This is a genomic window from Klebsiella sp. M041 (genome assembly GCF_059759695.1).
In genome coordinates this window covers 401,826-448,880 of sequence record NZ_JCAXWU010000001.1, presented here as the reverse complement: position 1 = coordinate 448,880, position 47,055 = coordinate 401,826, and the positions used below count along the sequence as shown (strand labels likewise).

At 55.7% G+C, this 47,055-nt stretch carries 36 protein-coding genes and 2 pseudogenes (1 of these 38 cut by a window edge); 15 read left to right on the top strand and 23 right to left on the bottom strand.

Going from position 1 to position 47,055, the window contains the following annotated elements; genetic code table 11:
- Positions 1-489: pseudogene (locus AC6CWS_RS02055) on the top strand (IS5-like element IS903B family transposase); the annotation flags it as partial.
- Between the two features lie 311 nt (positions 490-800).
- Here the strand turns inward: AC6CWS_RS02055 and AC6CWS_RS02050 are convergent.
- From AC6CWS_RS02050 to galF, 11 genes and pseudogenes are all read right to left on the bottom strand, one after another.
- Complete coding sequence (locus AC6CWS_RS02050) at positions 801-911, bottom strand: sugar nucleotide-binding protein (RefSeq protein WP_074423215.1); 111 nt, start codon at positions 909-911, stop codon at positions 801-803.
- Between the two features lie 74 nt (positions 912-985).
- Positions 986-1,099 carry a sugar nucleotide-binding protein gene (locus AC6CWS_RS02045; RefSeq protein WP_074423214.1) on the bottom strand — a complete coding sequence of 38 codons (114 nt, stop codon included), beginning with the start codon at positions 1,097-1,099 and terminating at the stop codon, positions 986-988.
- Between the two features lie 228 nt (positions 1,100-1,327).
- Positions 1,328-1,432, bottom strand: a pseudogene (locus AC6CWS_RS02040) (hypothetical protein); the annotation flags it as partial.
- A gap of 50 nt (positions 1,433-1,482) precedes the next feature.
- Entirely contained in the window at positions 1,483-2,880 is a 1,398-nt protein-coding gene (gene wcaJ, locus AC6CWS_RS02035; RefSeq protein WP_136070918.1) for an undecaprenyl-phosphate glucose phosphotransferase, read from the bottom strand.
- Positions 2,881-2,936: 56 nt separating this feature from the next.
- Positions 2,937-3,845 carry a glycosyltransferase gene (locus AC6CWS_RS02030; RefSeq protein WP_065806030.1) on the bottom strand — a complete coding sequence of 303 codons (909 nt, stop codon included), beginning with the start codon at positions 3,843-3,845 and terminating at the stop codon, positions 2,937-2,939.
- Positions 3,846-3,893: 48 nt separating this feature from the next.
- Entirely contained in the window at positions 3,894-6,053 is a 2,160-nt protein-coding gene (locus AC6CWS_RS02025) for a polysaccharide biosynthesis tyrosine autokinase (protein WP_136070917.1), read from the bottom strand.
- A gap of 17 nt (positions 6,054-6,070) precedes the next feature.
- Positions 6,071-6,505 (bottom strand): arsenate reductase/protein-tyrosine-phosphatase family protein, encoded by a 435-nt coding sequence (locus tag AC6CWS_RS02020; RefSeq protein ID WP_065806025.1) that lies wholly within the window; start codon positions 6,503-6,505, stop codon positions 6,071-6,073.
- Positions 6,506-6,507: 2 nt separating this feature from the next.
- On the bottom strand, positions 6,508-7,644 hold the full coding sequence (locus tag AC6CWS_RS02015; protein ID WP_065806024.1) for a polysaccharide export protein: 1,137 nt from the start codon (positions 7,642-7,644) through the stop codon (positions 6,508-6,510).
- 145 nt (positions 7,645-7,789) lie between these two features.
- On the bottom strand, positions 7,790-9,223 hold the full coding sequence (locus tag AC6CWS_RS02010) for a capsule assembly Wzi family protein (protein ID WP_065806023.1): 1,434 nt from the start codon (positions 9,221-9,223) through the stop codon (positions 7,790-7,792).
- Positions 9,224-10,182: 959 nt separating this feature from the next.
- The gene (locus tag AC6CWS_RS02005) at positions 10,183-10,812 is read right to left on the bottom strand and encodes a phosphatase PAP2 family protein (protein WP_065806022.1); all 630 of its coding nucleotides are present in this window, start codon (positions 10,810-10,812) and stop codon (positions 10,183-10,185) included.
- 393 nt (positions 10,813-11,205) lie between these two features.
- Entirely contained in the window at positions 11,206-12,096 is an 891-nt protein-coding gene (gene galF / locus AC6CWS_RS02000) for a GalU regulator GalF (protein ID WP_136070916.1), read from the bottom strand.
- 764 nt (positions 12,097-12,860) lie between these two features.
- On the opposite strand from galF, the gene AC6CWS_RS01995 reads away from it, so the two are divergent.
- Entirely contained in the window at positions 12,861-14,444 is a 1,584-nt protein-coding gene (locus tag AC6CWS_RS01995; protein ID WP_065806020.1) for a TerC family protein, read from the top strand.
- Between the two features lie 579 nt (positions 14,445-15,023).
- On the opposite strand, the gene asmA is transcribed toward AC6CWS_RS01995, so the two are convergent.
- The 4 genes from asmA to alkA all read right to left on the bottom strand — a co-directional run bounded on the left by asmA (position 15,024) and on the right by alkA (position 19,178).
- Positions 15,024-16,871, bottom strand: coding sequence for an outer membrane assembly protein AsmA (gene asmA / locus AC6CWS_RS01990; protein WP_065806019.1), 1,848 nt, complete (start codon positions 16,869-16,871; stop codon positions 15,024-15,026).
- Between the two features lie 30 nt (positions 16,872-16,901).
- On the bottom strand, positions 16,902-17,483 hold the full coding sequence (gene dcd / locus AC6CWS_RS01985; protein WP_004151145.1) for a dCTP deaminase: 582 nt from the start codon (positions 17,481-17,483) through the stop codon (positions 16,902-16,904).
- 90 nt (positions 17,484-17,573) lie between these two features.
- Positions 17,574-18,215, bottom strand: a complete 642-nt coding sequence (gene udk, locus AC6CWS_RS01980) for a uridine kinase (RefSeq protein ID WP_002912442.1) — start codon at positions 18,213-18,215, stop codon at positions 17,574-17,576.
- A gap of 114 nt (positions 18,216-18,329) precedes the next feature.
- Complete coding sequence (alkA, locus tag AC6CWS_RS01975; protein WP_136070915.1) at positions 18,330-19,178, bottom strand: DNA-3-methyladenine glycosylase 2; 849 nt, start codon at positions 19,176-19,178, stop codon at positions 18,330-18,332.
- 137 nt (positions 19,179-19,315) lie between these two features.
- On the opposite strand from alkA, the gene yegD reads away from it, so the two are divergent.
- The 5 genes from yegD (at position 19,316) to AC6CWS_RS01950 (ending at position 24,639) form a co-directional block, all read left to right on the top strand.
- Entirely contained in the window at positions 19,316-20,668 is a 1,353-nt protein-coding gene (yegD, locus tag AC6CWS_RS01970) for a molecular chaperone (protein ID WP_065806029.1), read from the top strand.
- 289 nt (positions 20,669-20,957) lie between these two features.
- Positions 20,958-22,814, top strand: a complete 1,857-nt coding sequence (locus AC6CWS_RS01965) for a sensor histidine kinase (protein ID WP_065806028.1) — start codon at positions 20,958-20,960, stop codon at positions 22,812-22,814.
- Between the two features lie 14 nt (positions 22,815-22,828).
- Positions 22,829-23,533, top strand: a complete 705-nt coding sequence (locus AC6CWS_RS01960) for a response regulator transcription factor (RefSeq protein WP_065806018.1) — start codon at positions 22,829-22,831, stop codon at positions 23,531-23,533.
- A 237-nt stretch (positions 23,534-23,770) separates the two neighbouring features.
- Positions 23,771-23,911 carry a small membrane protein gene (locus AC6CWS_RS01955; protein ID WP_032453469.1) on the top strand — a complete coding sequence of 47 codons (141 nt, stop codon included), beginning with the start codon at positions 23,771-23,773 and terminating at the stop codon, positions 23,909-23,911.
- A gap of 116 nt (positions 23,912-24,027) precedes the next feature.
- Positions 24,028-24,639, top strand: coding sequence for a helix-turn-helix transcriptional regulator (locus tag AC6CWS_RS01950; RefSeq protein WP_140599642.1), 612 nt, complete (start codon positions 24,028-24,030; stop codon positions 24,637-24,639).
- A 274-nt stretch (positions 24,640-24,913) separates the two neighbouring features.
- Here the strand turns inward: AC6CWS_RS01950 and AC6CWS_RS01945 are convergent, their stop codons facing one another.
- Positions 24,914-26,188 (bottom strand): dicarboxylate/amino acid:cation symporter, encoded by a 1,275-nt coding sequence (locus AC6CWS_RS01945; RefSeq protein ID WP_060589974.1) that lies wholly within the window; start codon positions 26,186-26,188, stop codon positions 24,914-24,916.
- A 300-nt stretch (positions 26,189-26,488) separates the two neighbouring features.
- Between AC6CWS_RS01945 and AC6CWS_RS01940 the strand changes: the two genes are divergently transcribed.
- From AC6CWS_RS01940 to yegS, 8 genes are all read left to right on the top strand, one after another.
- On the top strand, positions 26,489-27,727 hold the full coding sequence (locus tag AC6CWS_RS01940; RefSeq protein WP_101995165.1) for an MdtA/MuxA family multidrug efflux RND transporter periplasmic adaptor subunit: 1,239 nt from the start codon (positions 26,489-26,491) through the stop codon (positions 27,725-27,727).
- Positions 27,727-30,849, top strand: a complete 3,123-nt coding sequence (locus tag AC6CWS_RS01935) for an MdtB/MuxB family multidrug efflux RND transporter permease subunit (protein WP_140599643.1) — start codon at positions 27,727-27,729, stop codon at positions 30,847-30,849. Before AC6CWS_RS01940 ends, AC6CWS_RS01935 begins: the two co-directional genes overlap by 1 nt.
- Positions 30,850-33,927, top strand: coding sequence for a multidrug efflux RND transporter permease subunit MdtC (gene mdtC, locus AC6CWS_RS01930; protein ID WP_032453476.1), 3,078 nt, complete (start codon positions 30,850-30,852; stop codon positions 33,925-33,927).
- A 1-nt stretch (position 33,928) separates the two neighbouring features.
- Positions 33,929-35,344, top strand: a complete 1,416-nt coding sequence (locus tag AC6CWS_RS01925) for an MFS transporter (RefSeq protein ID WP_087849487.1) — start codon at positions 33,929-33,931, stop codon at positions 35,342-35,344.
- Positions 35,341-36,837, top strand: a complete 1,497-nt coding sequence (gene baeS / locus AC6CWS_RS01920; RefSeq protein WP_017899359.1) for an envelope stress sensor histidine kinase BaeS — start codon at positions 35,341-35,343, stop codon at positions 36,835-36,837. The genes AC6CWS_RS01925 and baeS overlap by 4 nt, the downstream gene beginning before the upstream one ends.
- Entirely contained in the window at positions 36,834-37,556 is a 723-nt protein-coding gene (gene baeR / locus AC6CWS_RS01915) for an envelope stress response regulator BaeR (RefSeq protein ID WP_023290397.1), read from the top strand. Before baeS ends, baeR begins: the two co-directional genes overlap by 4 nt.
- Positions 37,557-37,876: 320 nt before the next feature.
- Positions 37,877-39,238 (top strand): prephenate-dependent tRNA uridine(34) hydroxylase TrhP, encoded by a 1,362-nt coding sequence (gene trhP, locus AC6CWS_RS01910; RefSeq protein WP_004201559.1) that lies wholly within the window; start codon positions 37,877-37,879, stop codon positions 39,236-39,238.
- Positions 39,239-39,480: 242 nt separating this feature from the next.
- Entirely contained in the window at positions 39,481-40,377 is an 897-nt protein-coding gene (gene yegS, locus AC6CWS_RS01905) for a lipid kinase YegS (RefSeq protein ID WP_075202482.1), read from the top strand.
- Here the strand turns inward: yegS and AC6CWS_RS01900 are convergent, their stop codons facing one another.
- The 7 genes from AC6CWS_RS01900 to AC6CWS_RS01870 form a co-directional block, all read right to left on the bottom strand.
- On the bottom strand, positions 40,378-40,848 hold the full coding sequence (locus AC6CWS_RS01900) for a YqeJ family protein (protein ID WP_080901730.1): 471 nt from the start codon (positions 40,846-40,848) through the stop codon (positions 40,378-40,380). It abuts the gene before it with no gap.
- Positions 40,835-41,644, bottom strand: coding sequence for a winged helix-turn-helix domain-containing protein (locus AC6CWS_RS01895; protein WP_080901729.1), 810 nt, complete (start codon positions 41,642-41,644; stop codon positions 40,835-40,837). Before AC6CWS_RS01895 ends, AC6CWS_RS01900 begins: the two co-directional genes overlap by 14 nt.
- A gap of 418 nt (positions 41,645-42,062) precedes the next feature.
- Positions 42,063-42,836 carry an ABC transporter ATP-binding protein gene (locus AC6CWS_RS01890; RefSeq protein ID WP_080901728.1) on the bottom strand — a complete coding sequence of 258 codons (774 nt, stop codon included), beginning with the start codon at positions 42,834-42,836 and terminating at the stop codon, positions 42,063-42,065.
- 10 nt (positions 42,837-42,846) lie between these two features.
- Positions 42,847-43,710, bottom strand: coding sequence for an ABC transporter ATP-binding protein (locus tag AC6CWS_RS01885; protein WP_004103764.1), 864 nt, complete (start codon positions 43,708-43,710; stop codon positions 42,847-42,849).
- Positions 43,682-44,587 carry an ABC transporter permease gene (locus tag AC6CWS_RS01880; protein WP_004103766.1) on the bottom strand — a complete coding sequence of 302 codons (906 nt, stop codon included), beginning with the start codon at positions 44,585-44,587 and terminating at the stop codon, positions 43,682-43,684. Before AC6CWS_RS01880 ends, AC6CWS_RS01885 begins: the two co-directional genes overlap by 29 nt.
- Positions 44,584-45,621, bottom strand: coding sequence for an ABC transporter permease (locus AC6CWS_RS01875; protein ID WP_049592941.1), 1,038 nt, complete (start codon positions 45,619-45,621; stop codon positions 44,584-44,586). The genes AC6CWS_RS01880 and AC6CWS_RS01875 overlap by 4 nt, the downstream gene beginning before the upstream one ends.
- On the bottom strand, positions 45,618-47,055 hold the 3' portion of the coding sequence (locus tag AC6CWS_RS01870; protein ID WP_080901727.1) for an ABC transporter substrate-binding protein. The gene runs 185 nt beyond the window's last position; 1,438 of the gene's 1,623 nt are visible here — the last part of the coding sequence; the start codon falls outside the window, past its right edge; its stop codon occupies positions 45,618-45,620. Before AC6CWS_RS01870 ends, AC6CWS_RS01875 begins: the two co-directional genes overlap by 4 nt.

Here is a 47,055-nt window from a genome sequence, read left to right as displayed (position 1 = left end):
TGGCGAAAGTTGCATCTGGCAGTTGACAGCAACACACATGAAATCATCTGTGCAGACCTGTCGCTGAACAATGTGACGGACTCAGAAGCCTTCCCGGGTCTTATCCGGCAGGCTCACAGAAAAATCAGGGCAGCATCGGCAGACGGCGCTTACGACACCCGGCTCTGTCACGATGAACTGCGGCGTAAGAAAATCAGCGCCCTTATCCCGCCCCGAAAAGGTGCGGGTTACTGGCCCGGTGAATATGCAGACCGTAACCGTGCAGTGGCTAATCAGCGAATGACCGGGAGTAATGCGCGGTGGAAATGGACAACAGATTACAACCGTCGCTCGATAGCGGAAACGGCGATGTACCGGGTAAAACAGCTGTTCGGGGGTTCACTGACGCTGCGTGACTACGATGGTCAGGTTGCGGAGGCTATGGCCCTGGTACGAGCGCTGAACAAAATGACGAAAGCAGGTATGCCTGAAAGCGTGCGTATTGCCTGAAAACACAACCCGCTACGGGGGAGACTTACCCGAAATCTGATTTATTCAACAAAGCCCCAAGAAACCTCTTGATGACCGCAGTAGTGATAAATACGCATTCACCATTAACAATTTAATTATCACCTAAGTAATATCGCCTACGTAAGCCGGACAATCTTAAGAGCATCACTATCATTCGTTAGTTTTAATATTATTAAAACAATTTAATATTATTAAAACAAAATTATTCCCATATTTTCCAAATATCCATGCGGTTCTTATTATAAGTTAATCTGCTGAAGCCCCAAGAACTGCCAGTTCATCATCTAATTTTATTTACCATTTACGCCAAGTGGTTCAGTTTGCTCCAATTCAGAATATGGCCTAGGCAATATCCCATTGAATACATAGTCTGTTGAGACATTGACTAATCTCGCATTCATTTTTTTGCAGCTAAAACAAAATTCTTAGGTCCCTCACAATTAACAAAGTGCGCTATCTTAGATTTATTTTCTGCCTAATCTACTGCTGTATAAGCAGCCTCATTTATGACAGCCTCAGGTCTATATTTTTCTACTGCTTCACAAACAGCATCATAATCAATAATATTTAATTCTTTTACATCCGTCACCCAAGTTCCCTATCATTCTAGAAAGCTATCTTTGGATAGCAACGCCCAATCGGATGGTCTGTCAATTCAACGAACAAAATGACTTTCAACAGCTAAATGCATTACTAAGATTGATTTATTTTCTCTAAAAATACGTTCAATTTCCTTTCGGTTACATATATTCATTTCTTCAACTTTTAGACGTGAATTTCTATAAACTGACGCTAACGAATCTAAGTTCCCAGTCTATCTTAAGCAATCTACAACGCTCACATTATCATTGATATTATTTATAATGTGAAATAAAACTGCTGAACCAATAAAGCCAGCACCACCAGCCACGATCGTTTTCATTTTATCTCTTAATCAAGTCAATACGCTTCTTAATTTGCAATTAAGTATTTTCAATATGCAGATTTATTTACAAAACCTTTAAATACAGTCAAGAATATTATTTTAAGATCGAACCATATACTCCACTCTCTAATATATTCTAAATCATACTCAACTCTCTTTTGCATTTTTTCAATTGTATCAGTTTCTCCCCTCCATCCATTTATTTGAGCCCATCCCGTAATACCAGGTTTGACTTTATGCCTTAGCATGTAACCTTCAATTATGCTTCTATACTGTTCATTATGTGCAACTGCATGTGGCCTGGGGCCTACAATAGACATCCCCCCCCAAAGTACATTGAAAAATTGAGGTAGCTCATCTAACGATGTTCGCCTTAAAAATCGACCAGTCTTTGTAACACGAATATCATTTTTAGTTGCTTGCTTTATTGCTGAATCATTTTCCATTACTGTCATAGAACGGAATTTCCAAACCTTAATTGGTTTTCCATCCATGCCGTAGCGTGTTTGTCTAAAAATAATTGGCCCAGGAGAAGATACTTTTACTGCCAGTGAAATCGCGATTAAAACCGGTGAAATTAGCACTATTATGCATAAAGAAATAATTATATCTTCAAGCCTCTTAAATACCATATTGATACCATTTATTGGAGTATCGAATAAAGGAACAACTGGTACACCATTTACCTCTTCAGTTCTTGATTGCAAAATATTGAAAGTAAATATATCAGGAATCAATATTACAGAACATGTTGTATCCGTTAGTGACTTTATAAGCTCTTTCATTTTAAGCTCATCACTCATACTCATAGCTATATAAATCCGATCGATTACCCCTGCTTTAGCATCGCATATGAGTTTATTAAAATCTCCTTTATACTCTATTTCATCACTAGTATAAATTTTATCTCTATCATATATACCAACGACAATAAAACCTAACCATGGCGCGTCAATAAAACTTCTGGCCAAATTAATCCCGACGGGCATAGATCCTGCTATAGCTATTCTCCGCGTATTATATCCCAAATTACGTACAACTCTTGCACTTGCTCTAATAGACATCCTGCATATAATTACACCAATACATACAATAAAATACCATTCTACAAATATTTTAAATGGCATTCCTAAGACCAATGAAGAGGATAGCAATCCCATAACAAATAATAGACTTAGTGTCCAATTTTTTAAAACTAAGTTAAGTTCTGCCGATAATTTCACACCTCGCCATGAACGGTAAAAATCTGAAATCCCACCAATCATCTGAAAGGCTGCAAGTACTATTAAGCAGACCAAAACTTGATTATAGCCAAAGTGTTTCCCATTTAAGAAACAAGATGCATAGAGTCCAACAAATATAATCAGGATATCCGCGAAGCGTTGAACTATAGATATCAATGATGCATTTGGTTTGGAGCGTATGCGATGATGAAATTTAGTCATAGCCTATTTCCGCTCATTAATTGAAATTATATATTGGGCACAATCAATGTAATATTTTATTTCCAATATCTTTTATGCATACTGAATTTTTTTACAAGAATTTTAGGCAAATATTTATAACTTTGACCGAGTTTGTAACCTATAATTTTAACAAAATTATGCATCATAGATAATGGGATAGATAAAACATCGTTTTTTAAAAGAAATGAAAATTCTGAAAAAATAAATTTTTTCCCTTCCCCCCCCGCTCCCCCAAATTTTTTTCTAATCCAATCCTCATCCGCATGAAATACACCAATATCAAAATATCGATTGAACTCCTCGACTACACTATAATTATGTGAATGCCTTACCATTGCATCTGCAAGATAGGCTGTTTTATAGCCAGCCATAACGCTTTTTGCTGCATAATACATATCCTCACTTAAAATAGTGTTTTTTGGAAAACCACCTAGTTCAATGAATGTCGATATCCTATAGGCAGAAAATGAATTCGATAAAAATACAGTTTTCAAGCCCATGGATGCAATATCATTTAATGATGCGACATAGCTTTCTTTTGGATAATTAAAATATCTAGCATGTTTTGAAATAGTATTTGCGTCAATATGTGGTAGTTGCCTTCCGTAAACACAAGAAACTTTCTCTTCATTAAACGCACTAATAACTATTTCAAAAAAATATGGTTCAGGTATTGCATCTTGAGTCAAAAATATGACGATATCAAAATCATCCTTATGCAACTCGACAGCAAGATTCCTTGTCCCACCGTGATTGAATTTTTCCGTGTCAATTTTATATACATCAAAACCATTTTCCAATGCTGTTTCAATAGTGTTATCTTTGCTACCTGAGTCAATTACTTGGACATAAGTTCCAACTGGAATATATTCTCGTATTTTTTGTGCAGCTTGCTGCCATATGGTACCACCATTATATGTTGGTATCGCAATGTATGCTTTCATATTATCTACCATGAACAAATAAAATATGCCGAAAATCTGGCATATTCATTATTTTTTATCAGTATAGGAATAACCATAATGGTTATAGCCATAGCTATAATAACTGCTGGCTTTTTTTACAATACCATTTAGAATACAGCCTTTGACAATTACACCGCTTTGTTCAAATCGTTTTATACTAACCTCTATTTCTTTTGAAGTATTTAATTCAAAGCGTGCTACTAATAAGGTGGTACCTGCGTAGTGGCCTATTATGGCTGCATCAGTAACTGCTAATATAGGTGGAGTATCCAGAATGACAATATCGTAATTGCTATTTGCCCATGTAATTAACTCATCGAACCTTCGATGCATTAACAACTCAGCGGGATTTGGCGGAACCATTCCTCTTGTTATAAAATCAAATTTGGCTGTTGGTATAGACTTTACAGCTTTGTCAATGCCTATTTTCCCTGACAAGAAATCAGAAAGGCCACTATCATTACTTACATTAAACAATTTGTGTGTATAGCCCTTTCTCATATCTGTATCAATGAAAAGAACTCTCTTCCCTGTTTGGGCAATCACTGCTGCTAAGTTTGAACTAATAAAGGTTTTACCCGCATTAGGACTTGCCCCTGAAATCATTAGCACACTATTCCTAGCTTCTAGCATTGCAAAATGCAAACTAGTTCTTAGTCCTCGAATCGCTTCAATTGCTAAATCTGCTGGATTATCAACAGCAAGAAATCCTTGAACTTCGTCCTGTTCTCGTTTTCGCCAACTTTGTACATGAGATGTATTTTTTACAAATGACTCAGATATAGGAATACTGGCGTATACATTGATATTTAATGCTTCGAGTTGTTCTGGTGATTCGATACCACGACGTAAAAAAACTCTGATTAGAACAAGCGAAATAGATGATAACATACCTAGCAAAATACCCATTAACACAATAACTAGTTTATTAGGTTTAATCGGTCTTGGTTGTGTTACCGCATTATCAATTATTCTTACATTACCAACAGCGCTAGACTTGGCAATATTCAACTCCTGTTGGCGATTCAGAAGTTGCATATAAACCGCCCTACCAGAGTCAACATCCCGGCTAAATCTCAATACTTCTTGCTGCGTTTCAGGCATTGCCGATACACGCTTATTTAACTTCCCTTTTTCTTCTACTAAGGTTTGACGTTTCTCAATCAATGCCTTATAAATTGGATGTTCTTTAGTGTACCGTTGTGAAATTTCCGATTCTCGGAAAGTTAGCTCATTCAACTGATTATCTACATTTACTATCTGATCCAGCACCGATTTGGCTTCAAGAGATAAGTCTACTGAATCTTTTTGCTGCCTATATTTATTTAACTTATCTTCCGCAGTATTTAATTCACTTCGCACTTCAGGTAGTTGCTGATTTAAAAAGTCCAAACTCTTGGCATCTTGTGCCGCCTCACGTGCAACATTTTGTTCTAAGTAATTAGAAGCAACACTATCAATTATCTTTTTTATCAAATCAGGTTCTTCCCCTGTCAAGGACAGGGTTAGCATGCCTATATCTTTTCCTTGGTCAGTTACAGAAAGCGTTTTCCTTAATTCATTAATTGCTTTTAACCTTGATATATATGTTATTGTAAAAGCGCTTCCTTTTTGTGCATTGATAGCATCTATCCTAAGAGAAAACCCTTTGTCCTCCAACAGCTGTCCAACTTTACCTTTTAACCTAAAACCATCTCCTTCTACAATATAATTTTCATCATCTAGCACTGTTAATTTAATACTTGCAGCATCATCTTCTTTTATTGCTAAATAAAACCTTGAAACAGATAACTCACCTTTTTCGTCTCCACTAATTCTAGCCCAACCATTTCCAAAAACAGGAAAATGATTTTGCTTAACTTCAGCCTGCAGATTTAAGTCATCTACAGTTTTCCCTAAGATCATTCTCGACTGAATTAATGCTATTTCTGGGGCAGATTGAGGTTGGCTATCCGGCAACATTTGACTCAAACTGCTTAAGATAGTATTACCTTGCTTCTGCTCGATTTGGATCAATGCATCAGCTTGGTAAACCGGTGTCGAAAATATAGCATAGACTAACGCAATTAGCGTACAAAGAGCTGTGACTGAAACAATCAGTTTCCTATGGTCTATAAGCTCACCAATAAGACGACCTAAATCAATCTCATCAGACTCTTTTACAGATTTACTAGTTTCTAATGACATGCAATCGTTCCTGCCTTTTACGCGCGTAATTTTTCAGCCCAACATTGACTGGACTCAGCTATAAGTTGAAAAACAGAGGCAAAAGCCTCGTCACTTTTTTTATAAGGATCAGGTATTTCACGGTGATTTATCCAATGGCCGAATAACATTGTTTTACCGCGTATTTCGGGTGCAATACGGCCAATTTGTTCTATATGATATTTCTCCATTACGAGGATTAAATCATATTGTCGTGCCATAGAAGATGTAAATTGCTTTCCTTTGTGACCATCAAGTGAAAGTCCATTCATTTCTGCAATCTTAATTGCGCTCGGATCCGCATCGTAACCAATCATAGCTCCCGTTCCTGCCGAATCAATTTTTTTTTCTGTTAATAATCTCTGCAAATAACGCTCACCAATAGGCGAACGGCATATGTTTCCGGTACAAACAACAAGTATGGAATCAAACATAATTATGGCCAAGATTTAATGAAACGTGCGGTTTCTGTCATGTCATGAACACCAGTAATTGTCGGTACCAACTGCGATACTACACGGTTCCACCGTACCAACGGAGCTGCTGTAACATAAACAATATCATAAGGTTGTAATTGAAACTCGGTACCCAATACCATCGCTGAAGCATCTTGTGCATTCAGTTGGTAGATATTGGCAATTTTCCCTTGTTTATCCCCCTTCAACTGACGAACAACAAATACACCCGTCGCATCGCTCATTGACTGGGATATACCTTCAGCATTACCCAATGCCTCAGCAAGTGTCATACCACTACGATCCATCTTCATAGTGCTCTGTTTGCCAACTTCTCCCATCACAAAGACTTTAAGGTCATCATTACGTGGGACAAATAAAATATCACCAGGGTATAGGAGATGGTTCTGAGTTAAATCACCTTTCTGCATTAACGCGTATAAAGAAACCTTTGTATCTTTACCATTATGCGTTAGAACAACATTACGCCAATCAGCATCAGTTGCTAATCCGCCAGCAGCATTTACCGCATCCATCACAGTAAGGGGGATATTAGTAATGGGTTGTTGACCAGATTTCGCCACCTCCCCTGTCACATACACTTTTTGAGATCGAAATGCAGCGATACTCACATCAACTTGGGGACTTTCAATATAGGTAGTCAATCGACTCGCAATTTCCTGACGTACCTGACTCAGCGTTTTGCCAGCAACTTGGACTTTACCAATATAAGGATAGAAAATAGTGCCATCTGAGTTCACCCAGTTACCGGTATCACTTGCACTACGGTACTGACCCGCAGGTGTCGTCAGTTCCGGGTGGTCCCAGACAGTTACCATTAATACATCACCCACCCCAATTCGATATTCGTAGTTTTTAAGAAGATCATCCAGTTGCGGATTAGGGCGAGCCATCAAAATTTCCGGGCGTAATTGATCTATCAGTCCAGGAGTCATCGGATAGACATTGACTAGTTTATCCAGATCGTAATCACTGTCCGGTAGCTCAACCACATTCTTGCGCAGACTATTTAATCCCTGGCCTGGAATAATGGTACAACCCGATAAAAACCCAATCGCCAATGCTAATGCCGAAAATCTAACAATTTTTTTCTTCATAATGTCACATCATCAGTAAATCAAAATTTGCCAATTCCTGAGCAGCTGTCATGGCCGTTGCTTCCTTACCAGCCTGCGGAGAGAGAAAAGCTGACTGCATCCTGCAGCGCTACCACCGCTCTCCCCTTATTTTCAGCATTCAGCCTTATAAACTAAACGGTATTTCTATCCCTGCGCTGGCCCCAACGTCATCGCTGTCGCTGTTGTTAGCGTTGGTGTACCACAAAGAGGTATTCAGACGAACAGACTGATAAACATCCCCGCTCCAGCCTAGCTGTACACCTTTCAAGGTATCGGCATGTGGGAATGCTTTTTTGATCGACTGGTTCTCCGGGTTAACCTTGGCGTAAACGATGCGCGTACTCCAGCGCTGGTTATCTTCAGTAATCAGCTCAACCTTCCCGGCAATGAGTTGACCATCCCCACCCATCGCATCCCCCAGTGGATACCCTTGTTGGTAATAACCATCTTTATAGATGTGGTGGGTATAGCTGTAATTCGTCCGGCTCATATTGGTACGAGTATCATGCGCTTCCACGTACCAGTTTACCGCATCTTTACCCCAACCGTGGTGCCCTTCCACTCCACCAAGGAACATATTTGCCGAAGGCAGATAACCTGACTCATCTTCGCCAATCATCTGTCCGTAGAAACTGACCGGCCAGCCGAGAGTTGGCTCGAGTTTAAACTTAAAGTCAAAACCAGCTAGCTGGTTACCCGGTTCGTTATCCGTCCCGGTATTATCATGGCCAGTGAAGCCATCCCAGAAGCTGCTAAATGACTCAGGACGCCCTTCCCCGCCCCACTGCATAATGCGCGAAGCACCTAATTCCAGTGACTGGAAAGGTGAGAAAGTAAAACGACCGCCGATAATTTTTGTATGTGGCACAGCGGTATATTGATTCATCTGGCTGGCGGAGATCTGGTACTGCCATGGCCCCACCCAGCGCAACCACCAGGTCTCTGGCGCTGCCTGCTCTGCGCGCTGCATCAGGAAACCGGTCATCGGCCGCATGGCATCCCCGCGGATCAGGCTCCCTTCATAGCCCGGTCCCCACCACTGTGGTACCTGACCAAAGGAGAGCCACTGGTTCCAGAACTTCACCGCGCCGTAGGCGCCGTTGGCGTTGAAGCGCGATCCGTTGCTGATCCGCTCTCCCCCTTCAATGTTGCCCTGCAGGTGAACATCCCACCACTCGCCGCTGTTGTTGAACGCCAGGCCTAACGAGTTATCCGCCGGCTGCGTCTGGCCAAACCCCTGCGGAGTGCCCGGCTGATCGGTTGAAGTGTAGCCGGTGACCCGGAAATCCGCTTTTAAGGCAGACAGTCGCTGGTTAATACGCGCCAGCACCACTTGTTCAGAAGAATAGGACGGTTTAGCCTTTTTCAGTGCCCGGGCGATCTCTTCCTGGCTCAGCGGCCAGGTCGACAGGCTCAGATGGATGACCCCGCGATCGGAAAGCCAGGCCAGGTCGTTACGCAAGTCGTTGTCATTTACCACTAACCCGGCCGCGTAAGCCTGGGCTCCCAGGGAGGAAAGCAAACCCAACGTCGCGGCAATGCGCGCAATTTTTATCATTGTACAAGATCCATTTTCAGCCCCGCTGTCGTATCTCAATGAGAATGAGGGGAATACCAAGATAGAAAGCGCTCGCGGCACCAGCTGACTTCGCTGTGCAACACAGGCGAGGCAAGTACATTTACCCTAAGCTTCTTGTTAGCCTTATAACATCCACTCAGCTCACAATGTAGGCGAATTTTACCCTACAGGCTATCGATGAGACAGGAAAGTTAATGTCCAGGCGATATCAGCAGCCGCTCCTGGCCAACTTCTGAGGATATCCGTAGAAAATTGATAGATATCTATTGAGGGCGATCATCCTGACCGGGACGATTTTACAGCCGTTGAAGAGAACCTCTGTGCAGCAGCAAGCGGCTTCAGCGACGCTACCGCCCCTGGCTTAACAGCTACCAGCGCACTGACTACCTGAACGACTTAATTTTTTATCGACCTGTGGATGAATAATTGGTCAGGCCATTATTTTTGGCGGCGTTAAGTTTACGGGATTTCGGTCACAATTGGGAGTGTTGTTACCGAATATCTGCCAATTAATGCCGCCTGTCGTTCTACTGACAAAAAATAAGCGGGTCACCAATTAAGATTATTCACTGACTTCCAGGGTTAGAAATCCTCCCGGTACTGCTACAACATCACACATGCAGCTAATTGACTGTAAAAAAACGTCTTTTTACATAGCTCATCATCATGCAAAAATCAGATGATGGCGTTATAGTCAACTACAATTTCTAATAGTTTCCTGTGTCTGGATATTCATTGAATGTGCATCAGGTAACGTCTCAGCGCATTCAAGAAACGTCTGATCAAAGCTATATCCAGACAAATATGCAATAACAATGTAGTAGCACTTCATTATTTCATAAATATGAATTATCAATTACCGGATATATAGTAGATTATTTTCTTATTTGTCTAATTAACCGGCCAAAACTTAATTTCCCCTGTAAAACAAATGGCGATTACCAGGCCTGCTTGTGCAGATCGGTACGCGTAAAGGGTTTATCCAGCGGCCCAATTGCGGTGGCGATTTGCCCCAGCAGGGTCTGTGTCGGCGCTTTACTGCCGCTATGCAACAGTATCAGTGGGACCATTACCAAGCATGCAATTCCACCCCAGGTTACTGTCTTATAATCGCAGTCAGAAGTACGTTTTTGCAGCAGCAGGAACAAAGCGCTGCCAGCAGCGCCCAGCAGCAGGCCGGCAATCACTTCCGAGACGGAATGCGCATGGATGACCAGCCGCGAATAGCCCACCACGGCGGCCAGAATATAGCCGGTGGCGACGGCTGCTTTTTGCAAACCCGCGGAAAAACGAGCGCTGAGCAGCCACAGAAAGATAGGCCAGAAGGCCGCGGAGAGCGCGGAGTGGCCGCTAAAGCCGGTGTAATCCAGCTCGCGAATACCCATACCCCAGCCCATAAAGGCCAGTTTGGAGGCGCAGACGATAGCGCCGGTGATGCCGAACAGCAAACTCCACTGCCACGCCAGTAACCGCGACGTTTTACGCAGCATCAGGACAATAAACAGCGCCGCTGCGCTGGGCAGCAAAACGGTGCTATCGCCAAAAAATGAGATGAGTTGCCAGTTCATATACCTGTGATCCTTCGATGATGTCCACTGCCGTGCTCAGGGATTATCCGTAATGTCTATACCAGCTCGCATGCCAATTCATTTCACATTTTTATGCATGCAAGTGAGATGTTTAAAGCGGAAACATGATCGCAGTCAAGTTTTATTTTTGGCTGTCGTTGACCGCTTTCCCTTCGCTTTAGGAATTGTCGCACTAAGTGACTATTCATAAAGCATTATTGCCGCTACTCCGACCATTGCACCACAGAGGCCAGAAACAAACTACCAGAAGTCTCCGAAGCCATACGTTTCTTTACAATCGTTATAACATTCGCGTTATGAATAATTTCTGCATAACGTTATGAGCGACAGGACGAATGTTCACGCCCTGCCCCCCCCGTACTACGCTAGCAATCAGGCCAGCATTTTTTTAATACTTTCGCGGAATTTGGCGCCTTCTTTCAGGTTACGCATGCCGTAGGTGACGAAGGCCTGCATGTAGCCCATTTTCTTCCCGCAGTCGTAGCTTTCGCCGGTCATCAGCATCGCGTCGACGGACTGCTTCTTCGCCAGTTCGGCAATGGCGTCGGTCAGTTGGATACGGCCCCAGGCGCCTGGCTCGGTGCGCTCCAGTTCGGCCCAGATATCTGCCGACAGCACGTAGCGGCCCACCGCCATCAGGTCGGAGTCCAGAGTCTGCGGTTCGTCCGGTTTTTCAATAAACTCGACGATACGTGCTACCTGCCCTTCCGCCACCATCGGCTCCTTGGTCTGGATCACGGAGTATTCGGAGAGATCCCCCGGCATGCGTTTCGCCAGCACCTGGCTGCGGCCGGTCTCGTTAAAGCGGGCGACCATGGCGGCGAGGTTATAGCGCAGCGGGTCAGCGGTGCCGCCGTCGAGGATGATATCCGGCAGCACCACCACAAACGGGTTGTCCCCGACGACCGGGCGGGCGCAGAGAATGGAGTGCCCCAGACCCAGCGGCTGCGCCTGGCGCACGTTCATGATGGTTACGCCCGGCGGGCAAATGGCCTGGACTTCCGCCAACAGCTGGCGCTTCACGCGCTGCTCAAGCAGGGCTTCCAGCTCGTAGGAGGTATCAAAGTGGTTTTCCACCGCGTTCTTCGAGGAGTGCGTCACCAGAACAATCTCTTTGATCCCGGCGGCGACGATTTCGTCAACAATGTACTGAATCATTGGCTTATCAACGATCGGCAGCATCTCCTTTGGAATTGCCTTTGTGGCCGGCAGCATATGCATGCCTAGTCCTGCGACCGGAATAACCGCTTTCAAATTCGCCATATTCATCTTCACCTGTTTGGTTGCAAAACACGCGGTTTTGCAAAATTGTACATGTCACAAATCCATTGAAACTGATAATACACGGATACTGCCCGGGCATCTGCCCGCCAAATTCTTAAATTCACTGTCACGTAAAAGAATACACATAACTCCCTTTTACCAACAGTTAGAAGTGAGAATAATCTTATTCTCGATCAGGTTATTCAGCGGCGCGTTTCTCTGCGCCGTGCAAAGTGGCCGAGATCCCCGTCCACAGGGCGCGCCAGCACGCCAGGGCTGCCGTGCCGCACCTATGCCCGCAAAGAATAGGTATAGATAATAAATTTATCCATGCAATATATTTCAGCATTTACCGCTGGACAGGTCGCTATACAAGCCATAATCGGTGGAATAAAACCAGGAGCCGCCCTATTCTGCGCCCCCTTTATGAGCTGAATTATGCCGATTTTGCGAGGGATTACGCTCTTCCCCCATAGCGTGGGCATCACCTCTCGCTGCGACGAGCGGTGGCACAGCGCCGCTTTTGCGCCCTGGCGGAAGCGCAGCGGCAGACGTTCTGATATTGGCCCGCTTATTCCAGGGCAACCGCCATGGTGTTATTTTTTCACTGTTCTTTACCGGAACATAATTCTTATCGGTTCGCTTAATCTGCTGGAAATATATCCACCCATGGCAGGGCGTTATCCGCGTCGTTATTGCATTTTATACCCATCTTATCCATGATCGGGGTAACACATACCGCAGTCGTACAGGTTTTAATACATATGGAATGGATTGCCGATCCGTCAATCTGGGCAGGTCTCGTCACGCTGGTCGTTATCGAACTGGTGTTAGGTATCGATAACCTGGTCTTTATCGCTATCCTCGCTGAGAAGCTCCCGCCCGCCCAGCGCGACCGCGCACGGATCACTGGCCTGATGCTGGCGATGGTGATGCGTCTCCTGCTGCTGGCCTGTATCTCCTGGCTCGTCACCCTGACCAAACCGCTGATTGTTTTTCACGACTTCAGCTTCAGCGCCCGCGATTTAATTATGCTGTTCGGCGGCTTGTTCCTGCTGTTTAAAGCAACCGTTGAGCTTAATGAGCGGCTGGAGGGAAAAGACAGCGATAATCCCACCCAGCGCAGAGGGGCCAAATTCTGGGCCGTGGTGGCGCAGATCGTGGTGCTCGACGCCATCTTCTCGCTCGACTCGGTGATCACTGCGGTCGGCATGGTCGACCACCTGGCGGTGATGATGGCCGCCGTGATCATCGCTATCAGCCTGATGCTGATGGCCAGCAAGGCGCTGACGCGCTTCGTTAACAGCCACCCGACCATCGTGATCCTCTGTCTGAGCTTCCTGCTGATGATCGGCTTCAGCCTGATTGCTGAAGGCTTCAGCTTTATTATTCCGAAAGGCTATTTATATGCGGCAATTGGCTTCTCGGTGATGATTGAAGCCCTTAACCAGCTGGCGCTGTTTAACCGCCGTCGCTTTCTCTCCGCCAATATGACGCTGCGTCAGCGCACTACCGAGGCGGTAATGAATCTTTTGAGCGGGCAGAAAGAAAAAGCTGAACTGGATGCTGACACGGCGTCGCTGGTCGCCGATCAGGACCATCATCCGTTGTTTAATCCGCAGGAACGGCTGATGATTGAGCGGGTGCTGAACCTGAATCAGCGCAGCGTCAGCAGTATTATGACCTCCCGCCATGATATCGAGCGCATCGACCTCAGCGCGCCGGAGGAAGAGATCCGCAGCCTGGTGGAAAAAAATCAGCACACCCGCCTGGTGGTCACCGGCGGAAAGGATAATGAAGACCTGCTGGGGGTGGTGCATGTTATCGACCTGCTCCAGCAGTCCCTGCGCCAGGAGCCGCTGGATCTGCAGGCGCTGGTGCGCCAGCCGCTGGTCTTTCCGGAGGGGTTACCGCTCCTCTCCGCCCTTGAGCAGTTTCGTCAGGCCCGCACCCATTTTGCCTTTGTGGTGGATGAGTTTGGCTCCGTCGAGGGGATTGTGACCCTGAGCGACGTGATGGAGACCATTGCCGGTAATCTGCCCAACGAGGTGGAGGAGATCGACGCCCGGCACGATATTCAGCACCATCCGGACGGTTCGTGGACGGTCAACGGCCATATGCCGCTGGAGGACCTGGTGCAATATGTTCCGCTGCCGCTGGATGATAAACGTGAGTACCACACTGTTGCCGGTCTGCTGATGGAGTATCTGCAGCATGTGCCGCAGGTGGGAGAAACCCTTGAGATTGACGGTTATACCCTGCGTACGCTGCAGGTCGACAGCCATCGGGTGCAGAAGGTGCAGATCGTTCCGCCGGCAAAGCAGGATGAGCTGGATTATGAGGTGTAATCGTCAGGCATAAAACGGCCCGGGGTATCCCGGGCGGTGGGACGGCTAATCAAACCCATGCCTGATGGCGCTTCGCTTATCAGGCCTACGGGATAGCGACGCAAACCGGGAGATTACCCCCGCCGCACAACCCAGGCCGGGTCAGGCGTAGCCGCCGCCCGGCACCCACGTGACATCACACCTGGACGACATGCTCACATCACAGGGAATTGATGCTCTACCGCCGCCACACTGCCTGATGGCGCTTCGCTTATCAGGCCTACGGGATGGCGACGCAAACCGGGGGATTACCCCTGCCGCACAACCCAGGCGGGGTCAGGCGTAGCCGCGACCCGGCATCAACGTGACATCACACCTGGACGACACGCTCACGTCACAGGGAATTGATGCTATACAGCCGCCATACTGCCTGATGGCGCTTCGCTTATCAGGCCTACGGGATGGCGACACAAACCGGGGGATAACCCCCGCCGCACAACCCAAGGGGGGTCAGGCGTAGCCGCCACCCGGCATCCACGTGACATCATACTTTGACGACATGCTCACAGCCCGGTAGTCCCGGGCTGCTGGTCTGGACGATTACAGCTTATCGAGCAGCTTTTTGGCGTCTTTGCTCTCTTTGCTGCCTTTATTACGTTCGACCCAGTCGTTGAGGCGCTGCTTCGCTTCATCCTGCAGCTGTTTACGCAGGATCTGGTCCACCTGCAGGCTGTAGCTCAGCGACTGCCAGTCGCCGTAGATGCGCAGCGGGATGGCGGTCTGCTTCAGGCGGTCGATAAGCTTGCCCTCACCTTTCCAGCCGCCGAGCACGCGCACGTTAAAGCGCATATCGCAGTTCTCTTTCTGCAGATCGAGCTGTCCTTCGCCGGTCATTGCCATCACGTCGGACTGCCCCTGCACGCGGTTCAGCGTCACCAGCCCGTTATCCAGCGTCAGCTGGCTGCTCAAGGCATCCAGCCGGGTGGCGTTGTCATAGTTTTCCTGCGCCCGCACGTTGGTGCTGCGCTCCACGGCCTGCTGCACCAGCTGCTGGAAGTTAAGCCCTTCGGTACGGGTATCCGTCATCTGGATCTGCGCCTGGCCCTGCCAGCGACGGCGGAAATCATTCGCGTCAATGCGCGCTCCGGAAAACTCGCCGGTCAGCGACAGCTTGCCGGTCAGGCTTAAGGAATAGTTGAAGGCTTTGATCAGCGAACCGATCTCCACGTTCTGCAGCGCCGGCTGGAACGTCGCCTGCGGCGTGTCGCCGCGGGCATCAAGGGTGCCGGGGAGGGAAAGCTGGCCGCCGTCGAGGTTGCCCTGCATTTTGCTGACCGTCAACAGCCCCTGCTGATTGCTGATCTCGCTCTGCACCTGGGTGAAGTTCAGGCCGCGCCACTGCAGCTGGTCGGCGCTCAGGGCCATCCGGCCGGTAAAGCCGCGCAGGCTCTGGTAATCTTCGCGCTCATCGCTGTCGGCGATCACCGGACGCAGCGGGCGCGTCTGGCTCTGGCCCTGCTGGCTGGCGCTGCTGTCGGTCGCCGGCGAAGAGGACGCCAGCAGACTGTCGAGATTCAGGGTGGTGGCGTGCAGATCCAATGACCAGTCCGGGCGCTCTCCCAGCACCACGCTGCCGTTGCCGGTGAGGGTGCTGCCGCTGGCCATCAGGTTCAAATTATCAAAGCGCAGAGTCTTGCTATCTTCCTGCCAGCTGGCCTGCAGGCTCCCCTGACCATTGATGCCGTCGGGGGGCAGCTCGGCGCCGCGCAGCTGCCAGCTGAGCTGGCTAAAGTCGGCTTTTAACGAATGCGGATAGTCGCCGCCCTGCACGGTGGCGGAGAAGTTCAGCGCCAGGTCGCGCTGGTCGCGGTTGACGCGGCCGGAGAAATCGACGGTGGCCCGGTGGTTCTCATCCTGCTCCATCTGCAGGCGGATATCGCGCACCGTCACCTGCTCGCCGTTTTCATGCTGGAAGAAGAGCACGCTGTCGGCCACCTGCAGCTGGCGCACGTCGTAGGACCATCCGCGGTCCTCCGGGGCCAGCGGCAGGGTGTTGTCATGCGGCACCACCGGCGCCGCGCTGTCGCGAACCGCCTCGGTTTTCGGGGTCAGCTGGATCACCGCCCCCTTGAGCATCACCTGCTTCACCTGCAGCTGGTGCGAAAGCAGCGGCAGCAGCGCCACGTCGAGGCGCATGTTGTCGGCGCGGATCACCGGCTCTTCAGCGCCTCTGGCGGTCAGCGTCATGCGCCCGCTGAGAATGCTGAGCTGCGGCCAGACGTGCCAGCGCAGCGGGCCATCGAGTTCAAGCTGATAACCGCTGCGCTCTGCCACCTCATGCACCATATAGGCGCGAAAATCGTTGGGATTGACCAGCAATACCAACGAGGTAAGCCCGGCGACAATGACCGCCAGCAGGATCATCAGCGTTGTCAGTATTCGTCTCATGGCACCCTCAGCAACACCCCGTTGACGTTATCAATCCTTGTCGATTCGGCTCGCCACCGCGCCCTGCTGGTCGCGATATTTGGCGTCTTCACGGCGGTTATATGGCCGGGCCGCCGGGCCCGATAATGGTTCAAAGCTCAGCGCACCGATGGGCATTCCCGGGCGCAGCGCCAGCGGCAGCTTGCCGGAGTTGTAGAATTCCAGCACGATGCAGCCGGACCAGCCCGGGTCGATGCGGTGCGCGGTCACGTGCACCATCAGCCCCAGGCGCGCCAGCGAGGAGCGCCCGTCAAGCCAGCCCACCAGGTCGGCAGGCAGGGTGACCGACTCATAGGTCACCGCCAGCGCCAGTTCGCCCGGATGCAGGAAAAAGGCCTCCCCTTCCGGCAGAACGATCTCTTCGCTCATCACGCGGTCCAGCGCGGCGCTCACCTCCGCCTTCGGGCCGCTTAAATCGATAAACGGCGCGGTGTGGCCGCGGAAGGTGCGGAATTTATTACCCAGCCGTACATCAACCGTAGCGCCATTAATACGCTCAACGGGCGGGCGCGGATTGATGGCCAGTCGCCCTTCATCCAACCAGGCTTCAATATCTCGGTCACACAGACGCATGGGCTTTCTCCTTATAAGGCTGCTTCCCGCACGCTTCGCGGCGGAGAGGGCAACAGGGCTACTCTTTGCACGTTACACAATTCGGCCAGGTTATTCAAAGAACTGACTGATTTTGGCCTTCAGAATATCAATCGCGATGCGGTTTTTGCCGCCGCGCGGCACGATGATGTCGGCATACTGCTTCGACGGCTCAATAAACTGCAGGAACATCGGGCGCACGGTCTTCTGATACTGGGCCATCACCGAGTCCATGGAGCGGCCGCGCTCGTTAACGTCGCGCTTAATGCGGCGCATCAGGCAAATATCGAGCGGGGTGTCGACGAAAATAGAGAAGTTGAGCTCGTTACGCAGGCGCGCATCGGTCAGCAGCAGGATCCCTTCAAGAATAATCACCTTCTTCGGCTCGACGTGAATGGTGTTCGGCGTGCGGGTATGCTCGACGTAGCTGTAGACCGGCAGCTCAATCGGCTGGCCGCTTTTCAGCATCTGCAGGTGCTGGAACAACAGACTGTGGTCCATTGAGCTCGGGTGGTCATAGTTAGTTTTGACGCGCTCTTCCATCGACAGATGACTTTGATCTTTGTAATAGCTGTCTTCCGGAATGACGCCAATATGTTCGTCGCCAACTTGTTCACGCAATTCGCGATAGAGAGTACTGGCAATAAGACTTTTGCCAGAAGCCGATGCGCCGGCGATGCCTACAATGACGCACTGATGGGACATATCAGTCATAAATTTTTGCGACCTGATTAACCTGGATAGAGATGGAGGGTGGCGGCGGACCGCCAAACGCGGCAATTATAGGGATTTCAGCGTCCCGATACCAGTGGTATGCGCCCCGGACGGCTATTCCGCCGCCGGCGCCCAGTCATCGGTATACCAGATATGCAACAGCGCATAAGATCGCATCGGCTGCCAGCGGCGAGCATAGCGGGCGATGGCGGCCGGGGTCATTCCCGGAAAGCGCTGTTTAATCAGGTAGTCGTCCGGCAAAAAGATATCTTTCGCCTGCCAGCCGCGCAGGGCAAAATAACTGGCCGTCCAGCGGCCAATCCCGGGCAAAGTCTGCAATTGACGCAGCCCGGCGTCGATATCCGCCGGCGCGGTCAGGGGCAGCTCGCCGCTGAGCGCCGCCCGGGCGAGGCGGATCAGCGCCTCCGCGCGGCGAAGCGGCATCCCCAGCGCCTTCAGCGCCTGCGGATCGGCCCGGGAAAGCGCCTCCGGGGTTGGGAATAGAACATAGCCGGGGGCGTCCGCCAGCGGTTCGCCCCAGCCGGCCGCCACTTTGGCGGTGAGCCGGGCGGCCATCGCCACGCTCACCAGCTGGCCGAGCACCGCGCGCACCGCCTGTTCGAAAGCGTCCAGCGCCCCGGGCAGGCGCAACCCCGGCCGCGCCTGCGCCAGGTCGCCCAGCGTGCGAGCGACCTGCTGCGGGTCGCAGGTCAGATCAAACAGCTGGCCAATTCGCGCATAGCAGATCTCCGCCACCGGCTGCAGCCCCGGGGAGAGCGTCACCCGCAGGCCCTGCGCCTCCTCGTCCGGCGCCAGATGAATCAGCCCGCCGTGGCCTGCTACGCGAAAGCTGCGGCTGTAGCCTCCGTCATGAAAACGCTCGACGCCGGCGACCGCGCGCGCCTGCAGAAAACCAACCATCCACCCCCAGTCGTAGGGCGGGGTCCAGGGTAACAGCACCATAAGCTCTCCTTTATATAGCGTTTCAATGATAGTCGCCCTTCACCGTCAGCGCCTTGCTTTTAAATTCCGGTTGTCGGCATGACGGCGATCCGCTAAAGTCGCCCCCCTTCTTCACCGGCATGGGGATTTTGCAGACGATGTTTATTGGTTTTGACTACGGCACCGCCAACTGTTCGGTGGCCGTGATGCGGGAAAACAAGCCTCAGCTGTTGACGCTGGAAAACGGCAGCGCGCTGCTGCCCTCCATGCTCTGCGCGCCGACGCGCGAAGCGGTCAGCGAGTGGCTCTATCGCCATCACGAGGTGCCGACCCACAGCGACGAAAACCAGGCGCTGCTACGCCGGGCCATCGCCGCCAACCGCGACGAAGACATCGAGGTGCTGCGCAACAGCGTGCAGTTCGGCCTCGCCTCCCTGCATCAGTATGTTGAAGATCCGGAAGAGGTCTACTTCGTCAAATCGCCAAAGTCCTTCCTCGGCGCCAGCGGCCTCAAGCCGCAGCAGGTGGCCCTGTTTGAAGACCTGGTCTGCGCCATGATGTTGCACATCAAGCTGCAGGCGGAAAGCCAGACGCCCGAGCAGATCGACCAGGCGGTGATAGGCCGGCCGATCAACTTCCAGGGCCTCGGCGGTGACGAGGCCAACGCCCAGGCGCAGGGGATCCTTGAGCGGGCCGCCCTTCGCGCCGGTTTCCGCGATGTGGTCTTCCAGTTTGAACCGGTGGCCGCCGGGCTGGATTTCGAAGCCACCCTCAGTGAAGAGAAGCGGGTGCTGGTCGTCGATATCGGCGGCGGGACCACCGACTGCTCCCTGCTGCTGATGGGCCCGCAGTGGCGGGAGCGCGCCGACCGCCAGCAGAGCCTGCTCGGCCACAGCGGCTGCCGCATCGGCGGTAACGACCTCGATATTGCCCTGGCCTTCAAATGCCTGATGCCCCTGCTCGGCATGGGCGGCGAAACGGAGAAAGGCACCGCGCTGCCGATCCTTCCGTGGTGGAACGCGGTGGCGATCAACGACGTCCCGGCGCAGAGCGACTTCTACAGCACCGCCAACGGCCGTCTGCTTAACGACCTGCTGCGCAGCGCCCGGGATGCCGATAAAGTGGCCCTGCTGCTGAAGGTCTGGCGTCAGCGCCTGAGCTATCGTCTGGTGCGCAGCGCCGAAGAGAGCAAAATCGCCCTCTCCAGCGCGGACAGCGTCGAGACCGCGCTGCCGTTTATTCAGGACGAGCTGGCCACCGCCATCGCCCGGCAGGGGCTGGAAGCGGCGCTGGATCAGCCGCTGAGCCGCATTATGGAACAGGTGCAGCTTGCCCTCGACAGCAGCCAGACCACCCCGGACGTGATCTATCTGACCGGCGGTAGCGCCCGCTCACCGCTGATCAAAAAGGCGCTGGCGGCCAAGCTCCCGGGTATTCCGCTGGCCGGTGGCGATGATTTTGGCTCAGTAACCGCCGGGCTGGCCCGCTGGGCGCAGGTGGTTTTTCGCTAGCCCTTGCCCGGCGCTGCCGCGCAGCAGGTCTGTCCTGATCGCGGCGTTGCAGATTACGCTGGAATATTCCTGGTCTCCCACGCAAAATGGCCTGTTCGTCCGGACAGGCCTGTCCACTTTCCTCCGCTTCCGGGGGCGTATTATCCATACCGTAGCCAGTCGTCTGCGGTCAGTAATCTTTGCATGCCGCAAGGGGGCGTGATTGAAAAGGGTGTCTGCGATCTTCGCAGCGGTCCGGCGTTGCCGGCCGCGGTTCCTGGCAGGCTGGCTGGTCAGCTGCGGATTGCTCTTGCTGCTGATCGCCCCGCAGGCGCAGTCGGCGCCCCGACAACTGGGAACGGATATCCCCGTCGAATGGTACGCGGACGACAGCGGCCAGATGACCATCGATCGCTTTGCCGACCTGCCCGTAGACCAGCTCGCCACCACCCGGCAAATCCCCTCCTTCGGCTATTCACGCAAAACCCTGTGGCTGCGCAGCGAGCTGCCGGGTGCATGGTTTGCCGGCGAGTCGCGCTGGCTGCAGATTGGTCCCTCTTTTGTCGACCACCTGACTCTCTATTACCGGCCACTGGGCAGCGACGCGCCGTGGACCGCGCGGACCTTTGGCGACCGTGACCTGGCCCGGGAGAGCGATCTCCACTATCGGGAAAGCGTGCTGATCCTCCCTCCGCCGCCCACCGCCGCCGGCTATGAGATGGTCTTTCGCCTGCAGAGCACCAGCACCCTGATCCTGCTGGCCTCCCTCTCTTCTCCGCAGGCCTATCTGCAGCGGGCCACCGCCGACACCGCCTTCTGGAGCTTCTATTTTGGCCTCGCGGCGGTCGCCAGCGGCGTGGCGCTGTGGCTGGCCCTGGCCCTGCGCCGGCGTCTGCTGTGGGGCATCTGCTTCTTCTCGCTCAATTATCCGCTGGTGGCCGCCCTGCACGGTTTCCCGGAGTGGTTTTTCGGCCACGCCGCGCTGCCCTTCCAGGACTTTATGATCAGCAGCCTCTCCCTGTTCAGCTATGCCACCGCCCTGTGGCTGCACAGCGAGATATTTGATTTGAAGAAAAATATGCCGCGGCTTTACCGGCTGCTGATCGCCGCCGTGGCGCTCAACCTGCTGCTGCAGGTCAGCATTCCGCTGGGGTTTTACGGCCTCGCCATGCAGATTGAAGGGGTGATCTTTATCATTATCACTCCGGTGCTGCTGTTCACCTCCTGGTGGCTGTGGCGCAAAAAAGCTATCGACCGCAACACCCTCCTGCTGGGGCTCCTGCCGCCGTTCTATGTCGCCGCCGCGGTGCTGGTGCAGCTGTCGATCCACGGTATTATCCCGTTTCATATGGCGATCTATTCCCTCTGGCAGTATGCGCTGATCGTCCACATCATTACGGTGCTGATCATTGCCATCCTGCGGGTACGGGCTGAAAACCGCCAGCTGGAGCAGAAGCAGCGCCTGGCGCGCGAGCTGCAGATCGAGCGCGAGGCCAGCTTCCACCAGCGGCAGTTTATGGGCATGGTGGCGCATGAATTCCGCACCCCGCTGGCGGTGATCCAGGCCGCGCTGGAGAATCTCCGCCTCTCGGCGGCGTCGGCCAGCCAGGAGGCGCGCTTCGATCGCATCGGCCGCGCCGCCACCCGTCTGGTGCAGCTCACCGATAACTGCCTCGCCGACGCCCGGCTCGCTTCCCACGATCTGCACGTCGACCGCCAGCAGACCGCCCTGCTGACGGTGATCACTATGGCGGCCTCGGTAGTGGCTATCTCCCACGACCATTACCTGAACATTCGCCATCACGGCGCGGTGGAAAGTCCGCAGCTACAGGCCGACGCCGGCCTGCTGTGCATCGCCATCGCCAACCTGCTGGATAACGCGGTCAAGTATTCGCCGCCGGGCGAAATCACCATCGACATTCACGCCGATGCCGGGCAAACAGAGCTGCGCATTCGCGACTACGGTCCTGGACTCCCCGCCGGGCAGGCGGAACTGATCTTTGAGCGCTACCGACGCGGAGAACATACGTCGCCAGTGCCGGGCGGCACCGGTCTCGGACTGTATGTTGCGCGCCAGATCGTGCAGGCTCATGATGGCAAACTGTGGCTGGCCGAGCATGGCCCGGACGGCTGCACCTTTATTCTCACCCTCCCCACGGTTGCTTAAGAGGAGAACGACGCATGGCTTTACGGCTGGCGATAATTGAAGATAACCCCGATCTGCTGGATGAACTGCTGGCCTGGTTGGGCTATCGCGGCTTCGAGGTATGGGGGACGCGGAGCGCTGAGGCCTTCTGGCGGCAACTGCACAGCCATCCGGTGGACATCGTGCTGATTGATATCGGTCTGCCCGGCGAGGATGGCTTCAGCGTGCTGAGCTACCTGCACGAGCTGGGGCACTACGGTCTGGTGGTGGTCAGCGCCCGCGGCCAGCAGCAGGATAAACTGCAGGCGCTGAGCCTCGGGGCCGATGCCTATCTGATCAAGCCGGTTAACTTCGCCCATCTCGCGGAGACCCTGACCGCCCTCGGCGCCCGCCTGCAACAGGATCGCCCGGCGGCCTCCCCGTCGCCGGAGACGGCCAGCGCCGTCTCTCCCCCCGCCACCGGGCTGTGGCGTCTGAACGAAGATAAACTGATCTCACCCGACGCCCGGACGCTGGAGTTAACCCAGCAGGAATATCGCCTGGTGGAGCTCTTAATGCGCAATCGCAACGAAGTGTGCAGCAAGCTGGATCTCCATGCCTGCCTGTTCGCCCATGAAAGCGAGCCTGACCTGCACCGCATCGACGTGGTGGTTAGCCGCCTGCGCCACAAGGCTCGCCAGCAGGGGATCCACCTGCCCGTACGCGCCATCTTTGGTAAGGGGCTGGCCTTTATCTCCTGATGGACGGGGTATGTCGGCGGCCATGCTGGATATGAATGACTCGCAAGTGTTAATTTTTCTCATTTTCTGAGAGAAATGAGAGGAATGAGACTGACGATGACCTTAAGAACTTTCTTATAGTGCTACCACATAAGGATGATGTCGTATGATTTTCATTGGACAGAAAAGCATATAACAAAACGTATTAGCCGTTCGCGGCAAATTCTGACACCATGCAACACAAACAAGGTATAAACAATGGCCATGCAAACGTGGTTAGTTTTATTGCTATGCATTTTTTTCTTCAGCATCTCTGTATACAGTTTTATTTCCTATCTGAAAGACAGGAAACGGGTAAAATTTACCTTTAACGATAAGCGTTCGACGCGTCGTAAATAATTCACTGTAGAATAATAAAAACATATTGCAGGTACTTTAATACAGTCAACACACCGCATACGCCCGGAGGATTTGTCACAGCATGGCGTTATGTTTTTGCGTAAGGAAATAACGCCATGAGAAACATTAATGTCACCATCAATACCCGTAACACCTTTGTCCGTGAATCGCTGGTCGCCATGGTCAATGACCTCACCCGGGGCGATCAGCGGGCACGCTTTTCCTGGCGGAATAATGACCTGCCAGGGGAAGACATCATCATTTGCGAAGTGATCCCCGGCGAAATCTACCTGTGCAATACGCTGATTAAAAACAGGAAAAAAGGCAGTTCGCTGATTATCCTCCACAGCTACGACCAGCTGCCGGAAGAGGATTTCATGATTAACTGCCTGAAAGGGGTCATTTTTGTCTCGCTAAAGACGGCCAGTATTCCGCAACTGCTGACGATCATTAAAAGCGAGCTCCAGCATTGTATGACGCCTTCGGCCGCCGACGACGCAGGCCGGGAGCTCAGCTGCGCCAGCTGCCCGCATCGCGTGCTGTCGCGCTCCCAGACCGCCGTGGTGCACGGTATTCTCGAAGGTCTCGATATGAGTAAAATCGCCGCCCTGCAGCGCGTCAGCCCCCGCACCGCCGCTTATCATAAGAATAAGATTATGGAAAAATACAGCCTGAATAATAACCACGACTTTTTCCAGTTTATGAATCTGTTACGTGAGCGCTGGTAGGCAAATAGCATGCAGAAGAAAATAAGATTTTCACCTGGCTATATTGTCGGAAATCTGAAAATAGCCGCTGAATGCTAAAAAAGCGCCAGCGCTGCCAGACATAACGTTAAACTCTGACGCTTCCTCGGTATAAAGACGTTACCGCGCGCCTTTATATAAGAAAAAAGACTATTTACGAGGAAAACTGATACTTCGTCACATTGCCCCTGACGTGCCTGTCAGGGGTCTTTTTTTCCGTGTGGAATGGCGCCCTCTGCGCGAGGGCGCGGCGGGATCAGGCTTCCACTTTCTCCGCTTCCCAGTCCGGCTGCCCTTCCTCGTCGGTGAGCAGACCTTCGTTTTTCGACAGCATGGCGGTGGCGATGCCGTTGCCCAGCACGTTGATGGCGGAGCGCCCCATATCGAGGAAGTGGTCGATGCCCATCAGCAGCAGGATCCCGGCAACCGGAATATGGAAGCTGGGAATGGTGGCCGCCAGCACCACCAGCGCCGAGCGCGGCACCCCGGCGATGCCTTTTGAGGCCAGCATCAGGGTCAGCATCATGACCGTCATCTCGCTGAAGCTCAGCGACACGTTATAGGCCTGAGCGATAAACATCGCGGCGAAAGAGCAGTAAACCATCGAGCCGACGAGGTTGAATGAGTAGCCAATCGGCAGGACGAACGAGACGATATTGCGCGAACAGCCAAACTTCACCAGCCGCTCGAGGGTCTTCGGATAGGCCGCTTCCGAGCTGCTGGTGGTAAAGGCCACCAGCACCGGATCTTTCAGCATGTTCAGCAGACGGAAGACCTCTTTCTTGAGCACCATATAGCCGACGGCAATCAGCACCGCGCTGGTCAGCAGCACCGCCAGGTAATAACCGCCAATGAACGAAGCGTAGTTGAGCAAAATTCCCAGCCCCTGCGAGGCAATCACCGACGAGATGGCGGCGAAGATGGCCAGCGGCGCAACGTACATCACATAGCCCGTCACCTTCAGCATAATGTGCGACACCACGTTAAGGGCCGCCACCAGCGGCGCATTAAACTTCTCCCCCAGCGACGCGCCGGCGATGCCAAAGAACATCGAGAACACCACGATCTGCAGGATCTCGTTGTTGGCCATCGCCTCGGTGATGCTGGTGGGAATGGTATGCGACAGGAACCCTTTCAGGGTCATGCCGCTGACCGCCAGGCCGGTATCCACGGCCTCTTTCGGTACCGTCAGGTTTAGCCCGGCGCCCGGGTGCTGGAAGGTAACGATCACCAGCCCGACGAGAATGGACAATACCGACGAGGTGATAAACCACACCATCGCCTTACCGCCCACCCGGCCAATGGTGGCCGTCTCGCCGAGGCGCATAATACCGACCGTCAGGGTGCTGAACACCAACGGCGCGATGACCATTTTGATTAAGCGCAGAAACAGATCGGTCAGCAGCGTGATGTTGTCTGCCCATGCGGAGATAGTGGTCGGCGTCGCGTAGGCATGAATAGCCGCGCCGGAGAGGATCCCCATCAGCATAAAAATGACGATGAAGAGCGTGAGTTTGTTTGCGTTTGCCACAGCAATGACCCCTGATTATTCAACACGTTGATTTTTAAGTGCATATTTTATTATTATGGAAATGCACTGATTTATTCACCGCATAAATCTAATTAAAGCCCTTGCGGATACAACTATTTTTTACTTTTTTAAACTAAAAGTTGATATCACCCCGGAAATCGGCGGCGAGACCGCCCGCCATCGCCGCCGTTATCCAGACATTTCTCAACCTTCTTTTCATAATTCCTCCATTTTTACGGCCCCTTCCCTCACTAAACTAGTATCATTCAGCGAAACGCTTCAGGATGAGACCGTAAACTAATGAAAGGCAGTAACATACGTCGTTGGGGCGCCGCGCTGGCGGTAGTGATTATCGCCGGGACCGCCTACTGGTTCTGGCACGATCGTGGAACGAGCGGCAGCGGGACGCCCGCCGCCGGGCAGGGTCCGCAGGGGCCGGGCGGCGCGCGCCATGGTCGCTTTGGCGGCGCGCTGGCGCCGGTGCAGGCCGCCACCGCGACCGAACAAGCGGTGCCGCGCTATCTTACCGGACTGGGTACCGTGACGGCGGCCAATACCGTCACCGTCCGCAGCCGGGTCGACGGCCAGCTGCTGAGCCTTCACTTCCAGGAGGGGCAGCAGGTCAAAGCCGGCGATCTGCTGGCGCAGATCGACCCCAGCCAGTTTAAGGTGGCCCTCGCCCAGGCGCAGGGTCAGCTGGCGAAAGATAACGCCACCCTGGCCAACGCCCGCCGCGATCTGGCCCGTTACCAGCAGCTGGTGAAAACCAACCTCGTCTCCCGCCAGGAGCTCGACACCCAGCAGTCGCTGGTGGTGGAATCCGCCGGCACCGTGAAGGCCGATGAAGCGGCCGTCGCCAGCGCCCAGCTGCAGCTCGACTGGACGCGCATCACCGCGCCGATTGACGGCCGCGTCGGCTTAAAGCAGGTGGATATTGGCAACCAGATTTCCAGCGGGGATACCACCGGGATTGTGGTTCTCACCCAGACGCACCCGATCGACGTGGTCTTTACCCTGCCGGAAAGCACCATCGCCACGGTGGTGCAGGCGCAGAAAGCGGGCAAAGCGCTCAGCGTCGAAGCCTGGGACCGCACCAATAAGCAGAAAATCAGCGTCGGGGAGCTGCTGAGCCTCGACAACCAGATCGATGCGACCACCGGGACCATCAAGCTGAAGGCGCGCTTTAGCAATCTGGACGACGTCCTGTTCCCCAACCAGTTCGTTAATGCCCGCCTGCTGGTGGATACCCAGCAGAACGCGGTGGTGATCCCTGCCGCCGCCCTGCAGATGGGCAACGAAGGGCATTTTGTATGGGTGCTGAACGATGAGAATAAGGTCAGCAAACACAGCGTCACTCCGGGGATTCAGGACAGCCAGAAAGTGGTGATCAGCGCCGGGCTTTCCGCCGGGGATCGCGTGGTCACCGACGGGATTGACCGCCTGACCGAAGGGGCGAAAGTGGAAGTTGTCACCGCCAGCAGCGGCGAGCAGGCGCAGCCCGCCCCGCGCCAGAGCGGTAAACACGGAGCGCGTTCCTGATGCAGGTGTTACCCCCAGGCCGCACCGGCGGCCCGTCCCGGCTATTTATTATGCGTCCGGTGGCCACCACGCTGCTGATGGTGGCGATCCTGCTGGCCGGGATCATCGGCTACCGTTTTCTGCCGGTCTCCGCCCTGCCGGAGGTCGATTACCCGACCATCCAGGTGGTCACCCTCTATCCGGGCGCCAGCCCGGACGTGGTGACCTCCGCCATCACCGCCCCGCTGGAGCGCCAGTTCGGCCAGATGTCCGGCCTTAAGCAGATGTCCTCCCAAAGCTCCGGCGGCGCCTCGGTCGTCACGCTCCAGTTCCAGCTGACCCTGCCGCTGGACGTCGCCGAGCAGGAAGTGCAGGCGGCCATTAACGCCGCCACCAACCTGCTGCCGAGCGATCTGCCCAACCCGCCGGTCTACAGCAAGGTTAACCCGGCGGATCCGCCGATCATGACCCTCGCCGTCACCTCCTCGGCCATTCCGATGACCCAGGTGGAGGATATGGTGGAGACCCGGGTGGCGCAGAAGATTTCTCAGGTTTCCGGCGTCGGTCTGGTGACCCTCGCCGGCGGCCAGCGCCCGGCGGTGCGGGTCAAGCTGAACGCCCAGGCCATCGCCGCCCTCGGCCTGACCAGCGAAACCGTGCGCACCGCCATCACCAGCGCCAACGTTAACTCCGCGAAAGGCAGCCTCGACGGCCCGGCCCGCGCGGTGACGCTTTCCGCTAACGATCAGATGCAGTCCGCTGAGGATTACCGCCGGCTGATTATCGCTTATCAGAACGGGGCGCCGATCCGCCTTGGCGACGTCGCCAGCGTCGAACAAGGCGCTGAGAACAGCTGGCTGGGGGCGTGGGCCAACCAGCAGCGGGCCATCGTGATGAACGTCCAGCGTCAGCCGGGGGCCAACATTATCGACACCGCCGACAGCATTCACCAGATGCTGCCGCAGCTCACCGAGAGCCTGCCAAAATCGGTGAAGGTGCAGGTTCTTTCCGACCGGACCACCAATATTCGCGCCTCGGTGCGCGACACGCAGTTTGAGCTGATGCTGGCCATCGCCCTGGTGGTGATGATCATCTATCTGTTCCTGCGCAACGTCCCGGCGACCATTATTCCCGGCGTCGCGGTGCCGCTGTCGCTGGTGGGCACCTTCGCGGTGATGGTGTTCCTTGACTTCTCCATCAACAACCTGACGCTGATGGCCCTGACCATCGCCACCGGCTTTGTGGTGGATGACGCCATCGTGGTGATCGAGAACATCTCGCGCTATATCGAAAAAGGCGAGAAACCGCTGGCCGCCGCGCTGAAAGGCGCAGGGGAAATTGGCTTCACCATTATCTCCCTCACCTTCTCGCTGATCGCGGTGCTGATCCCGCTGCTGTTTATGGGCGATATCGTCGGCCGCCTGTTCCGCGAATTCGCTGTCACCCTTGCCGTCGCTATTCTTATCTCGGCGGTGGTCTCCCTGACCCTGACGCCGATGATGTGCGCCCGCATGTTAAGCCACGAATCGCTGCGCAAGCAGAACCGCTTCTCGCGGGCCAGCGAGCGCTTCTTCGACCGGGTGATCGCCGTCTATGGCCGCTGGCTGAGCCGGGTGCTGAACCATCCGTGGCTGACGCTCGGCGTCGCCCTGAGCACCCTGGCGCTGTCGATCCTCCTGTGGATCTTTATTCCCAAAGGCTTCTTCCCGATTCAGGATAACGGCATTATCCAGGGCACCCTCCAGGCGCCGCAGTCGGTCTCCTTCGCCAGCATGGCCCAGCGCCAGCAGCAGGTTTCCGACATTATCCTCAAGGATCCGGCGGTGGAGAGCCTGACATCGTTTGTCGGCGTCGACGGCACCAACCCGGCGCTGAACAGCGCCCGCCTGCAGATCAACCTCAAGCCGCTGGATGAACGCGACGACCGCGTTCAGACGGTGATTAGCCGTCTGCAGCAGGCGGTGGCCGGCGTCCCCGGCGTGGCGCTCTATCTGCAGCCGACCCAGGATCTGACCATCGACACCACGGTGAGCCGCACCCAGTACCAGTTCACACTGCAGGCGAACTCCCTCGAGGCGCTGAGCACCTGGGTGCCGCCGCTGCTCAGCCGCCTGCAGGCTCAGCCGCAGCTGGCCGACGTCAGCAGCGACTGGCAGGACAAAGGCCTGGCCGCCTACATCAAGGTGGACCGGGACAGCGCCAGCCGCCTCGGTATCTCGATGGCGGACGTCGATAACGCGCTGTATAACGCCTTCGGCCAGCGGCTGATCTCCACCATTTACACCCAGGCGAATCAGTATCGCGTGGTGCTTGAGCAGGATACCGAAGCGACGCCGGGCCTGGCGGCGCTGGATAATATCCGCCTGACCAGCAGCGACGGCGGCATTGTGCCGCTGACCGCCATCGCCACGGTGGAGCAACGCTTTACCCCGCTGTCGGTGAACCACCTCGATCAGTTCCCGGTGACCACCATCTCGTTTAACGTGCCGGACAACTATTCGCTCGGCGAAGCGGTGGAGGCGATCCTCACCGCCGAACAGTCGCTGGATTTCCCGACCGATATCCGCACCCAGTTCCAGGGCAGCTCGCTGGCCTTCCAGTCGGCGCTGGGCAGCACCGTCTGGCTGGTCGTGGCCGCGGTGGTGGCGATGTATATCGTGCTGGGGGTGCTGTATGAGAGCTTTATCCATCCGATCACCATTCTCTCCACCCTGCCCACCGCCGGGGTCGGGGCGCTGCTGGCGCTGTGGCTGGCGGGCAGCGAGCTGGATGTGATCGCCATCATCGGCATCATCCTGCTGATCGGCATCGTGAAGAAGAACGCCATCATGATGATCGACTTCGCGCTGGCCGCCGAGCGCGAGCAGGGTATGCCGCCGCGGGAGGCGATCTATCAGGCCTGTCTGCTGCGTTTTCGCCCGATCCTGATGACCACCCTCGCCGCCCTGCTCGGCGCCCTGCCGCTGATGCTGAGCACCGGCGTCGGCGCCGAGCTGCGGCGTCCGCTGGGGATCGGCATGGTCGGCGGTCTGATGCTCAGCCAGGTGCTGACCCTGTTCACCACCCCGGTGATCTACCTGCTGTTCGACCGCCTGTCGCTGCATCTGAAGCGTCGCTTCCCGCGTCAGGAAGAGGAGGCGTAAGTGAAGTTTTTCGCCCTCTTCATTTACCGCCCGGTGGCGACGATCCTCATCTCGCTGGCCATCACCCTGTGCGGCATTCTCGGCTTCCGGCTGCTGCCGGTGGCCCCGCTGCCGCAGGTGGATTTCCCGGTGATCATGGTCAGCGCCTCGCTGCCGGGGGCCTCGCCGGAGACCATGGCCTCGTCGGTGGCCACCCCGCTGGAGCGCTCCCTGGGGCGGATTGCCGGGGTCAATGAGATGACCTCCTCCAGCTCGCTCGGCAGCACCCGCATCATTCTCGAGTTTAACTTCGACCGCGATATCAACGGCGCGGCGCGCGACGTCCAGGCGGCGATCAACGCCGCGCAAAGCCTGCTGCCGAGCGGGATGCCGAGCCGTCCGACCTACCGCAAAGCCAACCCGTCGGATGCGCCGATCATGATCCTGACGCTGACCTCGGATACCTACTCCCAGGGTGAGCTGTATGATTTCGCCTCCACCCAGCTGGCGCAGACCATCGCGCAGATCGACGGCGTCGGCGATGTCGACGTCGGCGGCAGCTCCCTGCCGGCGGTGCGCGTCGACCTCAACCCGCAGGCGCTGTTCAACCAGGGCGTGTCGCTGGACGCGGTGCGCACCGCCATCAGCGACGCTAACGTGCGCAAACCGCAGGGGGCGCTGGAGGACAGCGCCCACCGCTGGCAGGTGCAGACCAACGATGAGCTGAAGACCGCCGCCGACTATCAGCCGCTGATCGTCCACTACCAGAACGGCGCCGCGGTGCGGCTGGGGGATGTCGCCACCGTCTCGGATTCGGTGCAGGATGTGCGCAACGCCGGGATGACCAACGCCAAACCAGCGATCCTGCTGATGATCCGCAAACTGCCGGAAGCCAATATCATCCAGACGGTGGACAGCATCCGCGCCCGCCTGCCGGAGCTGCAGCAGACCATTCCGGCGGCCATCGATCTGCAGATCGCCCAGGACCGCTCGCCGACTATTCGCGCCTCGCTGGAGGAGGTGGAGCAGACGCTGGTGATCTCGGTGGCGCTGGTGATCCTGGTGGTCTTCCTCTTCCTGCGCTCCGGGCGCGCGACGCTGATCCCGGCGGTAGCGGTTCCGGTTTCGCTGATCGGTACCTTCGCCGCCATGTACCTGTGCGGCTTCAGTCTTAACAACCTGTCGCTGATGGCGCTGACCATTGCCACCGGCTTCGTGGTGGATGACGCCATCGTGGTGCTGGAGAATATCTCCCGCCATCTGGAGGCGGGGATGAAACCGCTGCAGGCGGCGCTGCAGGGGAGCCGCGAGGTCGGCTTTACCGTCCTGTCGATGAGCCTGTCGCTGGTGGCGGTGTTTTTGCCGCTGCTGCTGATGGGCGGCCTGCCCGGCCGCCTGCTGCGCGAGTTCGCCGTCACCCTGTCGGTGGCGATCGGCATCTCGCTGGCGGTCTCCCTCACCCTGACGCCGATGATGTGCGGCTGGCTGCTGAAAAGCGGCAAACCCCACCAGCCGACGCGCAACCGCGGCTTTGGCCGCCTGCTGGTGGCCATGCAGGGCGGCTATGGTAAGTCGTTAAAATGGGTGCTAAAGCACAGCCGCCTGACCGGCCTGGTGGTGCTGGGCACCATCGCCCTCAGCGTCTGGCTCTATATCTCGATCCCGAAAACCTTCTTCCCGGAGCAGGACACCGGGGTGCTGATGGGCGGCATTCAGGCCGACCAGAGCATCTCCTTCCAGGCGATGCGCGGCAAGCTGCAGGACTTTATGCAGATCATTCGCGAAGATCCGGCAGTGGATAACGTCACCGGGTTTACCGGCGGCTCGCGGGTCAACAGCGGGATGATGTTTATCACCCTCAAACCGCGCGACCAGCGCCACGAGACGGCGCAGCAGGTGATCGACCGGCTGCGCAAAAAGCTGGCCAACGAGCCCGGGGCCAATCTGTTCCTGATGGCGGTGCAGGATATCCGCGTCGGCGGCCGGCAGTCGAACGCCAGCTATCAGTACACCCTACTGTCCGATGACCTGTCGGCGCTGCGCGAATGGGAGCCGAAGATCCGCAAAGCGCTGGCGGCGTTGCCTGAGCTGGCGGACGTCAACTCGGATCAGCAGGATAATGGCGCCGAAATGGACCTGGTCTATGACCGGGATACCATGTCGCGCCTTGGCATCAGCGTTCAGGACGCCAACAACCTGCTGAACAACGCCTTCGGCCAGCGGCAGATCTCCACCATCTACCAGCCGCTGAACCAGTATAAAGTGGTGATGCAGGTCGACCCGGCCTATACCCAGGACGTCAGCGCCCTGGATAAGATGTTTGTCATCAACAGCGAGGGCAAGCCGATCCCGCTGGCCTACTTCGCCAAATGGCAGCCGGCCAACGCCCCGCTGTCGGTGAACCACCAGGGGCTGTCGGCGGCGTCCACTATCTCCTTTAACCTGCCCACCGGCCGCTCGCTGTCGGAAGCCAGCGAGGCGATTAACCGCGCGATGACCCAGCTCGGGGTGCCGTCCACCGTACGCGGCTCCTTTGCCGGTACCGCTCAGGTGTTCCAGCAGACCATGAACGCGCAGGTGATCCTGATCCTCGCGGCCATCGCCACGGTCTATATCGTGCTGGGGATGCTCTACGAGAGCTATGTGCATCCGTTGACCATCCTTTCGACGCTGCCCTCCGCCGGGGTGGGCGCGCTGCTGGCGCTGGAGATATTCGATGCCCCGTTTAGCCTCATCGCCCTTATCGGGATCATGTTATTAATTGGCATCGTGAAGAAAAACGCCATCATGATGGTTGATTTTGCCCTTGAGGCGCAGCGCACCGGCAACCTGACGCCGGAAGAGGCGATTTTCCAGGCCTGCCTGCTGCGTTTCCGGCCGATTATGATGACCACCCTCGCCGCGCTGTTCGGCGCCCTGCCGCTGGTGCTCTCCGGCGGCGACGGCTCCGAGCTGCGCCAGCCGCTGGGGATCACCATCGTCGGCGGTCTGGTGATGAGCCAGCTGTTAACGCTCTACACCACGCCAGTGGTCTATCTTTTCTTTGACCGTTTGCGGCTGCGTTTTTCGCGTCATTCCACTCAACCGGTAAGCGAATAAGATGACAGACCTCCCGGCCAGCGTGCGCTGGCAGCTATGGATAGTGGCGTTCGGCTTCTTTATGCAGTCGCTGGACACCACCATCGTCAACACCGCCCTCCCCTCGATGGCCAAAAGCCTCGGGGAGAGTCCGCTGCATATGCATATGATCATCGTCTCCTATGTCCTGACGGTGGCGGTGATGCTCCCGGCCAGCGGCTGGCTGGCCGACCGGGTCGGGGTGCGCAATATTTTCTTTACCGCCATCGTGCTGTTTACCGCCGGATCGCTGTTTTGCGCCCAGGCCAGCACCCTCGACCAGCTGGTGATGGCCCGGGTGCTGCAGGGTGTCGGCGGCGCGATGATGGTGCCGGTCGGCCGCCTGACGGTGATGAAGATCGTCCCGCGCGATCAGTACATGGCGGCGATGACCTTCGTTACCCTGCCGGGGCAGGTCGGCCCCCTGCTCGGCCCGGCGCTGGGCGGGGTGCTGGTGGAGTACGCCTCCTGGCACTGGATCTTCCTTATTAACATCCCGGTGGGGATCGTCGGGGCCATCGCCACCCTCTGCCTGATGCCCAACTACACCATGCAGACCCGGCGCTTCGATCTCGCCGGCTTTGTGCTGCTGGCGGCCGGGATGGCGACCCTGACCCTGGCCCTGGACGGCCAGAAAGGGCTCGGCATTTCCCCCGCCTGGCTGGCGGGACTGGTGGTCATCGGCCTCGCCGCCCTGCTGCTGTATCTTTGGCATGCCCGCGGTAACGCCCGGGCGCTGTTCAGCCTCAACCTGTTTCGCAACCGCACCTTCTCCCTTGGCCTCGGCGGCAGCTTCGCCGGGCGCGTCGGCAGCGGCATGCTGCCGTTTATGACCCCGGTGTTTCTGCAGATCGGCCTCGGCTTTAGCCCCTTCCACGCCGGGCTGATGATGATCCCGATGGTGCTCGGCAGCATGGGGATGAAGCGGATCGTGGTCCAGGTGGTCAACCGCTTCGGCTATCGTCGGGTGCTGGTCGCCAGCACTCTGGGGCTGGCGGCGGTCAGCCTGCTGTTTATGTTTAGCGCCCTGGCGGGCTGGTATTACGTGCTGCCGCTGATCCTGTTTCTGCAGGGGATGATCAACGCCAGCCGCTTCTCCTCGATGAATACCCTGACCCTGAAAGATCTCCCCGACGATCTGGCCAGCAGCGGCAACAGTCTGCTGTCGATGGTGATGCAGTTGTCGATGAGTATTGGCGTGACCATCGCCGGGCTGCTGCTGGGGCTGTACGGCCAGCAGCATCTGAGCCTCGACGCCGCCGGCACCCATCAGGTCTTTCTCTATACCTATCTGAGCATGGCGGCGATCATCGCCCTGCCAGCGCTCATCTTTTCCCGGGTACCGGATGACGTCGGCAGTAATACCGTCATTCGTCGACGCAACAGGAGTGGATCGTGAAATTTTGGCGCCCGGGCATTACCGGTAAGCTGTTCCTCGCTATTTTCGCCACCTGCATCGTGCTGCTGATCAGCATGCACTGGGCGGTGCGCATCAGTTTCGAACGCGGGTTTATCGATTACATCAAGCGCGGCAATGAGCAGCGGTTAACCATGCTCAGCGACGCGCTGAGCGAGCAGTATGCCCAGCACGGCAGTTGGGCGTTTCTGCGTAATAATGACCGCTTTATCTTCCAGCTGCTGCGCACCTTCGAACGGGATAATGACGACCGCTCGCCGCCGGGGCACGCCATGAAGCCGGGGGCGATGGACGCGCCGGACGCCGGTCCGGACGGGCCGCCGCCGGATGGCCCCCCTGACGGCCCGCGCCCGAGGCCGGAAATGCCGCCCCACGGCTGGCGCACCATGTTCTGGGTGGTCGATCAGTCTGGCCGCGTGCTGGTTGGCCCCCGCGAGCGCGTGCCGGAGGACGGCAGCCAGCGCAGCATTATGGTCAACGGCGTGGAGGTAGGCAGAGTGATCGCCTCGCCGGTGGAGCGGCTAACCCGCAATACCGACATTAACTTCGACCGGCAGCAGAAGCGCACCAGCTGGCTGATCGTTGCCCTTGCCACCCTGCTTGCCGCGCTGGCCACCTTCCCGCTGGCCCGCGGCCTGCTGGCGCCGGTGAAGCGGCTGGTGGAAGGCACCCATAAGCTGGCGGCGGGCGACTTTTCCACCCGCGTGACGGTGACCGGCGGCGATGAGCTCGGCCGCCTGGCGCAGGATTTTAACCAGCTCGCCAGCACCCTGGAGCGCAACCAGCAGATGCGTCGCGATCTGATGGCCGACATCTCCCATGAACTGCGTACCCCGCTGGCGGTGCTGCGCGGCGAACTGGAGGCAATTCAGGACGGGGTCCGGCGCTTCACTCCTGAGTCCATTCCCTCCCTGCAGGCCGAGGTCGCCACCCTCACCAAGCTGGTGGACGACCTTCACCAGCTGTCGATGTCCGATGAGGGCGCACTGGCCTACCAGAAAACCTCGCTGGATATCATCACCCTGCTGGAGGTGGCCGCAGGCGCGTTTCGCGAGCGCTTCGCCGGCCGGCAGCTAAGCATTCAGGTGTCGCTCCCGGAGCAGGCGATGATCTTCGGCGACCGCGACCGCCTGATGCAGCTCTTCAACAATCTGCTGGAGAACAGCCTGCGCTATACCGACAGCGGCGGCAGCCTGCACATTACCGCCCGCCGCAGCGGACGGATGCTGGTGATCGACTTCGCCGACAGCGCCCCCGGGGTCAGCGATGAGCAGTTGGCCCGGCTGTGCGAACGCTTTTATCGGGCGGAAGGATCGCGCAACCGCGCCAGCGGCGGCTCCGGCCTCGGGCTGGCGATTTGCCTCAATATCGTAGCGGCCCACGGCGGCACCCTGCGCGCCGACCATTCGCCTTTTGGCGGGGTTAGCATTAAAGTTGAGTTACCTCTGGAACATGATTTACCGAGAGACGTATGACTGAATTGCCTGTAGATGAAAACACCCCGCGCATTCTGATCGTGGAAGATGAACCCAAGCTCGGCCAGCTGCTGATTGATTATCTGCAGGCCGCCGGCTATGCGCCTACGCTGATTAACCATGGCGACAAGGTCCTGCCCTACGTTCGGCAGACCCCGCCGGATCTAATCCTGCTGGATCTGATGCTGCCCGGCACCGACGGCCTGACGCTGTGCCGGGAAATCCGCCGCTTCTCCGACGTTCCGGTGGTGATGGTGACGGCGAAAATCGAAGAGATCGACCGCCTGCTGGGGCTGGAGATCGGCGCCGACGACTATATCTGCAAGCCCTACAGCCCGCGGGAAGTGGTCGCCCGGGTGAAAACCATCCTCCGCCGCTGCAAGCCGCAGCGCGACCTGCAGGCGCTGGACGCCCAAAGCCCGCTGATTGTCGACGAGGGGCGTTTTCAGGCCTCATGGCGCGACAAGCTGCTGGACCTCACCCCCGCCGAGTTCCGGCTGCTGAAAACCCTCTCCCAGGAGCCGGGGAAGGTCTTCTCCCGCGAACAGTTGCTCAACCATCTGTATGACGACTATCGGGTAGTGACCGACCGCACCATCGACAGCCACATCAAGAACCTGCGGCGCAAACTGGAGGCGCTGGACGCCGAACAGTCGTTTATCCGCGCCGTATACGGCGTTGGCTATCGCTGGGAAGCGGACGCCTGCCGGCTGGCGTAGTTAGCCTTTTCCCGGCTCGCGCTGCGCTTAGCCGGGCTACACGTTCACCGCCGTCTGCAATCCGTAGCCCGGGTAAGGCGTTTACGCCGCAACCCGGGGGAATTCCATAGAGCCTATCCCACCAGGCGTTATTAGTGCTGTCAGTACGAGCACTGCCCAGGTTCAAAATGGCAAACAAATTAGCCATGCTGAAAGATACCCATCTGATATTTACTCCCCTTCGCCGCGGCGCTACAATGCCCGCCCTTAATGTGGGGACACTCCCCCAACTCGCCGTACCGGGTGCGGCGAATCTGACCTGTCATCAGAACGAGAACACCATGTTTAAACCAGAACTCCTTTCCCCGGCGGGAACGCTGAAGAATATGCGTTACGCTTTCGCCTATGGCGCCGATGCCGTTTATGCCGGCCAGCCGCGCTACTCGCTGCGCGTGCGTAACAACGAATTCAATCACGAAAATCTGCAGCTCGGCATCAATGAAGCCCACGCGCTGGGTAAAAAATTCTATGTGGTGGTCAACATCGCCCCGCATAACGCCAAGCTGAAAACGTTTATTCGCGATCTGAAGCCGGTGGTGGAGATGGGTCCGGACGCGCTGATCATGTCCGATCCGGGTTTAATCATGCTGGTGCGGGAAAACTTTCCGGATATGCCGATCCATCTTTCGGTGCAGGCCAACGCCGTCAACTGGGCGACGGTCAAATTCTGGCAGCAGATGGGGCTGACCCGCGTGATCCTGTCGCGTGAACTGTCGCTGGATGAAATCGAAGAAATTCGCCGCCAGGTGCCGGAGATGGAAATTGAGATTTTCGTCCACGGCGCGCTGTGCATGGCCTACTCCGGCCGCTGCCTGCTCTCCGGGTATATCAACAAGCGCGACCCGAACCAGGGCACCTGCACCAACGCCTGCCGCTGGGAATATAACGTGGCGGAAGGCAAAGAGGACGACGTCGGCAACATCGTCCACAAATATGAGCCGATCCCGGTGCAGACGGTGGAGCCAACCCTCGGCATCGGCGCGCCGACCGATAAAGTCTTTATGATCGAGGAAGCCAAACGCCCGGGCGAGTACATGACCGCCTTCGAGGACGAGCACGGCACCTACATCATGAACTCGAAAGATCTGCGGGCTATCGCCCACGTTGAGCGTCTGACCCAGATGGGCGTTCACTCGCTGAAGATCGAAGGCCGCACCAAATCCTTCTATTACTGCGCGCGCACCGCACAGGTTTACCGCAAGGCGATCGACGACGCTGCCGCCGGCAAACCGTTCGATACCAGCCTGCTGGAAACGCTGGAAGGGCTGGCCCATCGCGGGTATACCGAAGGCTTCCTGCGCCGCCATACCCATGACGATTATCAGAACTACGAGTACGGCTACTCCCTCTCCGAGCGCCAGCAGTTTGTCGGCGAATTTACCGGGGAGCGTAACGGCCCGCTGGCGGCTGTGGCGGTCAAAAATAAGTTCAGCGTTGGCGACAGTCTCGAACTGATGACCCCGCAGGGTAACGTCAACTTTACCCTCGAGCATATGGAAAATGGCAAAGGCGAAGCCATGCCGGTGGCCCCGGGCGACGGCTATACCGTATGGTTGCCTGTGCCGGATGACCTGCCCCTGCAGTATGCGCTGCTGATGCGCAACTTTACTGGTCAGACAACCAGAAATCCGCACGGTAACTAGTTAATTTGCGTTATTTTTTCACGATGTAAGGATATTAGAATCGGATCACATACCGTTTCGATCGAAACAGGTATCATCCATTTCGCTGAAAAACATAACCCATAAATGCTAGTTGTACCAGGAACCACCTCCTTAGCCTGCGTAATCTCCCTTACGCGGGCTTATTTTTTTGTCTCTCCTCCGGTCTTCGCTGGCGTCATGCGGTACACTTTATGCAACATTGAGCAATAAAGGTTCCCTTGATGATGTCTACGTTTCCTGCCAGCTTACTGATCCTTAACGGCAAAGGTGCCAATGAACCGCAGCTACGCGAGGCGGTTAACCTGTTGCGCGACGAAGGGATCGATATTCACGTCCGCGTCACCTGGGAAAAGGGCGATGCCGTGCGGTTTATCGATGAAGCCCTGCAGCTGAACGTTGAAACGGTGATCGCCGGCGGCGGCGACGGCACCATTAATGAAGTGGCGACGGCGCTGGTGGAGCGCGGCAGCAGGATGGCGCTGGGGATTTTACCGCTGGGCACGGCCAACGACTTCGCCACCAGCGTCGGTATTCCGCAGGATCTGGCCAGCGCCCTGAAGCTGGCGATCGTCGGCCGCGATGTGCCGATAGATATCGCCCGGGTTAATGATAAGACCGGCTTTATTAATATGGCGACCGGCGGGTTCGGCACCCGGATCACCACCGAAACGCCGGAAAAGCTCAAAGCCGCGCTCGGCGGTGTCTCTTATTTAATCCACGGCCTGATGCGCATGGATACCCTGAAGCCGGACCGCTGCGAGATCCGCGGGGAGAACTTTCACTGGCAGGGCGATGCGCTGGTCATCGGCATCGGCAACGGCCGCCAGGCGGGCGGCGGCCAGCAGCTGTGTCCGGAGGCGTTGATTAACGACGGCCTGCTGCATCTGCGCATTTTCACCGGCGAAGAGCTGATCCCTGCCCTCTTCAGCACCCTGGCGAATCCGGAAAACTCGCCGAATATTGTCGACGGCGTCTCCTCGTGGTTTGAGATCACCGCCCCTCATGAGATGACGTTTAACCTCGACGGCGAACCGCTGACCGGCAAAACTTTCCGCATGGAGCTGTTACCGGCGGCCCTGCGCTGCCGGCTGCCGCCCGACTGCCCGCTGCTACGTTGATCAGGTTTCGCAAAGCAAAGACGGCGCCCGGCTGGTATACAGCAGCCGGGTTCGTTGATTGAGCCGCTGAATATTAAGGTAAAACGGCACCTGCGGCTGCAGGAAAAACTTGGGCAGGATGTTGTTAATATGCTTCTCCTGCTCGGTTTCGCCGATGCTGACAGAGACGGTTTCCGATCGCAGGAAGTAGTGCTGGCCGTCGCGGGTAAAGCTAAACCAGATGTTCTGGTTGATGGTAAACGATTCACCCTGCGGCGGCGTAATCTCTCCCCGGACAATCACCAGCCCACGGGTGCTATCAAATACGAAGCGTAATGAAATATCGCCCTGATAACCTGAGTTTAATAGCCGCATCTCACCGCTGCACTGGAAATGATTGCGCTGCCAGTATTGCCAGGATTTTATCGTCATACCGCTTAATACTCCGATAAATACGATAGCGATTAACCATTTAATTTCACGCCGGCGCATTGACTACCTCCTTAATGTAATATTTGGTGAGGCATTGATTATCACGCCATTGACTAAATGGCTGACGGCAGCGAATCACCGACACCCGCGCTTGCCCGGGATAAAGCGTCAAATAAATCCATGGATATTCTTCGCATTCAAATTTACTGCGCTTGATAAAATTGACATGACGAACATGGTCAACTACGTCATTATTGGCAAAGAAGTGACATTGTTGCGAAAATTTAGCAATTATGGGCGAATAAATTTGCAAATAAGATTCGAATTCTGTTTGCCACGCAACAAATCCACAAACCAGACAACTCAGCAGCGCCGCAAGCCCCCACAAAAGAGAGCGTCGCGGCCTTAACCGCTTTTTTTCGGGCAAACTCGCAGCTGCGACCTCCTTATGAACAGGCTCGTCAACGGGCGCTTGTGGCTCCTCCGCCGTCGGTGCCTTCTCTACATCGCGCGGCTGAGATTCCGTAACCGTTAATGTTGCATCCAGCCTGACGCCTACCCTCGGCACCGTAATAATAATATCCTCGTCTACCCCCAGCTCTTTAAATGCCCGACGTAACAGGGAAATATTCTGGTAAAAACCGTTGCTGGTTACCTGGGCGCCATGCTTTATCCACACTTCCTCAAAAAAGGTTTCGCGGGCAACAGTATTGCCATCATGCTGAATAAGCAGTAATAAACAGCGACTGGCCGGCATATTTAAGAAAACCGTTTTCGTCTCGTCAGCAATAAGTATTAGAGCGCTACGCTGAGGAAAAAAGGCAATTCTTCCATTAATCGTATATATTTTTTCCATCCTGTTCTCTGAGAATAGTAATCACGTGGATGGGCGGCAGGGGGTACCCTACTATAAATAGGGTAATCCGCCATGACGTTGATGACATCTTAAGATTATTCGCAGGCGAGTTTACTCTATTACTCAGCAGATCTGGAGGCGTAATACGCAGTTTTTCCTTGTTATTAGCAAGGTTTAAATGAATTTACAGAACGGAATATTTTGTACTTCGAATTGAAATTGGCTATTTATTTCAAAAAAAATAATAAATACAAGTTATAATTCGTAAAAGATGCATTCACACAACAGATACTTTCATTTTAGATCTAAATACCACATTTACATTAATAGACGATATTTATAACTATAACTACATATCGTTTCAAAGTTTTATCTATAAAATGGGCGCATTTCCCGCGTGACAAATGCGCCATAAAGCTTAGTATGCCGCCACCTCGCGCGCCATTTCGCGCGTATATTGCCGACTGGCGTTGACCAGCATCTGCGTATAGGCCGTCCGCGCCTCGCCGCTGACCAGCGCATCGACCGTCAGGGTTTCAAGGATCTTCCCGTACTGCATCACCGCCACGGTCTGGCATAAATGGGCAATAACCCCGAGATCGTGAGTAACCATCAGGTAAGTGAGCTTAGCCTCCTGCTGCAATTCTGCCAGCAGATTGAGGATCTCCGCCTGCACCGACACATCCAGCGCCGACGTCGGCTCATCCAGCAGCAGTACCTGAGGCTCAAGAATCAGCGCTCTGGCTATCGCCACGCGCTGCCGCTGCCCGCCGGAGAGCTGATGCGGATAGCGCTCGCGAAAGGCACGGTTGAGGCCAACTTTGTCCAGCAGCGCATTGATCCGCCGGTCGCGGTCGTTGATACGATGGATCTGCAGCGGCTCTTCGAGGATATCGCCAATGGTGTGACGAGGATGCAGCGATCCGTAGGGGTCCTGAAATACCATCTGCACCTGACGGCAGCGCCTGCGGCTAATTTCATGCCCTAAGCGCTGAGCATCGATGGCCAGCGCCCCCTGCCAGTGGGTAAACAGCCCCGCCAGGCACTTGAGCACCGTCGTTTTACCGGAGCCGGACTCGCCTACCAGACCGTAGATCTCGCCGGGCTTAACGTGGAAACTGACGTCATACAGCACCTGGTTACGCTTCTCCCCCTCGCCAAACGCGAGGTTGAGATGTTGAACTTCAATCATCATCCGCTCCTTATTCCGTTAACCAGCTGGCCTGACGCTGCAGCACCGGCAGTATCGGGCGACGATGCTGCATATCCGGCAGCGAGTTAATCAATCCCTGAGTATAGGGATGACGGGCGTTATCGAGATCTTTAGCAGCAATGGACTCCACTACCCGTCCGGCGTACATCACCAGTACGCGGTCGCAGAAGCTGCGCACCAGGTTGATATCGTGGCTGATAAAAATCAGCCCCAGCCCGCGCGACTGAACCAGGTCATCCAGCAGGCCCAGCACCTGCAGGCGCACCGACACATCCAGCGCGGAGGTGGGCTCATCGGCAATGATCAGTTCCGGGTCGGTAATCAGCATCATGGCGATCATGATGCGCTGCCCCTGTCCGCCGGATATTTCATGCGGATAAAGCTGATAAACGCGCTCCGGCTGGCGAATACGCACTACCTCCAGCATCTCCAGCGCCCTGGCTTTCGCCTCATCTTTGCGCCCGGGATGATGAGTAAGCCAGGCCTCGGCGATTTGCTTACCCACGCAGACCACCGGATTAAGCGAATATTTCGGGTCCTGCATAATCATAGAGATACGTTTGCCGCGTACGCCGCGCATCTGCGCTTCGCTAAGATGCTGCAGATCGAGGTCGGCAAACTGCATGCGGCTGGCGCTGACGCGGGCCTTTTTCGGATGCAGCTGCAGCAGCGCGCGCCCAACGGTGGACTTACCCGAACCGGACTCGCCGACAATCGCCAGCTTTTCGCGCCCCAGCTGGAAGGAGACGCCGCGCACGGCATGGGTCACCGCGCTGCCGTTAACAAAGTCGACGCACAGATCGCGCACGTCGAGCAGCGGAGCATTATTCACTGCGGGGATCGAGGATGTCACGTAGGCCATCTCCTAAGAAGTTGAACGCTAAGCTGTTGATCAGAATCGCCAGCCCCGGAATTGTTACGACCCACCAGCACTCCATCATATAAGTGCGCCCGCTGGAGATCATCGCTCCCCACTCCGGCTCCGGCGGCTGCGCGCCGAGCCCGAGAAAGCCGAGACCGGCCGCGGTCAGAATGATCCCGGCCATATTCATGGTGATACGGATAATGACCGAGGGCAGACACAGCGGCACGATATGGCGCCAGAGGACGCGGGACGATGAAGCGCCCTGCAGACGCACGGCGGAGATAAAATCGGCCTGGCGCAGAGAGAGCGTTTCGGCGCGCGCCAGACGGGCTATCGGCGGCCAGGCGGTAAGCGTGATGGCGATAACCACGTGCTCCAGCCCCGGCCCTAAGGCGGCGACAAACGCCAGCGCCAGAACCAGACTCGGGAAGGAGATGAAAATATCGGTGACGCGCATCAGCACCATATCGACTTTACCGCCGAAATAGCCGGCGCTGACGCCCAGCAGCAGCCCGAGCGGACCGACGGTCACCGAGACCAGCAGCACGATATAGAGCGTGATGCGCGAGCCGTACACCAGGCGACTAAAGATATCCCGGCCAAACTCATCGGTGCCGAACCAGTGCTGCGCATTCGGCGCGACCAGCGCGCTGTTCAGGTCCTGCACCAGCGGGTTATAAGGCGCAATCAGCGGCGCGAAAATCGCCACCACCAGAAGCAGAAAGATAATTCCTCCGCCGATGGCCGTTAGCGGGTTGCGCGCCATTTTGCCGATAAACCCGACGGCCCGCGCCGCCGCGCGTTGCAGCCGCTGACGGCCTTCGCCCGCACCGCCCGAAAGCGGCGAATCCAGAGAAACGGTCATGATTTTGTCCTCGGGTCAAAGAATTGATACAGCATGTCGGAGAGCAGGTTGAGCATCACGAAGATCACTCCCACCAGCAGCACGCAGCCCATCACCGCATTCATATCGCCCAGCAGCAGGCTACCGGTAAGATAGGAGCCGAAACCCGGCCATGAGAAGACGGTTTCAATCAGCACCGCGCCTTCCAGCAGCGCGCCGTAGGCCAGCGCCACCACCGTCAGCAGCTGCACGAGGATGTTACGAAACGCATGGTTCCAGATAACCTGACGCTCGGTCAGCCCTTTCACCCTCGCGGTAATAATGAACTCCTGCGACAGCTGGGCCAGCATAAAGCTGCGGGTCATACGGCTGATATAAGCCAGCGAGTGAAAACCCAGCAGCGAGGCTGGAAGAATCAGATGATTAATGGCGTTCCAGAACACCTGTCCATTTCCTGCCAGCAGCGCATCAACGGTCATCAGGCCGGTACGGCGCGGCACAATGCCGTCCAGACCGAGGTCTACCCGCCCGGCGCCGCCCACCCAGCCGAGCCAGGCATAGAAAACCAGCAGCCCCATCATTCCGACCCAGAAAATCGGCGTCGAGTAGCCCGCCAGGCTGATAATGCGTACCACATAATCGGAGAAGCTATTGCGTCGCGCCGCCGCCAGCACGCCCAGCGGAATTCCGAGACCCGCGCCGACGAGAATCGCCATCGTCGCCAGCTCCATGGTGGCCGGGAAGACGCGGATAATATCGTCCACCACCGGTTTCCCGGTCAGCAGCGCATTGCCCAGATCGCCGTGCAGCAGGTTGACGAAATAGATGCCAAACTGGGTGGCCAGCGATTTATCAAACCCCAGCTGCTGGTAAACCTGCTGATAGGTACTCTGGTCAGCATCCGGACCGACGATCGCCAGCACCGGGTCGATAGGCATGACGCGACCAATGGTAAAGGTCAGCAGCAGCAGGCCGAACAGCGTAATCACCACCTGCAGCAGCCGTTTGGATAAGCGCCGGCCGCGTGAGCCGGGCGCAAGGATTGCGGTACTCATCCTTTCTCTCCTTCGCGGACTTTATAGACGTCACGCAGAAAAGTGGTGGCGGAGGGGTGCGGCTGATACTCTCGTACCTCGTTGCGCACCACCACGGAATCGACCATCTGCGAAAGCGGAATTAAAGCCGGAACCAGCTGGTCGTAGCGCGCCTGGATGGCCTGGTAGTCAGCCACCTGTTTTTGCGGATCGCGTTCCAGCAGGGCCTGGTCAATCATCGTATTGAGCTGCGGGTCGTAAAAACCGGTACGCCAGCCCTGAAAGTTGGTCAGACGCGCCTCATCGCTGTTATCCGGGTTATAGACCAGCGCGCGCAGGCTGGAGTGCGGATGCGGCTCCATTCCGCTGCCGCCGCGTCCCACCAGCAGGTCAAATTTACGCTCGCGCATCGCGCCGTAGATCTGGTTACCGGTGCCGGTGATGATTTTGGCGTTAATCCCCGCCTGCATCAGCGTCGACTGCACGGCGATAGCGATGTTAAGAAATGGCTGATCGGAGAGGACCCGCAGCGTGGTATCAAAGCCGTTGGGATAACCCGCTTCCGCCAGCAGCTTTTTCGCCCGCGCCACGTCCAGCTTATAGCCAGGGTCAGGCAGCGTAGACGGTATGCCCGCCTTAATCGGTCGCTGGTGCAGCACACCGTAGCCCGGCATCAGCGCTTTATTGATACCCTGGTAATCAATCAGATAGCGCACCGCTTCGCGCACTTTCGGTTGGGCGAAGTGCGCCTCTTTCATGCTCATCGCCACGTAGTACATGGTGCCGCGCTGCACCGCATCGACGGTCAGCTGCGGGTCACTGCGCAGGGCGTTAATATCGGAAACCGCCATATTGTTGGCAATATCGAGGTCGCCTTTTTCGATCATCAGACGCAGGGTTTGCGACTCCTGGAAATGGCGCAGCACCACGCGGCTCATTTTCGCCTCGCCGCGCCAGTAGTCAGGATTGCGCTTCATGCGCAGCACATCTTTTGCCTGCCAGGTTTCCAGCGTAAACGGCCCGGAACCGGCTTCATGGGTGGTCAGCCAGCGGTTACCCCAGTCGTTATCCTGCTGGTGGCTTTGCACCGTTTTACTGTCCAGCACCCCGAGGTTGCCCAGCGCCGCCAGCGAGTAAATCACCAGCTGCGGATCGTTATCTTTGGGTAACTCGATTTGCACCGTGAAGCGGTCCGGCGCGCTGACCTGGCTGTCGATATTTTTCTTACTGAAGCCATAGGATTTCCATACCGAGGCCTGAGCCAGGTTGAGGTGCAGGATGCGCCGCATTGACCACACCACGTCAGCGGCGGTCAGCGGGTTGCCGGAGTGAAACTTAACGTCGTCGCGCAGATGAAAGGTCAGGGTTTTGCCGTCGGGGCTGATATCCCAGGATTTCGCCAGCGCGGGCCTAACGTCGGTGAGCTGTTCAGGGTCAAGCTCTACCAGCGAGTCG

What these genes read in the sequence shown, in the direction of transcription:
- AC6CWS_RS02030 (WP_065806030.1), bottom strand. Translation starts at nt 3,845, where the DNA reads ATGAAAGCATACATTGCGATACCAACATATAATGGTGGTACCATATGG.
- AC6CWS_RS01935 (WP_140599643.1), top strand. Translation starts at nt 27,727, where the DNA reads ATGCAGGTGTTACCCCCAGGCCGCACCGGCGGCCCGTCCCGGCTATTT.
- AC6CWS_RS01895 (WP_080901729.1), bottom strand. Translation starts at nt 41,644, where the DNA reads ATGGAAAAAATATATACGATTAATGGAAGAATTGCCTTTTTTCCTCAG.
- trhP (WP_004201559.1), top strand. Translation starts at nt 37,877, where the DNA reads ATGTTTAAACCAGAACTCCTTTCCCCGGCGGGAACGCTGAAGAATATG.
- AC6CWS_RS01950 (WP_140599642.1), top strand. Translation starts at nt 24,028, where the DNA reads ATGAGAAACATTAATGTCACCATCAATACCCGTAACACCTTTGTCCGT.
- yegS (WP_075202482.1), top strand. Translation starts at nt 39,481, where the DNA reads ATGATGTCTACGTTTCCTGCCAGCTTACTGATCCTTAACGGCAAAGGT.
- AC6CWS_RS02005 (WP_065806022.1), bottom strand. Translation starts at nt 10,812, where the DNA reads ATGAACTGGCAACTCATCTCATTTTTTGGCGATAGCACCGTTTTGCTG.
- AC6CWS_RS01940 (WP_101995165.1), top strand. Translation starts at nt 26,489, where the DNA reads ATGAAAGGCAGTAACATACGTCGTTGGGGCGCCGCGCTGGCGGTAGTG.
- AC6CWS_RS01880 (WP_004103766.1), bottom strand. Translation starts at nt 44,587, where the DNA reads ATGACCGTTTCTCTGGATTCGCCGCTTTCGGGCGGTGCGGGCGAAGGC.
- AC6CWS_RS01900 (WP_080901730.1), bottom strand. Translation starts at nt 40,848, where the DNA reads ATGCGCCGGCGTGAAATTAAATGGTTAATCGCTATCGTATTTATCGGA.
- asmA (WP_065806019.1), bottom strand. Translation starts at nt 16,871, where the DNA reads ATGAGACGAATACTGACAACGCTGATGATCCTGCTGGCGGTCATTGTC.
- AC6CWS_RS02050 (WP_074423215.1), bottom strand. Translation starts at nt 911, where the DNA reads ATGAATGCGAGATTAGTCAATGTCTCAACAGACTATGTATTCAATGGG.
- AC6CWS_RS02010 (WP_065806023.1), bottom strand. Translation starts at nt 9,223, where the DNA reads ATGATAAAAATTGCGCGCATTGCCGCGACGTTGGGTTTGCTTTCCTCC.
- AC6CWS_RS02025 (WP_136070917.1), bottom strand. Translation starts at nt 6,053, where the DNA reads ATGTCATTAGAAACTAGTAAATCTGTAAAAGAGTCTGATGAGATTGAT.
- baeR (WP_023290397.1), top strand. Translation starts at nt 36,834, where the DNA reads ATGACTGAATTGCCTGTAGATGAAAACACCCCGCGCATTCTGATCGTG.
- yegD (WP_065806029.1), top strand. Translation starts at nt 19,316, where the DNA reads ATGTTTATTGGTTTTGACTACGGCACCGCCAACTGTTCGGTGGCCGTG.
- AC6CWS_RS01925 (WP_087849487.1), top strand. Translation starts at nt 33,929, where the DNA reads ATGACAGACCTCCCGGCCAGCGTGCGCTGGCAGCTATGGATAGTGGCG.
- AC6CWS_RS01955 (WP_032453469.1), top strand. Translation starts at nt 23,771, where the DNA reads ATGGCCATGCAAACGTGGTTAGTTTTATTGCTATGCATTTTTTTCTTC.
- AC6CWS_RS01875 (WP_049592941.1), bottom strand. Translation starts at nt 45,621, where the DNA reads ATGAGTACCGCAATCCTTGCGCCCGGCTCACGCGGCCGGCGCTTATCC.
- AC6CWS_RS01995 (WP_065806020.1), top strand. Translation starts at nt 12,861, where the DNA reads ATGGAATGGATTGCCGATCCGTCAATCTGGGCAGGTCTCGTCACGCTG.
- AC6CWS_RS01890 (WP_080901728.1), bottom strand. Translation starts at nt 42,836, where the DNA reads ATGATTGAAGTTCAACATCTCAACCTCGCGTTTGGCGAGGGGGAGAAG.
- AC6CWS_RS02015 (WP_065806024.1), bottom strand. Translation starts at nt 7,644, where the DNA reads ATGAAGAAAAAAATTGTTAGATTTTCGGCATTAGCATTGGCGATTGGG.
- AC6CWS_RS02020 (WP_065806025.1), bottom strand. Translation starts at nt 6,505, where the DNA reads ATGTTTGATTCCATACTTGTTGTTTGTACCGGAAACATATGCCGTTCG.
- AC6CWS_RS01960 (WP_065806018.1), top strand. Translation starts at nt 22,829, where the DNA reads ATGGCTTTACGGCTGGCGATAATTGAAGATAACCCCGATCTGCTGGAT.
- dcd (WP_004151145.1), bottom strand. Translation starts at nt 17,483, where the DNA reads ATGCGTCTGTGTGACCGAGATATTGAAGCCTGGTTGGATGAAGGGCGA.
- wcaJ (WP_136070918.1), bottom strand. Translation starts at nt 2,880, where the DNA reads ATGACTAAATTTCATCATCGCATACGCTCCAAACCAAATGCATCATTG.
- udk (WP_002912442.1), bottom strand. Translation starts at nt 18,215, where the DNA reads ATGACTGATATGTCCCATCAGTGCGTCATTGTAGGCATCGCCGGCGCA.
- alkA (WP_136070915.1), bottom strand. Translation starts at nt 19,178, where the DNA reads ATGGTGCTGTTACCCTGGACCCCGCCCTACGACTGGGGGTGGATGGTT.
- galF (WP_136070916.1), bottom strand. Translation starts at nt 12,096, where the DNA reads ATGGCGAATTTGAAAGCGGTTATTCCGGTCGCAGGACTAGGCATGCAT.